Origin of the sequence: Treponema ruminis (genome assembly GCF_014201975.1) — a bacterium.
Lineage (GTDB): Bacteria > Spirochaetota > Spirochaetia > Treponematales > Treponemataceae > Treponema_D > Treponema_D ruminis.
In genome coordinates this window covers 1-57671 of sequence record NZ_JACHFQ010000005.1, presented here as the reverse complement: position 1 = coordinate 57671, position 57671 = coordinate 1, and the positions used below count along the sequence as shown (strand labels likewise).

The following is a 57671-nucleotide window of genomic DNA, read 5'->3' as shown; positions in this document are numbered from 1 at the left end:
AGACCACAAAAATTTCGTTGATGCCTTTGCAAACAGCGATGCTTCTGTAGGTCTTGTACTCGGTTCATTCGCAGCCCTGATTCTTACTATTGTCCTTTATCAGATTCGCCGCGTCCTTTCTTTCAAGGACTGCATGGCCTGCATTCCAAACGGATTCAAGGCAATGGTTCCGGCCATCTTGATTCTTACTCTGGCTTGGACCCTCAAGGCAATGACTGATTCTCTGGATGCTTCAAAATATGTCGCAGGTCTCGTAGAAGGAAGCGCAAAAGGCTTGCAGAATTTCCTGCCGGCCATCATCTTCGTGATTGCAGGATTCCTTGCATTCGCAACAGGAACTTCTTGGGGTACATTCGGAATCCTCATTCCAATCTGTATCGCGGTTTTCCCGGGAAGCGGAGACCCCTTGCGAATCATTTCGATTTCAGCTTGTATGGCTGGTGCCGTTGCCGGAGACCACTGTTCACCGATTTCCGACACTACAATCATGGCAAGTGCGGGCGCCCAGTGTGAGCATGTAAGCCATGTCTCAACCCAGCTCCCTTATGCACTCACAGTTGCAGGCGTTTCATTCCTAACATACATCGTCGCAGGCTTCACTCAGTCCCTCGGCATTTTCGCAAGCGGAATCATCTCATGGATTGTAGGTGCAGTTCTTCTCGTAGGAACAATGATCGTCCTCAAAAAGAAATTTTCAAAATAGGATAGAGCATGGATACAGATAAAATTATCGAAAACCTTAAAAAACGCGGATTTGAGGCAGTTTTTGCCGCAAATAAGGCTGAGGCTGTCGAAAAGGCTCTTGCTTTTATCCCGGAAGGAAGTACAGTTTCTTGGGGCGGCTCTGTTTCTGTCGAAGAATCAGGCCTTTTGGCCAGCGTAAAAAGCGGCAACTACAAGGTAATCGACCGTGACACAGCGAAATCCCCGGAAGAGCGAACTGAACTCATGCGCAAGGCTTTCTTTGCAGACACCTTCCTCACAAGCTTCAATGCCGTAAGCGAGGACGGAGTTCTATACAACATCGACGGAAACGGAAACCGTGTAGCTGCAATCACATTCGGCCCGGCTTCAGTTGTCGCCTTAGTTGGAATCAACAAAATCGTTCCGACCGAAGCTGACCTTGAAAGCCGCGCCCTAAAAATCGCAGCTCCGTTGAACGCAAAGCGCCTCAAGCTTGCCAACGAACAGGACATTTGCGCAATCTTTGTAAAGACCCGCATCTGTAAAAACAAGGGCAGAATCAAGATTGTCCTCGTCGGCGAAGAGTTGGGGTATTAAAAGTTAGGAGTTAGGAGTTAGAAATTAGGAGTTTGCAAGTAGCAAGTAGCAATTAGCAATTGGGGCGGTCCCGCCTTTGGCGGGCGGGTGTTTCGCCCTTCGCTCACGCTCATAGCCTGCGGCTACTTCGGGGCTACATACCCTACCACTTTCCTTATGAAAACATTTTGTCTTGTCGCTCAAAAATCAGTTTCTCTTAATGAATTTCTCCGCTTGCAGCTTCCGCATCTTTTGGGGACGGAGGTTTCTAATTCTAAAATACGCCGCCTGATTGTTGCCGGAAGCGTGAGCGTGGGCGGGCGACAGATTCGGCTTCCTGGCTTCAATCTTCGGGCTGGGAGTGAAGTTTCTGTTCTTATCGATGAAGAAAAGCTCTTTTTTGAGAAGCAGCCCGATGATATAAACTATGAGCTTACTCCCAAAGATATTCTTTTTGAGGACGAAAATATAATCGTAGTGAATAAACCTACGCATTTTCCGACCGAAGCAGGAATGGTCGGAAGCCGCGACAATCTTCATGCGGCAATCGTTCGGTTTTTGTTTGAGCGGCAGAAAATTGAGCACCCGAACGCAAAAAATCCGCCGTATCTTGGAATCATGCACCGCCTCGACCGTGATACGAGCGGCGTTATTTTATTCACCAAAACCCGCTCCGTGAATGCGGCTTGCCACGAAATGTTTGAAAGCCACACAGCCCGAAAAGTCTACAATGCCGTTGTCGCAGTAAAATCTTCCGAATCCACAAAATTCCCGGTCGGCAAAAAAATCACCGTTGATTTTCCGATGGGCAGAATCAGCCCCAAAGGGCAGGCGGCGAAGTGGGGAAAGGTCAGCGAAAAAAATGGCGGGCTTTCATCTCGTACCGATTTTGAAGTTTTGAAGGAAATTGACCCGGAATCATTACCAGACTTTGCTCCGGCCGGCTCAAAATACACTTTTCTCCTATTAAAGTGCTCTCCGTTAACTGGACGCACTCACCAAATCCGCGTGCACCTTGCATCCTTGGGCATTCCGATTCTTGGTGACAGTCTTTATGGAGGTTTGGATTATGAGAGAATCATGCTTCATGCCGAAAGCCTCACTTTTCCTCACCCGGTCTCAGGCGAAACAATGACGGTGACAAGTCCGTTTAAATATACATAAGATTCTCTTAAAATTATATTGATTTATTCGTGTTCATGGCTTATTATAGTATATATATAGTGGTAGGCGTTCATGAATAAAGTTCGATTTTTTTCTTCAGCATTATTTGCAATATCTTTTTTTGGGTCACTTTCTGCTCAGGAAATTTCTTTTTCCGGGAATTTGACTGCCCAGGCAGGTGCCGGCCTTCCGTCCACTCATGAAAACAAGGGGCATTTTCTTGTCGGAACGACTGTTTTTGACAGCACGATAAAGTCATACACAGATGACAGCACATTATTTGTCAATTCTCAGCTTGTGTATGATGCACTTGCCGGACAATCGCCGAACGGAACGGAATCTTTGGTTTCTAATGATGGAACCTTTGCTTTCAAGCTAAAAGAAGCCTATTTTGATTACAATGGTGGTTTTTATGCAATCAGGGCTGGCAGACAGATTGCGGCATGGGGCAAGGCTGATTCAATTCAAATCGCCGATATCCTGTGTCCGCAGGATTCTTCTTCATTGATTGCGGCAGATTATAAGGAAAGCCGCCTGGGAATTGATGCTCTCCGTCTTTCTTTCATACAGAATTCAATGCAGCTTGATGCTTATTGGATTCCATTTTTTACGCCGAGCACCCTTCCTCTTGCAAAAGGAAATCCTCTTAATCCTGTCTTCTTCCCAAAATCTTATGATGATTATGAGATTCGTTATCCAAAAAGCTGGGAAGAATTTGAGCTTCCGGAGAAAAAACTTTCAAACAGCGAGTATGCGGTTCGTCTCAGCTCGTATTTTTCAAAATTCGACCTTTCCTTTTACGGATTTTATGGCTGGGAAGACACTCCATTCTTTGAATACCAGCCTGATTTTACCGGCGAATCTGAAGACTTAGATATTTCTGGTATAAATATTAGTGGGTCTTACAAGCGGCTTTTAATGTTTGGTGCTGATGCGGCAATTCCTTTCGGGGCTTTTGTATTCCGTCTTGAAACAGCATTTTTCCCTGGAAGATATATACAGACGACTGAAGAATATCAGGAAGAGTGTATGCTCTCTGGTTCAAAAGTTGATTCTGCCCTAAAAAGAAATCAGATTGTCGGCTTACTGGGGTTTGACTGGGATGCAGGTGCCGGCTGGTCTATCATGGCACAGTATGTGGCGGATTATGCTGCTGGCAGTGTCAAAGAACTCGACCGAAAACGCTATGTTCATCAGGCCACGCTCACATTGTCAAAATCGCTTTTAAATGAATTACTTTCTTTATCCGTGCATAGCGAGCTTGATTTGTGTGATTATTCATCATTTATTGAACCAGAAGCCGATTACAGCCTGACTGATTCAATAACAGTGAGCCTTATCGGAGATTTTTACCTTGAAGGCCGTGATAACAAAAAAGGAATGTATGGAATCTACCGTGATTTGAGTTGTGTTACACTCAAAGGCAAAATTTCGTTCTAATTTTTGGAGGAGTTATGACAGTTTCTACAATAAATAAATTTTTTGGAAAAATCGGCAGGGCTCAGATAAAATACCGTCTCCCTGTTCTCGTTGTTTTTTTGATTCTCACGATTGTGTGTTGTTTAGGACTTTCAAAATTCGAAATTGCGAATGGAAGTGAAGGCTGGTATGGCAATGCTGACAAAATAAAGCAGGATAAAGATTTGTATCAGTCTACCTTCGGAAATATTTCGAATGTTGCAGTTCTCCTTGAAGCAGACGATGTATTCTCCGAGGAAATTCTTACCGTAATAGACCGGCTTGGTGAGCGCATGATGGAGATCCCGTTTGCCGATAAGCTTACATCTCTGATTGAGGTGGATATTCCTGTCGGAAACGAAGAGGGGTTCGAAGTCGTTAAGCCTTATGAGCAGGGCATTCCTTCTGATAAGGAAGAACTTGCCGCAAAAAAGGCCTTCATTCTCCGTGGCACAGAAAAGACCAATTCGCTTATTAATAATCTTGTGAGCGAGGACGGAAGGGAAACGTGGATTAGTTTGACTCTTCTCCCTTTTGAGAATGCCGATGATGATTCAACTGCTGTCGGCGAGGCTCTCTACGAAATTCTTAGCAGCGATGAATTCAAATCTGATAAGTATAAGCTTTATGGAAGCGGAATGCCGTACTCTGATGCAATGGAAGATATGTATGAGATTCCTGATGCAATTCTTCGCGTACTTCTTGCATTTGCGGTGATGATTGTCTTTTTGATTGTGTTCGTTCGCACTCCGTTTGGTGTCATAATTCCATCTCTTACTACAATCGGTGCGATTGCGACTGTCATGGGAGCAATGTCATATTTTGGCGAAAAGGCTGATTTATCTCTTGTAACTCTTCCTGTTCTTTTGGGAATTGCGCTTTCAATTGGATATTCCATCCATTATATAAACATGTTCAAGCTGCATTTCCGGCAGACTGGAAATCGCATTGAATCGGCAGTAAAGACGGTTGAGGAAAGTGGCTGGTCAGTGTTCTTTACTGTTCTCACTACGGTCGCTTCTTTGGTCAGTTTTATTTTTGTTGATATGAAGCCAATTTCATGGATGGGAAAAACGGCGGCTCTTGTTGTTCTTGCGGTTTATGCCTATGTCGCAGTCCTGATTCCGATTTGTTTCTCATTTGGCAAAAATCGCCTTCCAAAAGCTTCTGATGTCGCTGAAAAAGGAGCCGGTAAGATTGATTTGTGTTTTGAAAAATGGGCAGAGACTGTAAAAAGCAAGCGATGGCCTGTTATCGTGATTACTACAGCAATTGTTGCCCTTTGTATCCCCTTTATTTTTAAAATTGCAATCAAAATCGATATGATTGAAATGTCGGGAACAAAACTTCCTCACATGATAGAAGAAAAGGAAATCATTTCCAAGCAAATTGGCTCAAGATACAGCTACTGCACGATGATAGCTTACGATGATATTGATTCTTTCAAACAGCCGGAGAAAATGCAGGCTTTGGAGCAATTCGAAGATTTCTTGGGCACTTTGAACCTTACAAAAAAATCTGGAGAAAAACCTCATGTGTCATCCGTAACTGCAATCTTAAAGGAAATGAACCGTGCGTTGAATGAGGGGCGAGAAGAATACTTTACCGTGCCTCATGAGGATTATGTTCTTGCCCAGCTTCTGGAACTTTCTTCTATAGATATGAATAAAGATTTTACTGAGGTGATGGACGATGAATTCCGAATCGCAAGCGTGAACGTTGATATGTCGAATTTTGAAAGTGAGCTTGCGATTGCTGATGTTCGGGCAATCAATGAAAAATTCGAAGAACTTTTCCCTGGGGCAAAATGCTGCATAATCGGTGACATGATTGAATACGCCGAGATGTCCAGTCGGATGGTTCGTGGCGAGCTTAAATCATTTATGTTCTCATTCATTGTGATTGCCATCATGCTTATACTTGCTTTCTCTAGTATCAGAACAGGTCTTATCGGAATGATTCCGAATGTTGTTCCTGTAATTCTTGTTGGCGGAGTGATGGGGCTTTTTGCACTGTCTCTAGATTTTGTCACGATGACTGTCATGCCTATCATCCTTGGAATTGCCGTTGATGACACCATCCACTTAACAACTCATTTGAAATATGGACTCGAAAAACACGGAACCTATCTTGGTGCAATGCGTGCTTCTTTCCGAGAAATAGGAAAATCGATGTTCATGACAACGTTTATTTTGTGCTCGATTTTTTCGGTTTATATATTCAGTCCGATCCATTATTTGTGCGTAATCGGAGTGCTTTCTGTTACAGGTCTTGCGGGTGCTCTTCTGGCAGATTACACAATAACGCCGGCTCTTCTTTATGTAGTAAAACCTTTCGGAAAAGAAACTGAGAATTAATTTTGATTTATAAGCGGGCTTCAAATGAAAAATACAAAAATTAAGTTTTTGTTTGCCGTTATTTTCTCATATTCCCTAATAGCGATTCATGCACAGGAAGAAGAAAAAAAATCTCCGCTTACTTTGTCTATAACTACGGATGCGGCATATTACCCGCAGTCAGACTTTAAGGCTGGCCGTAGGGAAACGCATTTTGCACCGATAACAAAGCGCATTCGACAGCATAGAGTTCTGCACGACCTTTACGGCGGAATATCAGATTGACACGCCTCTTGGCGAACACTGGCTTCTTTCTGATGCAAATGTAGTTTTATCAGGCGGTTGTGAGCTTTCGCCTGTTTCTGTCTGCCCTCAGTTTAGCGTTGGATTCCAGCCTTTGCCGTTTTTTACCGTAAAAGCAGGCGGAACCGTTGGCCTGGGCTGGAATTTTTCCGACTTTGAAGGCCTTTGTAAACTTGATAAAGAAAAAAAGAAATACGAGACACTTTCAACATTCAGTCATCCATATTATGAATTCTGGGGAGAAGCAAGTCTTATGTTTGATACAGGCGAGCTTATTCCCGGTGACTGGAATCATGTTTTAATGCTTGCTTCGTTTAAGGCTTTGTATTCTGGAATTGCAGGAATAGATAGACACGATATTTTTGAATGGCAATGTACCAAAAACAAAGCCCCTGGTGCACAATATGAGGTTAACGGACTTCTGGGCTACCAGATGCCGCTCGTTCTTTCGATAGCCGGCCTTATGTATACAGCAGAGGGGCATTTTGATGGCAGTGATTACGGTCAATTCAATAAAAAATATTGCGGTAATTTTGTAACACACACAATTGCTCCTGTTTTGCAATTTGACTTAACCGAAAAAGATGAGCTTTTCTGTTTGTTTGCTTTCTCTACTCGCAGGAATTTTGAAACTCAGCCCGAAGAAAAAGAGGATGAGCTTTTTATGAAAAAAATAGGATGTGAATGGTATTTCTACCGTTTCGCACTTAGTTGGACGCATACATTCTAAAGGAGGATATTATGAAAATTCTAAAAACTATTGCGTTTGTTGGTTTGTTTGTTGCAGGAACTGCTTCTTTTGCACAGAATGCAGATGAAATTGCCCGCAAAGTACACGATTTGCCGGATGGAAAAACAAGTTCGTTTACGGCGGTCATCACGCTCATAGACAAGAGCGGAAAAACTCGTGCAAGGGAAATCGCTTCCTATGCAATGGAAGAAGGAACAACAGACAAAAGCGTTCTGGTCTTCAAAACTCCGAAAGATGTGGCCGGAGTCAGTTATCTTTCTTTTGAATACCCGGATAAAGCTGACGGAACTGCCGTTGACAGCGACAGCTGGCTCTATCTTCCTGCGATGAAAAAGGTTCGTCGTGTTTCCGGCTCAAACAAGGATGATGATTTTCAGGGAACTGATTTTACTTATGATGATCTCGGAAAGCGAAGCCTTGCAAAAGACAGTGTAAAAGTGCTTGGCGAGGAAAGCGTGAATGGTGTGGCCTGCTGGATTTTGGAATATATGGCCAAAGACGCAAAGGCAAAGGTAAGCAAGCGGGTTTATTGGATTGGAAAAGACAACTATGTCACATATAAGGGCGAATTCTATGACCGCAAAAATAATCTTCAGAAAGAACTTGTTTGTGAGGATATTTCTCAGATAAGCGGGTACTGGACTACAAAGAAAATGACAATGACAAATGTTCAGACAAAGCATAAAACCGTGTATGAGATTAAGGATGTTGTTTACGACAAAGATGTTGATCCAAAATTCTTTACGGTCAGTGCGCTTGAACGCGAGCTGGTAAAATAGGAGATTATGTGTCGAAAGTAAATACAGAAAATGGAATTTATACAATTTTTCTCGAAGGCCGAATTGACAGCTCGAATGCACCCGCTACAGAACAGGAATTATTAGAACTTGCAGGCAAAAGCGGAGAGAATAAACTTGTCCTTGATGCCGGAAATCTGGATTACATTTCTTCGGCTGGTCTTCGTATATTGCTTAAATTGCAGAAGACAAGAAGTGAAAAAATCTGCGTTCAGAACGTGAAGCCTGAAGTTTACGAAATATTTGAGACTACGGGTTTTACGGAAATGCTGGATGTTCAGAAAGCACTTCGCAAGATTGATATTGAAAACCGCCCTGTTATTGGTCAAGGCGGAAACGGAACAATTTACCGAATAGACGAGGACACGATTGTAAAAGTCTACAAACCCTGGATGAGCTTCGAGCAGATTCAGCGCGAGCGGGATTATGCACAAACCGCCTTTGTAAATGGAATCCCTTCTGTCATTGCTTATGATGTCGTAAAATGTGGTGATTGCTTCGGCCTTGTTTTTGAGATGCTCAAAAGTGACACTCTTGGACATGCAATGCACAATCAGCCAGAAAAATTCGAGGAATATGTAGACAAGTATGTTGCGCTTGCAAAGACGCTTCATTCAACTCATGTTCCAGCCGGAAAATTCTCCAGGGTTCAGGACGTTTACCATCGTTTTGCTGATAACCTCAGTAAGTGGTGTACTCCTGAAGAAATTGCGCTCTGTCACAGTATTATCGATGAAATTCCAGAAACTGATACTGTCACCCACAATGACCTTCATCCTGGAAACATTATGCTGCAGGACGGAGAGCTTCTTCTTATCGATATGCCAGAAGTAACTGTCGGGCCTGCAATCTGTGATTTAGTTTCTATTTATCGTGATATGATTTCCGCACCGTCGTCAGATAATAAAGGTACTATCGAAACTTCTGTTGGTATGCCAGCCGATGAAATCCTCAAGGCCGGAAATATGTTCTTTTCAAAATACACAGGCATTTCGGATCCAGAAAAGCTCAAAGAATATTATCAGAAAATCGGTCTTCTTTATGCGTTCAATGTAGCACTTGTCTGTGGTTCTGGTGCCGAAAAGGCAATGCAGCTTGCGCCAATAATTATGGATAAACTTCTTCGCAGTATCGTAATTCCGAATGAGCAGGCAATACGGCAGCTGTATAAAGTAATGTAGGAACAAACTTGTTGAGATGACAAACTTAGACTTTGCTTCAATTAAAACGCCTTGTTATTTAATTGACACAGACAGGCTTTCTCAAAACTTTCAGCAAGTGAAAGCGCAGACGGACAAGGTAAATCTTTCTCTTTTAATGGCGATGAAGGGCTTCCCGCTGGTAAAGGCATTTCCTTATATCTCGCCATTCATCTGTGGAACTTCTGCCTCCGGCCTTTTTGAAGCAAAACTTGGTTCACATCTGGGGAAGGAAAATCATATTCACACGCCTGCATACAAGGCTGAAGATGCCCAGGAAATTCTTTCTGTCTGCGATCATATTGTCTTAAACTCACCTGGTCAGGCAGAAATTTTTAGCCAGCTTGCCACTTCAAAAAATGAATTTGGTCTTCGGCTGAACCCGGAAATTTCTGCCGTAAAAGAAGATGTTTATAATCCCTGCGCGCCATTTTCACGGTTCGGTGTCAAAAAAACTGACATGGATGAAATCGACTCAAAAATCATGAATAAGATTTCAGGTTTTCATGTCCATGCCCTTTGCGGAAGCTCTGGCAAAGATTTCAACAGCCTGCTTTCTGCAACAATCGAAAAATTTTCGCCGTATTTTCATGATATTTCTTGGATAAATCTTGGCGGTGGTCAGGCTTTAACCGAAGATGATTTCGATTTTTCTTTTTTCCAAAAAAATCTTGATATCCTGCAAAATAAATATCATTTAAAAACCTATATTGAGCCATGTGAATATCTGGTGATGGATGCCGGATTTTTGATCACGACTGTTCTGGATATCGTTCATAACAAAAAGGATATTGCCATTCTGGACACTTCAATTTCCTGTCATGCGCTGGACGTGCTCAAGAATTATTACAAGCTGCCAGTGGTTTTCCCTCAAACTTGTGAAAGCCATCATTTGTCAAAATATTCTTATATTCTTGCCGGGAACAGCTGCCTTTCCGGGGACCTTTTCGGCACATACGAATTTGAAGAGCCTTTAAAGCCCGGAGACAAAATTGTCTTTGGTGATATGGGGTCTTATTCTTTTGCACAACAAAATTATTTTAACGGAATAAATTTTCCGTCCATTGCTTTTTACAACAAAACTGACGGATTAAGGCAAATAAAAAATTACACATATAAAAACTACGAGGAAATCTATGACTGATTATGAAATTGAAATGGCTCTGCAAGATTCCCAGGAATCTTTTCCTTTGGAGACTCGGCCTGTTAATTTGTCATACTGGAATACAGGAAGCGAATATCAGTCTGGAGTACGCAGAATCCTAAAATATGATACAGCGCAGGATCTTTTTGATTATCACTATTATTTACCCGATGGCACGGAAAAGCCGATTGCATTAAAATTTGGTTTTTCCGAAGCTGATTGCCAAAAATTAAGAATTGATCCACTGACACAAAGTACCATTGCAATCTCATCAGTAATTGCATTTCTTTCGAGACAAAATATGAGTGTCGGTATTATTCGCCCGGCATATTTTACAGTTGAAGTGTGCTGCAAAGATTTTAAGGTTCCGTACACTATTTTTGATGATTATGAGGAAGACATTAATGAAAAATTTGATGCCCAAAGACTTTTAGATTCGGGGTGCCAAGCCTTTTGGTTTACTTCTCCAATCAATTCTATGAGTATCTATTTTAAAGATCATGTGATAAAAGAAATTCAAAAGATTTTGGATGCCGGAAAAGTCGTTATTTTTGATGAATCTTTATGCATGAACGGAATGGAGCTTGCCCGCAAATTTGGTATGCAGGAAAATCTTATTTATATTTACAGTCCTCATAAAACGCTGGGGCTGCAGGGAATAAAATTTTCAGCAACCGTAGTGCATCAAAAATTCTATGATGAAATCGATGATATTCAGGATTACTACGGTGGTTCTCTTAACTATTCCTGCCAGCAGGGAGCTTCTCATTTTATCACAAAGAATTTTGACGACTGTCTGGCTTTTTACAAGGATTATTATCAGAAAAATCTTAAAATTGTCAGAGAAGTTATCCAGAAATATAATTTTGCTCATGTTTCTTCGGAAATTGCGGGGCATTATGCGATGATTTTTCTGGACTGGCCTATTGATGATGAAGTTTTTGTTAATTCCATGAAGGATTTAATGAAAAAATCAGGATATTTTGTCTTCCCTGGTATAATGCAGGATTTTGACACCAGCAAACGATTCTGCTTCAGGATAAATCTTCTTTTAAACCACAGGGACATAGAAAAAGGACTGAATGTAATTCTTGAATATTTAAAAAATGAATCAGAGGCATAAGACAATGACCAGAGAAGAAATTGAAAATTTTAATCCAGATAAAAATTTTGTTTCAGTGCAGGATAAACTTTCTGAATATGCCAGAACAAAACCCGAAAGCACTGCCATAATTTGTGACGATAAAATCTATTCGTATAAAATGCTCGATGAGCAGTCGGATAAAATTGCAGCGGCTTTGCATAAAATCTGCCCGCAGATTACAAAGGAAAGCCTCGTTCTTTTTGTATTGAACCGCTCTTTTTATGTTCCGGCCGTTATTTTTGGAATTTTAAAGACTGGGGCAGCTTTTATTCCGCAAACTCCAGAAATTCCGGCCGAAAGAATCAAATACAGCATGAAGGATTCCAAAAGCCCCCTTCTGATTACAAGCGAAAAAATCAGACAGGAAAAATGTGATCTTGAAGATGCTTCATATAAAATTGTTACAGTGGAAGAACTTCTTTCACTGGCAGAAAAAGAAAATCTTAGTCAGTATCGTATTCAGGTCACTTCAACAAATCTTGCAATGTGTCTTTATACCTCAGGTTCAACAGGAAATCCAAAGGGCGTTCTGATTGAGCATCGCTCTGTCTTTACCGAAGGAAGCCGGGAAACTTTTCTTGAGACATTGATACCAGGAACTCTTGTCATTGATGATATAGCCCCTATTACCTTTGTTTTGTTTTATACAGGACTTTTTGGAGCTGTATATTCAGGACTAGGTTTGCATTTATCTCTTGAAGGCGATCTAAAAGATTTGAAAAAGTTCTCGGAGCAAATGTACCAGTATAAAGTGAATACCATAATCGGAATCCCGTCGTTTTTCAAATTGTACTTTGCTTATGCTTCTGGAGAACAGCTCAAATATGTAATGCATCTTGGAACTGGTGGGGAGCCGCTTTTATTTGATGACGCAAAAAAAATGTTTGAAAAGCAGCCTCAGCTGAGAATTGTTTACGGATACGGGGCAACGGAATTAGATGCGATTGCCGTATACAAAATCGTTTCAAAAGATACAGAAGTATTTTCTAATGGTTCTCCATTTTTCTGTAAGGCATATATTCTCGACGAAGATGGAAAAGAACTTGGTGTAAATCAAAAAGGCGAGCTTGTTATGTCAGGTCCGATCACTTTCAGAAGTTATCTCAATCTCCCGGAAGAAACTTCCAGAAATCTTATAAGTCTTAACGGCAAAAAAGTTTACAAAACAGGTGATTTGGCATATTGGACAGAAAACGGTGAGATTATAATCTGTGGAAGAGCCGATGAAATGGTAAAATTTAACGGCCAGCGTGTGGAACTCCCCGAAATAGAAAAGGCCTTGCTGAATATTTCCGGCATAGAAAAGGCAAAGGTTATCCTTAAAAAAAAGAACAGCGGTGATTTTCTTGCGGCATTTGTGGTTTCGGATAAAAAAATCAGCACAGGTTTGCTGCAAAAAGAACTTTCAAAAACTCTGCCACCATACATGATTCCACAGGTTTTTGTGCAGCTTGAAAGTATGCCAGTAAATCAAAACGGCAAAATCGATAAGCTTGCATTAAAAAATATGGAAATCACTTTTGAGACAGAAGAATATAAAAACTCTGAGACTGAAACAGAATCGATTGTCTGCAATGCTTTCAAAAAAGTTCTTGAACTTGGGGAGCGAAATATAGGAAGTCATGATGATTTTTTTAAGCTCGGAGGATCGTCGCTTGGTGCACTTGAACTGATTATGGAGCTTGAAAATCATGGAATTGTGCTTTCGACTTCAGACATATATCGCGGAAGAACCGTTGAGAAAATTGCCGAATCTGTCCGATTCCGAAAAGACTGCCAGAATTTAAAACAATTCGAATCTGAATGTCGTAAAAAGACATATAAAGTTACGACAGCGCAGAAATTTATGCTTGAAGAAGAACTTTCCAAATCTGATGAGCGCAGTGTTTACAATGAGTTTTTCATCTGTGATTTCGGGGAAAAATATAATTCAGAAAAACTAAGGGCTGCCGCGGACAAGGTCGTTGCTTCCCATCCTGTTTTCTCTTCTGTATTCTCAAAAAACAATGAAGACGAGTTCTTTATTTCATATCACCCGGAACTTACAAAAAAGACGGAGCTTGTAAATCTTACGGAAGAGGAACTTGAAGAGCTCAGGCAAAAGCCAGGAAAAGCATTTGCGATTTTTGAAGAGACGCTTTTCCGCCCTAAGGTTTTTGTGACAGAAAAAAGCATTTATTTATTTTTTGAGATTCACCATGCTATCGGTGACGGATATTCTCTTGGAATATTCTTCCCACAGGTCGTTTCCGCATATTCCGGTGAAGAACTCGAAGAAGACTATTTTTATTCATATTTACAGAGCATTTCTGATACCGAGAATTCTCCAGAATATAAAGAAGCGCGTCATTATTATGATTCTCTAAAAAGAAATGAAAAATGGTGCGACATCCTCAGCTATGACCATTCAAAGACTTTTGGAACATCTTGTTGTCCGGTTTTTGAAACAGGCGTAACAACAAGCGAACTTGAAAAAGCTGAAAAAAAATTTTCGACGTCACGGAATGCTCTTAGCATTGCCTGTGCGCTTCTTGCTTTATCCGAGATTACAGGCGAAAAGAAAGTCTGTTTCAGCTGGACTTATGACAATCATAAGGAAGCAAAATATTCGGATTCCATAGGCTGTTTTATAAAAAATCTCCCTGTGTTTGCGGATTTTGAAAAACTTGATACTAAAGAAAAGCTGATTGCAGAGATTAACGCACAAATTGAAAAAGGCATTTATTACTCAGAATATTTAGATTTGTTTTTTGATTCTGATCCAGATTTTGATTCTTATTCAGCAGAAATTATTTATCAGAAGCATGTTTTTGACATTTTCCCATATTTTAAGAATAGCGGAATTGAGCCAGAAGAGATTGAGCTTGCGCATCCAGCTCCTGTAGTCCTGGAAATCGAAATGTTTGAAGAAGACGGCAAGCTTTTTAGTCTTGTGGAATATGCAGAAAATCTGTACACAAAAGAGCAGATTGAGAAGTTTGTAGAAAGATTCAACAAGCACCTGCAGAATTTTGTTGATTAAGTATGAATGATGGTTTCTCGGAACACGTTGCGGTCATAGCTTGTGGTCGTGAGATTTGCCTTGTCAGAGTAATGCTCCATAAGACTTGAAACAAAAAATCCTCGGAACGAAGAAATCTCGCAGTCGGTATCAGTCATGTCAAAAATTTCTCCATCATCGCGGAAGACGATCTTTATTTTGTCCTCCAGCATTATGGTGCACTCAGCATAAACCTTTTTGCCGGGGTTTTTGTCTTTTATGAGCATCAGTGCTTCTTCGATAAGCACAAGAATCTTGTTTTTTGATTTTGGGTTTATATTATGCTCGGTTAAAACTTTATCTGCCGCATCTCGGACTTTTACAACTTCACTGTCTTCTATATAAAAGCTCCAGCTGAAAATATTTGCATCGTGATTCTTAATCAGATAAGGAAAATCCTGATTTTTGTATGCGAGTTTAACGAATAATATAGAAATTGCAAGTGCAATCCATGGTCCCAGTGCAAAGCCAAACCAGATTCCAGAAAGCCCCATGAACTTAGAAAAAATTAAAATACATAAAAGCGTTGGAATGCAGTCTTTTAAAAGTGTGATAAAAATGCTCAGCCCGATTTTCTCGATACTCAGATAGTAAGAAGTGATTACAAAAAGCAGTGAGAGCGCAATCATTGAAGGACAGCCGATTCGGATCGCTTTTACAGCCATTTCATAAACTTCTGGGGTTTCAATTCCGTACAATACAGGGAACAATGGTGCGGCAAAGAAAACAATGAGCATTAAGATTGCACCAAGCACAATTGCTGTCTTTAATGATGAATTGAAGATTTGTTTTAGACCTTTAGAATTGTTTTCGCCACGGAATACGCTCAAAATAGGGGAGTTTGCGGAACCTACGCAGTCAAAAACAAAGGTAAGCTCTATTACAGTAATAAATACAGAGAAAACAGGAATAAAGGTTTCTCCGTAATTTTCGAGGATTATTTTTTGAACGAACAGTGAAATAATGCCAGTCAGAACAAAAACAAGCGAGTCCACGATACTGAATTTTGAGACATGAAGCAAATCCTTAAAACTGAAATGCCATGCAAAACGCAGCGTACAATTTTTTCGGAAGAAATGACAGAAATTGATTAAACTGCTTCCTATATATCCGATCAGCGTTCCCATCGCCACGCCTTTGATGCCCAAGAAGAAGGTTAAAGTGATCGATGCACCGATATTGCCAATGATAAGGTATGCGTTCGAAATTGTGCTGATTAATTCATCGCCGTCAACATAAATCATCGAACCCATGGTGTCAGCAATAGGTGCAATCAGATATGCCCACTTGACCATTGAAAGATAGGTGTCCGCATATTCAAGCACTTCGCCGTCTATTTTCATATAGCTAAAAAATACATCCTTGAAAAGCGAAACCAGCGTAAAAAATAAGACTCCCAAAATTACAGAAACAATACAGCTCTGGCTGAAATATTCATTTGCTTTTTTGAGATTCATCTTTCCAACTTCATACGGAAAAAGTATTTCTGTTCCGTAAGTTACTACCATTGAGAGAAATGTGAGCGTAAGAAAAATTGGATTTACAACGGTAAGTGCCGCAACGGCCGCTTCATTTAAAATAAGACCGCTGATAATTGAATCGGAAGCAACAACTAAGACTGCGACAATTTGTTCGATTGCAGCTGCAAAAAGAAGAGACTTATAGCGTTTTACACAAAATGGTGTTGAGTTTTTCATTGAACTGATTGAGGACTCCTACTATATGCGATAAAATGAATTATAACACAATTTTAACTCTATTTAAAGGAAAAAGGAATAATTTTTTTTTCATTCCGTAAAGGGCTCCATATATTGATTATTCTTTCCAAAAAAGATATATTATTATTTCACAATTCTATTATGGAGGAATATTGTGGTCAAAATCAGACTTAAGAAGTTCGGTGCAGCAAAACGTCCTTGCTACCGAATCGTCGTACAGGATTCACGCAAACCACGTGATGGCACGACAATCGAAGAAATTGGTACTTACCAGCCTGTAACTCAGGAAGGAGAAAACCAGTTCACTGTTAACGAAGAGCGTGCAAAGTATTGGATTAGCGTTGGTGCTCAGCCAACAGAAACAGTCAAAAAGCTTTTCAGCAAAAAGAACCTTAACAAAAAATAATTTAACGGGAGTAACGGGGAATGGAAAAAGACCTGATTGAATACATTGCAAAATCATTGGTCGATGATCCCAGTGCAGTCTCGGTGAATGAAACTGAAGGTGAGCGAGGCCCTGTTTTGGAACTTCGTGTAGCCCAAGGCGATATTGGTAAGGTTATCGGCAAATACGGCCGTATTGCTAAAGCGTTGCGCACAGTATTGAGTGCATCAGCCAGTAGAGATGGCAAGCATTATAGCCTTGACATACTGGACTAATTGAACTGTGGAAAAATCTAATCAAAACGACGTTTTTATCGTTGGCTTCGTTCGTGGCTCTCACGGCATTTCGGGCGAATTTAAAGTAGAAAGCACTTCCGGTGAATATGAGCACTTCACCAAAATGAAAGAAGTAGCTTTAAGAAACGGCAAGACCGGGGAACAAAAATCCTTTTCGGTTGAATACGCGGAAGTCGGCGGCCGTGACTTGTACATGAAACTTGTCGGAATCGATAATCCTGAACTGGCTCAAAAGTTCAACAAATGGGAAATTATCGTGCCACGCAAGAACGCTTGTCCTCTAAACAAGAACGAGTGGTATGTTGAAGACTTAAAAAATTGTGCTCTCGTTTACGAGGGTAAAGACGGATTGGCAGTTAAATCTGCACCCATAAAGGTGGGTACAATCACAGACGTAATGGAAGGCGGTTCTGGGAACCTGTTAGAAGTTCACCTGGCCGAGGATTGTGATTGTCTTAGTGACAGCATCAAATACGATTCCAATGGAAAGGTTCGCACGGTCTATGTGCCGCTCAAAGACCGGTTCATAGGTAAGGTTGATGTCAAAAACAAGATAATCCAGTTGATGCACCTCTGGATTCTGGAGTAATTCCATGAAATTTACTGTGCTGACCTTATTTCCTGAGATTCCGCGCGCTTTTTTTGAAGCCTCAATCATGGCGAAGGCGGTTGAAAAGGGAATTATTGCCTACGATTTAGTGAATATCAGGGATTTTGCCTTTGATAGACACAAGACATGTGATGACAAGCCGTACGGGGGCGGAGCGGGGCAGCTTTTAATGGCGGAACCACTCGGCAGGGCGCTTGACAGCGTAAAGGCCTACAAAAAGCATGTGATTTACGTCACACCTTCAGGAAAGCCTTTTACACAGAAAAAAGCGCTGGAACTTAGTCAGAAGGACGAAATCGTATTGGTCTGTGGAAGATACGAAGGTATTGACCAAAGAATAATCGATTTGTATGTCGATGACGAAATCTCCATCGGGGATTATGTCATGTCAAGCGGAGAACTTGCTGCAACGGTCATAGTAGATTCAGTCTACAGATTGGTCGAGAATGTAATCACTCCAGAAAGCCTTGACGAAGAAAGTTATTCTGACGGACTTTTGGAATATCCTCAGTATACGCACCCGGCTGTATACAAGGACCTGACAGTGCCGGAAGTTCTTACTTCGGGCAACCATGAGCTTATCCGAAAGTGGCGGCTGAAAAAGCGACTCCAGAAAACTCTTGCAAACCGGCCTGATTTAATCGCCAGCGCAAGAATGCAGGGCTTGCTCACTACAGAAGCCGAAAAGATGATTGAGGAAATCGCGGAACAAGTTTCTCTAAAGCATGTCCGCAAGAACAGGAGAAAATAACAATGGATCTTATCAAGACTATTGAAGAACAGCAGAAAGATGAGACTTCTCTTAATTTCAGAGTTGGTGATACTGTAAAAGTTCACTTTGAGATTATCGAAGGTAAAACAAAACGAATCCAGATTTTCGAAGGACTCGTTATCTGTATCAAGAACGAAGGCGTTCGCAAGACTTTCACAGTCCGCAAGATTTCTTACGGCGTTGGTGTTGAGCGTATCTTCCCAGTTTACAGCCCACGCGTTGTAAACGTAGAAATCGTTCGCCCAGGCAAAGTTCGCCGCTCTAAGCTCTACTACGTACGCGACAAGATCGGTAAGGCTGCTAAAGTTAAGGAACTTATCGGTCAGCCAGCTGTTGAGTACCTCAAGTGGTCTCGCGACCTCTCTAAAGCTGCAGCAGAGAAAGAAGCTGCTCTCAAAGCTGAGGTTAAGGCTGAGGAAGCTGCAGAGCACTCAGTAGCAAAAGCTTAAGTTTAATTTCGCTTAACATTTCCCCGGTACTTTTAGTGTCGGGGATTTTTTTTGATTATGGTTTTACAGAACGTTTCCGTTATTCAGGGGGATCTTTCTCAAAATCTTCGTAATGCTTCTGTTTTGCACAGCGGTTCTGTCGTTAGCGGCCGGGTGCTTGCAAGAAACACCGACGGCTCCTATTCCGTCTCTCTTGCAGGTCAAAAAATCAACGTAAAATCCCAGAGCCCCTTGCAGGCAGGCAGCGTCTTTTCGGCCAGAGTCAGCATTAAAAACGGCAGCGTCCAGCTTGCGCTTGTAAAGGAAAGCTCTTCTTCTGAAATCCTGCAGAAATTTGGCGGAATTGCAGACTCAAAGACCGCCTCTCCTGAAATCCCGCCCCAGCTTGCAAATTTTTTGTCTTCGCTTGGATTTGAGCCAAATGCCGAAAGCTTTAAAATCCTACAGTTCATGCAGCAGATTGGGATTAAAATCGACGCTGACTCAGCTAAAAAGGCCCTCAAGGAAGCCGGAGATTCAGAGTCCAAAGAAGAGAAAAGTCAAATAGCCCTTCTCCTTGAAGAAAAGGGCATAAAATCAAGCAGTGAGCGGGTTCAGGCTGTAATCGGTCGCAATCCGGATTCTTCTAAAGACCGGCAAAAAGACAAAAATCAAGATGCGAAAGAAAATCATGGCGGAAAGGGAAAGGTTTTTGGCGGCGCAAAATTTTCTGCTTCTAATGTAAAGTCATATTTTTCTCAGGTTGATGAGGCTTCTTCTGCTTCCAGGGCGGGCTTACTCACGGCCTTTAACACTGTTCTTTCAGGGGCCCGGAAAGAGCCGCCCCTCAGACACTGGATTTTGCTTCCCTTTGAATGGAATTTCCGCTCTTATTCTGGACATATCCGCCTTCTTTTTGATTCAGAGCTTTCCAGGCTTGAAAAAGTTGTGATTGATTTGAATAATTCCTCGAAAAGTCATGTTTTCGTGCTATACTATAAAAATGCTGAAGTCGCTTCAGTGAAGTTCGCTTCAGATTCAGAGTTTTCGGAGTCAAAAAAATCCCGGCTCTGCCAGCTTCTTTCATCGATGTTCAATAAAAAAATACCGGTCGAGATGGAAGATTTTGCATCCCTCAGTGGCTTTTGTTCTAGCGATGAGAAATTATCGCTTTTAGATGGGAGCGTGTAATATGGAAGAAGAAATCTTTTCTGCCGTCGCCCTCCGTTATCCTGAATGGGCGGAGGCTCCCTACATCAGCGCCAAGGCAAAAGGCTCTGTTGCCCAGAGACTGGTCGAAATAGCGGAAGAAAATGAAGTCCCCGTGGTTGAAAATGCTGAAATGGCCAATGTCCTTTCTTTGCAGAGCGTCGGTTCATTCATCCCTGAGTCAACTTATTCTGCAATCGCAACGATTTTTGCCTTTGTAATAAAGCTAGACGAAGCGAATTCTTAGATATATAATAAAAGAATAAGGCCAGCGGCTTTTTATAGGAGAGCTTATTATGTCCGATAAAAAATTCACTAAAATCGACTGCAAGGAACTCAAACTTGGCATGCGCTTTTCCGCACCAGTTTTCTTTGATGATGGAGAGAATATGTTCCTTGGCGAAGAAAAGGCTTTAAAAAATTATCATATAAATGCAATCCAGCGCTGGAATATTGAATATCTTCTGACTTACGGGCATCTTGTCACAGACGGCAAGGAACCCACTTCCGACTCACTTTACATGCTTGAAGACCTGGAAGAAGTCGAAGAACTGTAAAAAGTCTTTTTGGCTTAGGAGTGAGGAGTTTTGAAGGAATCGACCCGTTCTAAAGGAAATTCCGGAGAAGATAAGGCAGCTGCTTTTTTGCTGAGTGAATCTTATCGCATAATTGAGCGAAATTTTCGGACAAGAAGCGGGGAAATTGATATAATAGCGCAAAAGGATGATGTTCTGGTTTTTGTGGAAGTTAAGGCCTTGCCCTCTGGCGATGCAGAAACACTTGCACACGAACTTGATATTAGAAAACAGAGAAAAATTATTAAAACGGCTAATTTTTTTCTCGTAAAACATCGAGAATATAATAGCAGCAAAATCAGATTTGATGTTATCGTCATTGACATGCCTAATCTGCCGCCTGTTTATCATATTCCAAATGCTTTTACGGAGTTCGTATGACTTCTTCTAAATCAGTCGTATTAGACGGAACATTCTCACCTCGCGTTATGGAACTGCGCAAAAAAATTCACGATGCAGATTACATAGACTACGCTGTTCAAAGAATCGCGCAGGTTTTGAGCCGTAAAATTGTTGAGGACAGCGAGCAGCAGTTAATGAGGAGAAGGCATGAGTCGAAATGACCGACGACGTGGCGGAAGAAACCGAAACTGGAACAACCGCGACAATAATAACGAAAAAAATGAGCGCCAGAAATCACAGGAAGCTCGTTTTAATGACAGGGCTGAGCGGGCCGAAAAGAATCATGAAAGTCGTGGAAGCGGTGCTTACGAGCGCAGGCAGGAACGACGCCGTCTTTTAAATTCAGTAAGTCAGAAAGAAATCGAAGAAAGCAGAATCGCAATCAAAGCATTCAAAGAACATGTCGTCACCTGTGAAATTTGCGGTGAGGCCATCGAAGATCTGGCAAATGCAATCTCAAACAAGGGAAGCGATAATCCTGTTCATTTTGACTGTGTTATTTCAAAACTAAATGAAAGTGAAAAGCCAGGCATGAACGAAAAGATTGCCTATATCGGCCAGGGAAAATTTGCCCTGCTTCATTTTGCAAATCCCCACGATCAAAAGCATTTTACAATCCGTAAGACAATCGAATGGGAAGCCAGGGATGCTGAAAGGGGCAGCTGGCGCAACGAAATGGCGGGTCTCTTCAGCCAGGTAAAATAGAACTAAAAGTGAATCCTGATTCCACCGCTGACTCCGTGCCAGTGAGTGGAATCGACATCTTCCGTCCCTGTTTCAAAATACTTCCAGCCGGAAAAAATCTCAAAGCGGTCAATCATTATTCCCAGCTGCAGGTCTGAATCATAAACAAAGACATCATTTGCATAAAACTGCCAGCCCAGGTCCCATTTTAGGGCAAGGGGCTTGAAGGGGTAGGACTTAAACTCAAAGCCCATGAAAAATGCACTGTCCTTGAGGATTGGCGTAACGTCATTGTACCATTTTGTCCAGCCCAGCTTGCAGTATAAGCTCAGAGGGTTGAACTGAAATACCGGCAGGTTAATTCCGAGGTGGACGTTTCCCATGTTTCCGTCACCGCTTACATGGTCATAAAAAATTGCGTTTTCTGCGTATATTCCGATTAATGGGTAAAACATGCAGTTGAATTTCGTTTCGTTGCCGATTGCAAGGTCCTTGAGCCAGAAGGCGGACGTGTCCAGCGAGAATCTCCAGTATCTGTTTGGGGAATTATAGGACTCCGCATTTTCGGCTTCAAGGGAAATGAAGTCATTGTAAACCAGGTATTTTGAGCCTGGCGAAGAATAGGGATATGGACAGTATCTTGCCTCTGCATTGAAAAGCCAGAGGTAGGCGAAAATTTCTATAAAAAACTCTGCGAGGGAAGTCTCGGCATCATCATGAAATGAAGAAGAAGATGATGATTTGGATTTTTTTTCTTCGCCTGAGGATTCTTTTTCTTCCTGTGAATCTTCAATTGCCTTGTCGAAATCGCCGAAAGATGAAAGCGGAGTATAAAAACTGATAAGTATCAAAAAAGCAGCAAAAAGTTTTTTCATGCTTGTCTTTGAAGCGGAAAATGTGCCAGGAACCGGAATCGAACCGGCACGACGGTATTAGCTGTCGAGGGATTTTAAGTCCCTTGTGTCTACCTATTCCACCATCCTGGCATCGTTATTTGTGTTTCCATAAATAACTCAAAGATTATATCACAAAATCGGCCTGTTTTTCAAGATTTCAGCCCATTTTTCTGTGGCTTTCTGCCCCTTTTTCATTAACTTTGCAAAGATTTTGTAAATCCGATAGAATGAAGCCATGTTCAGCGATACACATTTTCATTTTCATCATTTAATTGAAGACGGACTGGATGGAGTCGAGATTTTAAGCCAGCTCGTCGAAAGAAATACATTTTTCGGCCTTGATATCGGAACGAAATGCGATGATTTGCTCCGCCGCCACGTTCAGTTTCAGGAGACTTTCGCCAAAATGCAACCGGGGCTTCGGGATGCCGCAAGCGAGATGATTTATTATTCTGCGGGAATCTGGCCTGATGTAGACGAAATCAAAAATCGAAATGAGTCCATGAAAAAACTGGAAGACTCAATCGAGACCTTTATGGATAAATCTCATCTTGTTGCAATCGGTGAGTGCGGCCTTGACCATCACTGGAACCCGAGCGGAGTTGACGGTCGTTGCGAGAGTGACTTTGACCAGAGCGTTTACGAGGGTGAAAAAGAGCTTTTCCAGATGCAGATTGACCTGGCCCGCAAAATGGACCTTCCTGTAATCGTCCACAGCCGCGATGCCTTTGATGACACCCTTGACTGCTTAAAGAACATGGGCTATCACAAGGGAATCATTCACTGTTATTCTTACGGAAAGAAAGAAGCCCGCAAATTCTTAGACTTGGGCTGGCATATTGCCTTTGGCGGTGGCGTAACCTACACCAAAAAAGCCAAAATGGAAGAAATGCAGGAGCTGCTCCGCTTTGTACCTGGCGATCGTCTTTTAATGGAAACGGATTCGCCATATCTTGCCCCGGTTCCTTTCCGCGGTCAGATTAACACACCTGTTCTGATTGAGCACTGCTACTCTTTCGTAGCCCAGGCCCGCGGAATGATGATGAGCGAGCTGAGCGTTCAGGTTGACCGAAATATCCGGGAGCTTTTCAAGCTGTAAAAAAAATAACCCCAGTCAAAAAAAACTGACTGGGGTTAATCATTTTCATAGACTAAACACAAAATCTGTATTCATCTGTGGTTTAAATCTTACAAGTCCAAAAGCTCTGTATAGGCTTCGAACAGGAAATCCATCCTTGGATTTCCTGATTCGTACGAGAATTTTCTTGCAGAAAATTCTCTCTTTGCTTTTTCTGCACATCCTGTGCAGCATTAAAGGTCTAACAATTCAGTATAAGCCTTTAATGCACCATCGGCTTTTCCAGAGAGAACTGTCTTTGCGAGCTTTTTGCCCAGCTGAACGCCTTCCTGGTCGAAGCTGTTGATGTTCCATACGAAGCCCTGGAACATTACCTTGTTCTCGAAGTGAGCGAGAAGGGCACCGAGTACGCTTGGTGTGAGCTGTTTTGCGTAGATGAGGCTTGATGGTCGCTCACCTGCGAAAGATTTGTTAGGGTCAGAGTCTGCTTTACCGCAAGCGAATGCCATGATCTGGGCAGTAACGTTTGCACCGAGCTTTGTCTGGCTTGTTGAGTCTTCGATTACAACATCGTTTCCAGCCTGGTTCTCTTTGAATGCGATGAACTGGAGAGGAATGATGTCTGTTCCCTGGTGAAGGAGCTGGTAGAATGAGTGCTGGCCGTTTGTGCCTGGCTCACCGAAGATTACCGGGCCTGTAACGTAGTCGATTGCGTCACCGAAGCGGTTTACGCTCTTTCCGTTTGATTCCATGTCGAGCTGCTGCAAGTGTGCAGGGAAGCGGCTCAAAGCCTGTGAGTATGGAAGAACGGCTGTTGCAGGATAATTCTGAACGTTGCGCTCGTAGATTCCGATGAGGGCGTCCAAGAGAGCCGGGTTTTTGAGGATGTCTTCGTTTGTAGCGAGTTTGTCTTCTTCAGCGGCTCCCTTGAGGAAGTCGTCGAATACTTTTGCGCCGAATGCGAGTGAAAGAACAGCTCCGCCTACTCCTGATGTAGAAGAATAGCGGCCGCCGATGTAGTCATCCATGTAGAATGCTTCGAGATAGTCCGGGTTGTGAGCCAGTGGAGAAGTCTCAGAAGTAACTGCGATCATGTGCTTAGACGGCTCAAGACCTGCTTTTTTGAGGGCGTCCTTTACGAATGATTCGTTTGTGAGTGTCTCAAGTGTTGTTCCTGATTTTGAAACAAGAATGAAGATTGAGTGAGCCAAATCAGTTGATTTGAGGACTGCTGTTGCGTCGTCAGGGTCAACGTTCGAAATGAATTTTGCTTCCATTTTGAATGTGCCAGTAGCCTTTGCCCAGTTTTCCAAAGCGAGGTACATAGCGCGTGGGCCCAAATCAGAACCACCGATACCAATCTGAACGACTGTAGTGAATTTTTCGCCCTTTGCGTTTACGATTGCTCCAGAGTGAACTTTCTCTGCGAAATCAGCGATGCGTTTCTGCTCGTTGATGTAGAAGTCGCGTTTGTTTGCTCCGTCAGCCATGACGTTGTTTCCGAGCTGACCGCGGCAGAGGTGGTGCAATACCATGCGCTTCTCACCTGTGTTGATTACTTCACCGTTGTATGTTGCAGCAAATTTTTCTGTAAGCTGAGCTTCAGCTGCAAGCTCTTTGAGGACTGCGAGAACTTTGTCATCGACCTGTTTTGCAGCGTAGTTGTAAGTAAGACCTGCTCCCATTGGAACTGAATATTTTTTGACCCTTTCAGCAGCATTTGCGTCTGAAAGCTCTTTTTTGACGCTCACAGCATTTTTGAGCGACTGGAGTTTTTTGTAAGAAGAAAGTTTGTCAAGATTTTCCCAAGTAATAGCCATGGTATTTCCTCGATTAAAAATTAAGATAGAGGATTATATCACAAAGTGAATGGACTTTGGAAGAGAAAAGGCGGGAGAAAAGCTGAGTTTTGAATAAAAGTGCCGTATATCAGTACAATTACGATATTTTGCAGTCCGGGTGGGCAGCTGATGCGCTTGCAGAATCTTTTTTGAGACCCAGCATTTCCTTCATTGTACGCCAGCCCAGTTCTGCACATTTTACGCGGGCAGGCATGTGTTGGATTTGGCGGAGGGCGCTTGCTTCGTCGAGTTCCTCAATCTGCTCTTCGGTGACGGTTCCCTGAATCATGCCCATAAAGATTTCGCAGAGGCGGAGGGCTTCTTCTTCGCTTTTGCCTATGATTAAATCAAGCATCATGTCGCAGCTGGCCTGAGAGATGGCACAGCCTGAACCTGAAAAAGCGCCGTCCTTTACATTTCCGTCCTCAACTTTTAATTTGAGTGTGATGTTGTCACCGCAGCTGGGGTTTACTCCCTGCAAGCTGAGTGTTTCGCCGGTCATTTCGGTCTTGTGACTTGGATTTATATTGTGTTCGTTTAAAATTTCGCGATAAAGTTCTTTTGTTTCCATAATTGTATTTTATCAGTTTTATCGTTTTTTGGGTATGGCCAGAGTGAATTCTGCCCACTCTCCAAGTTCACTTTCGGCTATTAGGGTACCGTCGTGGTCTGTAGCGATTGCCCGTGCGATTGCAAGACCTAAGCCGCAGCCGCCTGTCTTTCGGACTCGTGATGAATCTGAGCGGTAGAAGCGGAGGAAGATTTTTTCAAGCTCTTCTTTTGGGATTCCGGCACCTGTATTTCGGACCTTGTAAATGATTTTCTGACCTTCAGCGTAGGCCCTGACAGTGATGTGAGCCCCTTCTTCTGAATTTTTGAGGGCATTGTCCACGAGAATGATGAAAATCTGTTTGAGTGATTTTTCGTCACCGTTACATGTGAGACCTTTTTCGATGTCAAATTCGAGGGTTTTACCTGCTTCAAAAGCGACGACCTCAAAAGGAAGGACTGAATTTTCGACCGCATTTGAAAAGTCGAAATCGCAGAAAGTGAGTTCGTTCCTTCCAGCATCATTTTTGGCAAGGTAAAGCAAATCCCTGACAAGTTCGCCCATGCGCTTGTTTTCAGTCTTGATGTAATCAAGCCACTTGTTGCCCTTGATTTCGCTTTCAAGAACGTCAATGTTTGCTCCGATTACGGCAATCGGGGTTTTAAGCTCATGACTTGCGTCTGCGATGAACTGCTTCTGCTTGATAAAGGCGTCTTCGGCAGGACGAATCATGTAATTTGAGATAGGAATTGAAATTAAGACTGAAACAATTATACTGAAAAGATAAAGCAGGGTAGAGTAAGTATAAAGTTTGCTCAGTGTCTTAAGCTCGGAGTTGCGGTTGACCATACAGATAAGCTGCTGGTTGCCCCTGAGATCGCGGATGTAAAAGCTGACACCGCTCAGTGAGCCGTGCTTTTTGCCGCTTTTGCGGATTTCCTTGACGAGGTGATTGATTTCGTCGTTCGTGTAGTTTAAAGGGAAGTCCTGAATGAGCTCCATGATGGAATTGTCTGAATTGACTTTGACGGAAAAATAATTACGCAGGTTGGCCTGACTTGTCCTTTCGATTCGGAAAACATCAGTGATTGTATGAAGGAAATCTTCCGGTCGCTCCCTGCTTGCCGAAGAAGTCGCATCGATGTCCATCAGAAGCTCGTTCTGCTTTTGCCGGGGGATCATTTTATCATTAAACAGCCTTGGCCGCGGACTATGACCGTTATTATTTGCAAGAAATACAAGAAACTCTTTTGTCTCGTTTGATTCCCGCCTTGTGATTGTTACGTTGAGCGTAAGCAAAATTGTGGCGAAAACAAACATTTCGATAAAAATCATCGAATAAACAAATTTGACTTTGAGCTGTTTAATGACCTGCATAGGCTCCCTCCGGAACGGAATTATTATTAACGGGTCTCGTCTTCGAGAGAGTAACCGATTCCTCGTGCAGTGCGGATTCGGATGCCTACCTTGAGGTTCTCAATCTTCTTTCGGATGAATGAGATGTAAACCTCAACGTTGTTGTATTCTGCATTTGAATCGCCGCCCCAGATTTTTTCGATGAGCTGCTCTTTTGTGATGATCTGGTGTGGATTTTCGAACAAAAGGTCGAGAATCTGATATTCCTTGAGGGAAAGTTTGATTGCTTCGCCTGTTGAAGACTGAAGCTCGCAGTTCTTTTTGTTGAGTGTAAGGTCACCGAATGTGACTGAATCTTCTTTTAACTCACCCTTGCGGCGTGAAAGTGCCCTTACGCGTGCAAGAAGCTCGTCGCTTGAGAAAGGTTTTGTGAGGTAGTCATCGGCACCTGCGTCAAGACCTGTGATTTTGTCAGTAACGTCATCTTTTGCTGTGAGGAAAATGACAGGAACATTGTTGTGATTTTCACGGAGAGTTTTGAGGATAGAAATTCCGTCAACTCCAGGAAGCATGATGTCAAGAACGAGAACATCGTAGATTCCTGATTCTGCATATTTGAGACCTTCTTTGCCGTCGAGAACAGCATCAATGCTGATTCGGTTTTTCTTGAAAATTTCAACCAATGCCTGAGAGAGACCTTCTTCGTCTTCAACCAATAATACTCGCATAAATACCTCCAAAAATTTTGATAAAAATCGTAAAAAATTACAATTCTTAAGTCTTTTCAACTTATAATAACATAAGCTGTATTATAAATTCTTAAATTACAATAAATATAAACTTAAAAGCTAAAAATTTAAAGCCTTTCTATACATTTTAATGCATTTTTTATATAATTCTCGCATTATGGCAAAAATTCAGATGAAAAACGCAATCGCCGAACTTGACGGCGATGAAATGACTAGAGTTCTGTGGGCGGTTATCAAAGAAAAACTTCTTGAGCCTTTCGTCGATTTGAAAACCGAATATTATGATTTGGGCTTGAAGCACCGCGATGATACTGACGACAAAGTCACATATGAAAGTGCTGCTGCCATCAAACGTCTTGGCGTTGGCGTAAAATGCGCTACAATCACGTCAAACGCAGCCCGTGTAAAAGAATACAACCTTAAGCAGCTTACCCCGAGCCCGAACGGAATCATCCGTGGCGAGCTTGACGGCACTGTTTTCCGTGCACCTATTTTCGTTAAGAACGTTCAGTGCAACGTCACAAGCTGGAAAAAGCCTATTGTCCTCGGACGACACGCTTACGGCGACGTTTACAAAAACTGCGAGATTAAAACTCCTTGCGCAGGAAAGGCAGAGCTTGTCTTCACCGGCGAGGATGGAAAAGAAATCCGCAAAACTATCATGGAAATGAAGGGACCTGGAATCATTCAGGGAATCCACAACCTCGACAAATCAATCGAAAGCTTTGCCCGCTGCTGCTTCACATACGCCCTCGATCAGAAAATCAGCGTATGGCTGGGCACAAAGGACACAATCTCAAAGACTTACGACGGCAACTTCAAGGAAATCTTCCAGCGCGTTTTTGATTCTGAATACAAAGAGAAGTTTGACAAAGCCGGCCTTGAATATTTCTACACTCTGATTGACGATGCTGTAGCACGAATCATGAAGAGCGAGGGCGGAATGCTCTGGGCATGTAAAAACTACGACGGTGACGTCATGAGCGACATGATCGCTTCTGCATGTGGTTCTTTGGCCATGATGACTTCAGTTCTCGTAAGCCCGGACGGAAAATACGAGTACGAGGCAAGCCACGGTACAGTCCAGAAGCACTACTACCGCTACCAGAAGGGCGAAAAGACTTCTACAAACCCTGTAGCATTGATTTTCGCATGGACTGGAGCACTTGCAAAGCGGGCTGAGCTCGACAACACTCCTGAGCTTGCTGATTTTGCAAAACGTCTCGAAAAAGCAACCCTCGACACAATTGAAGAGGGAACAATGACAGGCGACCTTGCACGACTTGCAAACCCACCTGCAAAAGAAGTTGTAGACAGCTGGCAGTTCATCGATAAAATCGCTGAAAAACTGTAATAAGTTGTAATAAACTAGCAAAGACATACGGAGGCAGGGACGAACCCAGACTCCGTAGGTCTTTGCTGTTTATTCGTCTTTGTAACTGTTCCCGCTGGGAGTCTATTTTTTACAATTTATTTTGATTCTTTATCTTCTTCCCGCTTTTCAACTTTAATCTTTCCTTTTAGCGTAAGGATTCCCTCGTTTGTGAGGTTTGCAGTCAGTTTGCCCTTGAAAATTGCGGTCAGTGAATCAAGTGGCTGGTCTTTTTGGAATTCCGTCTGGACTTCTTCGGGCTTTGCTTCTTCAGTGACGGCTTCTGCTTCATCCTTCTTTTCTTCAGTTTTTACTTCTTTTTCTGGTTTTTCGGCCGGCTTTTCCTTGATTTTTATAAAAAATCCCTGGGGAACGTTAATGATGCCGTTTTCATCGCTTTCGATTTTGTAGGAATTTTCCCGATGACTGAATGTAATAGTCACTTTTTTGCCTTCCTGGTTTACAAGAAAATTGTCTTTTGAAAGGCTTTCCGGATTTGCAACGGCGTAAAGGCAGAGGTTTCTCAATCCTTTTGGCGTGCGGAGATTTTTTTTGCTTGAATCAAGTGTGGCTTCTCGGAAATATTTTGTACTGTGGACTTTTGAAGCTCCGGAAAGGGCGTCGAAATAGTCTTTGTAGGATTTTTCTGAATTTGTGGAGCTGGAAGAACTTGTCGTGCCCGATGTTTTTGCGGAAGACTTCCAGTTGAAATGATTTTGCGGATTGGGCTTTTTGGTGTCGAGCAGCAGGTCAATCGTGATGACCTCTTTTGGAATCTTTTCTTCTTTGCTGCTGGTATTTTCTGAGGTGTCTGAGTCTTTGTCTTTTTTGCCAAGTGAAAATGCAGACTGACTAAGTAGAAGAAAAATAAGAAAAAAGGAAATAAAGCGCGTAAATTTCATGAAAGAAGTATATCAGAAGAGGGTAAAAAGAGCGATAAGTTTAATGGTCTTTTGATTTTCCCATAAAAATACTAGGTTATTACCTCTTTTTCATTGTCTAAACGGCAAAAATTCGCTATATTTCTGTCATGGCTAATTTACTTGAAATTCAGAACCTTAATGTTGATATAGAAAAAAAGCATGTGCTTGACGGCATTTCTCTGACCGTCAATCCAGGCGAAACTCATGTCCTCATGGGACCAAACGGCGCGGGAAAATCGACCCTGGGCTATACAATCATGGGAAATCCGCGTTATACCGTTAGTGACGGAAAGATTTTCTTTGACGGCGAGGACATCACCGAGATGGGAGCTGACAAGCGTGCTGCAAAGGGCATTTTTTTGAGCTTCCAGCAGCCTCTTGAAGTTCCGGGCATTTCACTTGAATCTTTCATCCGCACGGCCTTGCAGCAGAAGACCGGCGAGCGGGTTAAGCTTTTCCAGTTCCAAAAGCAGCTTAAGGAGACGATGAAGCTCCTCAATATGGACGAAAGCTATGCCAGCCGCGACTTGAACGTAGGATTTTCAGGCGGTGAGCGTAAAAAGAGCGAAATCCTTCAGCTTTTGATGCTCAGCCCAAAACTTGCAATCCTCGACGAAACAGATTCTGGCCTTGACGTTGATGCAGTCCGCACGGTTTCAAAAGGCATCGAAGAATATCAGAAGCGCATGAACGGAGCCCTCATCATCATCACTCACTCGACAAAAATTCTCGAAAGCCTTCACGTTGATAAAACTCATGTCCTCGTAAAAGGCAAAATCATAAAAGAGGGCGACGGTTCGCTCGTAGAGCAGATTAACGAAAACGGATTTGAACAGTTTATAAAATAATTATGGAAAACGAAAAAGACAACATAAAGAGCATAGATTCTTCTCCCTACGACTTCCGCTACGAGGAAAAGGGCTTTTACCGCAACAAGGCAGGTCTTACGGCAGAAATCGTATCAAAACTTTCTGACGACAAAAACGACCCTGACTGGATGCGTGAATTCCGCCAGAACGCCCTCAAAATCTACAACGAGCTTCGCGTTCCTGAGTGGGGACCGGACATTTCCGGGCTTAACATCGACGAAATCGCAACATACGTCCGCCCCAACACAAAAATGCAGGGTAAGTGGGAAGACGTTCCTGACGACATTAAAGACACTTTTGAAAAGCTCGGTATTCCTGAGGCTGAGCGCACCTCCCTTGCCGGAGTCGGAGCTCAGTATGACTCGGAGCTTGTCTACCACAATTTGCAGGATGAAGTTGCAAAGCAGGGCGTAATCTACACTGACTTTGAAAGTTCTCTTCGCGGTCCTTACGCTGACATGGTAAAAGAGCACTTCATGCAGCTGGTAAAGCCAAATGACCACAAATTCGCTGCTCTTCACGGGGCTGTCTGGTCAGGCGGTTCATTCGTTTATGTTCCAAAGAACGTAAAGGTCGAGATTCCCCTTCAGTCTTATTTCCGCTTAAATGCAAAGGGAGCCGGTCAGTTCGAGCACACCCTGATTATCGTTGACGAGGGAGCGGACTTGCACTTTATCGAAGGCTGTTCTGCTCCAAAATATAACGTCGCAAACCTTCATGCAGGTTGCGTTGAGCTTTATGTCAAAAAGGGAGCTCACCTTCGCTATTCAACGGTCGAAAACTGGTCAAAGAACATGTACAACCTCAACACCAAGCGTGCCAGGGTTGAAGAGGGCGGCTCAATCGAGTGGGTTTCAGGCTCATTCGGAAGCCACATTTCATATCTTTATCCTCAGAGTGACTTGATTGGTCGTGGAGCGCGCGCTGAATTTACTGGCGTTACATTTGCAGGTGCCGGTCAGAACCTTGATACAGGCGCCAAAATGGTTCACATCGCGCCGAACACAACAAGCGTAATCACGACAAAGTCTCTTTCAAAATCAGGCGGCATTTCAACATACCGAAGCGCAATCTACATCGGAAAGGAAGCAACAGGCAGCAAGGCCAGCGTTTCATGCGAAAGTTTGATGCTGGACAATATTTCCCGAAGCGACACAGTTCCTGCAATGGACATCCACACTGATGACTGCGACGTAGGTCACGAGGCAAAAATCGGCCGAATCTCAAACGACGCGGTCTTCTATTTGATGAGCCGGGGAATCAGCGAGGAAGAGGCAAGGACCATGATTGTCTCAGGTTTTGCAAATCCTGTCTCAAAGGAGCTTCCGCTTGAATACGCCGTTGAGATGAACAACCTGATTCGTCTTGAGATGAAAGGAAGTCTGTAATTCGCAGTTAGGAATTAGAAATTATGGCAGAAACATTAAAATATAGCGAAATAAATAAAATCCCTTGCCTCACCTGGAACTGGCTCAAAATGAACCGGGCATCCCTTGAAGTTGAGGCAGCTTCTGAAATCATCAGCGAAAAAAAGGAAATCACCGCCAGCAAAAAGGGCGAAATCGTCAGCCTTCCCCTTGTCTTTGAGGACGGAAAGCGCTACGAGCACGAGCAAGTCATTACTGCAGAAGAAAATGCAGAAATCACTGTGATTTTGGATTATACATCGGATCGAAAGGCTGGCGGTTTTTCTTCCGTCAAAACAAAGCTGGTCGCAAAGCCTTACTCAAAAATCCATCTCGTAAAGGTTCAGCTTTTGGGCGAAAATTACGTTCAGATTGACGACACTGAAGGCGTGTGTGACGACGGCGCAAAAATCGAAGTGACTCAGATTGAGCTTGGCGGAAGCAAAGTCTACGCTCAGGTCAAAAACGAACTTAATGGCTACGAGTCAAAATTCAAGAGCGACACGGCCTACATCACTGAAAATGGTCAGATTCTCGACATGAACTATCTTGTAAACCATCACGGCGCAAAATCTGATACAAAGATGATTGTGAAGGGCGTTGTCGGGGATTCCGCATTAAAAACTTACCGCGGAACAATAGATTTTAAGCGGGGCTGTACCGACGCGACAGGTGACGAGCAGGAAGAAACTCTCCTCATGAGCCGCACCGCAATCAATAAGTCAATCCCGATGATTCTCTGCGACGAAGAAAACGTAGCCGGCACCCACGGAGCCACCCTGGGCAGGCTTGGAGCCGACGAGCTTTTCTACATGCAGAGCCGAGGCATCAGCGAGGACGAAGCCAAAGCCATGATGAAAAAAGCCAAAGTCCTCAGCACAGCCAGCCTGATCCCAGACGAATCCGTCCGAACTAAGATCGAAAATTTCTTGGAATAGAAAATTGCCGCATGGAGGCGGCACAAAGCCAGTTGACCCGCAAGTTTTTGCTTGTCAAAAACTTGTCAGGACATGGATGTCCGTTAATGTTCGATACGGAAGCGCAAATCCTTCAGCGCCTTTGTGACTGCCTCATTAACCGCTGAATTTACCGTCTCGCTTACGATTTCAACCTGTGAAGATGAAAGTTTTGTCTCTTTGAGGGAATCCTTGAAAAGGTCCGCCGCATTAATCGAAAGTGCCTTTGCAATCGCAAAAATCAGGTCAAAAGAAGGTTTTGTCACGCCACATTCGATATTTCCGATTGTTCCGTTAGAGACGTCGCAGTATTCTGCCAGCTGAGCCTGAGACAAGCTAGCCCGCCTTCTGTAATACTTCATGTTTTGAATAAAATTGGCCTGATTTTCATTCATTCTCCCATTATGAATGAGAATTTTTTAATTTGGTACAGAGTGAGAACGAGCAAAACTTGAGAAATAAACTCATTTTAAATGAGTGAAATAAGGACGACTGTTTATTTCAGTACAGCAAGAATGTCCTCTTCCGGAACTTCGGTGATTACCGTTTCCCCGATATTTTCCTGCAAAATGAAGCGGATTCTGTCCGAAGAATTCTTCTTGTCCTTTTTCATTGCGTTCACAAGAACTTTGGCGATTTCTTCGTCACTTGCGTACTTTTCCTTCATTGCCGGGTGAACAGGCTCCGTTTCCCAGCCAAAAGATGCGAGGAAGTTTTTTACGCGCTTTGCATATTCTTTTGTGCAGAGCCCGAGTCTCTGGGAAAGGTCTGCGGCCCTTGCCATTCCCCAGGCAACTCCGTCACCGTGAGCTACAACTCCAAGTCCTGACATTGATTCAAGGGCGTGGCCGAAAGTGTGGCCCAGGTTCAGCTGCATGCGGATGTTCTTTTCGGTCAAATCCTGCTCAACGACCTTTGCCTTTGCGTTTACGCAGATTCTGATTCCCTCTTTGATGAGAGCGCCCTTGCGGTCATTCAAAGCTTCCGGATTTTTTTCAATCCGCTCGAAAAATTCAGGTTCGTAGAGAAGGGCTGTCTTTACAAGTTCTGCCATGCCTGAGCGGTATTCTCGCTCTGAAAGGCTTTCGATAAAGCTGGGGCAGATGTGGATTTTCTGGGCCGGGAAGAAAGAGCCTATCATGTTTTTGTATGAATCAAAATCACAGCCTGTCTTGCCGCCGACAGCCGCATCGACCATTGAAAGAAGGGTTGTCGGAACAAGCTCACAGTGGGCGCCCCGCTTGAAGATTGAAGCCGCAAAAGCCGTCATGTCCGTGATGACGCCGCCACCGATTCCGACGAAAACTGCCGAGCGCTGGCCGTTATTGTCCAGGGCTGCCTTTACGATTGCAAGTACGCTTTCGATTGTTTTGAAAGTCTCTCCGGCTCCGAGAATCAAAAGAACGTCTTTTCCGCGCTTGCCGGTGAATCCTGCCTCAATCTTGGGATGAGAAAAATCCTCGCCCCGGAAAAAATCTATAAATGAATGCATTACCGGAAGGGCTGCTACAGATGTGTCAGTCACGAAAATGCGCTGGGGAAGTGAATCCTTTTCTCCGGCATAAAAAATCGAGTTCAAATCAAGTTCGCCGTCATAAAAGCGGATAAAAGTTCTGTCAGTACCAGGATGCAGGGGCGGATAAATAATGTCTTTTTCTTCAAATGTCATAATTTCCTCGGTTCCTTTTTTTAATAGTCTTTGTTCATTTTTTCAAATTCTTCAATCACTTTGTTGACTCTTGCAAGTTCGCGGTTGAGGATTTTTTCGTAGTCAAGCTTGCCTGTCCCTATCCTTTCCCGCTCGTCTTCCCAGTTCTGAATGTCCTGCAGAATCAGGAATTTGAATTTGCCCACGTTTGCCTTTTCGGCCCAGAGTTTTGCCTCACGCCAGTAGTAAAGCCCAGCCTCGTAGCAGGTCTTTGCCTTGTTCAGGTTTTCTATGTAGGCATCCCGCCAGGGGGCATCGTAAAAATGAGCCACCTGCTTGTCGTAAACCCGGCCCAGCCTTACATGCTGCTCAATCAGTTTTAGATTTATATGCATCATAAAGAGATAGCGGTATTTTTCCCAGTCTTTCTCATCATTGATTTTTACAGGAGCATACAGCGGATTGCAGAAATCTGCCTTGACGGCCTGCTCCAGCCAGTAAATGTTTTCAATGCAGTCGTCGGGATACTGCTGGTAGTGGACGTGAAAGAGCTTGTAATAGTCCTCTTTGAATTTGACCATGTAGGAATAGCCCGGCAAAATCGAGAAAAATGCAAAAAAAGCCAGAAAAATGGCGGAAAAAATCTTTTTCATCTCTTACAGTATCGGCAAGATGTGCTGATTTATTAAATCCGCAACTTTTTCGACAGGCTGGCTTGCGTCCAGGTGGACAATCTTCATGCCTGTATTCATTTTTTCGTACTCGTCGATTACGGCCCTGTAACGCTCAGCCGTTGCCTTCTGAAAGTCCAGCTTTTCGTAAATTTCAGTTTCGCCACGGCCCAAAACCCGCTTCAAGGAGATTTCAGGATTGATGTCGAAGAAAAATAAAATCTCCGGAAGGGGAAAACTTTCGTTTAAGCGGCGGGGAAGCTCGTCTCCGCAGGTTACGCTCTGGTAAGTCAGGCTTGAAAATAAATAGCGGTCGCTTACGACGATTTTGCCTTTCTGGGCCTGCTCGATGACGCCGCAGTTTGTGCCCCCCTTTCCGTAAAGGTGCTCGTTCCTGTCAGCGGCGAACAAAAATGCGCTTGTTCGTGGGTCGAGTTCTACATCGCCTTTGAGCATTTTCCGTAAGAATTTTCCGGTCTCGCTGTCAGTCGGTTCGGTCGTAAAGAAAAATCTTTCTGCATCCTTTCGCTTCTGCAGGATTTTAATCTGAGTGCTTGTTCCGGCTCCGTCTATTCCTTCAAAAACAATAAAATTTTTTAAAATCATAATATCACCTTTTGAAACTTGCTAAGATTACCACAGAACGCACAGATTTTAAATATCAAAGATGAGAGTTTTTTAATTTATTCCGCATTGCTAATTTCTAATTGCTACTTTATTATATGCCGATATTTGAAGAGAAGAAGTCTCTGAATTTTTAACGATGAAGTCCAAAAATCTTGGCGTCAGCCTCGGAAGTGCTATATTCATTTTTCTCCTCATTGCGGTACTCGCTCTTGTACGTCCGACCTATCTGCGCATTCAGGAGTCTCTGCAGGCCTTCGAAAATCAGCTTTCCCAGAAGCTCCAGGACGAAACAGGACTTGCTTTTTCATATCAGTCTCTTTCACCGTCAATTTTTATCGGAATCAATTTCAAAAACATTTCGATTTACGAGGTTTCAACAAGAAATAAAATCGCCGGAATCAAGAGGGCCTCGCTTTCATATAACGTTTCAGGCTTTTTCTCAAAAAATCCAAAGGTAGCCCTCAAAAGCCTCACCCTCAACGGCGTAGCCCTGGAATATGACTCAGTCAAGGATTCTGACTTCGTTGAAAAAATCAAAAATCTGCTCGAAAAACGAAAATCCGGAAAGGCAGAAAAAGAAACTGATGCAGAAGACCTGCTGGCTCTTGAAAAGAACACTAAGCTTTCCGTCGATGACAAGGAAATTGACATTCCTCTGGACGTGATTATAAAAAATCTTTCGCTCCACTACACGGATTCTCAGAATGACCTGCTTGCGACCCTCAAAACCTTGAACCTCAAGGACTTTAATTTCTCGGACGGAATCGGAATCAACACTTCCGGCAAGCTGTCCTACAAGACCGGGCTTTTCAAGACCAACGGAAAATGGTCGTCTTTTGCCTGCGGTTTTTCTGTTTCAGGAACTTTCTTCCCGAATTTTGAAGGCAGTTCGGCCCTTCTGACCCTCTCTGGCTCAAGCGGGGCGGATTATTCCCTTTCGCGACTGGACATGCTGGTCAATTACTCGGACAAAAAGACTGAAATCCGTACCATGCGCACGGTTCTGCCATTCTCCCTCTATGCCTGCTATGATTTTGATGATTCAAGCCTTTCCTTTTCCGGCGACTTTGACCGCTTTAACCCCCTCAAGCTGCTTTCAATCCGGCGGAAAAATCCAATGATTCAAAAAATCGACGGAAGCGTAATTTCAGGCTCTGTCTCAGGAAAAGTCAGTGCGGATGACTTGTCTTATTCTTCGGACATTTCCATCGGCCTTTCCAAAAAACTGATTGGAGAGGGCATGAGCCTGGCCCTGAAATGCCAGGGAAACAAGGAAAAGCTGGATGTTAAAAAACTTGCTGCAAAGGGTTCTTTTGTTGATGCTGATTTTGCAGGCTCCTTCGACTTCAAGAAATTACAGCCTTCGGGCCTTTTCAATCTCAATTACCTGGCCCTCAAAAACGGCGGAATCATTTCGACGGAAGTCTATGTCGACCCTTACCGAAACGGCTTTACCTGTGTTTCTCCCCAGATTTTCATGAACGAAAAAAGCTTTACCGGTGTCCAGTTTACGGCCCTGCCTGGCGAAAAGTCCGTCGACTTCGAATTCGAGCTTTTGGACTTCGCCCATCCTGATTATGAGGAAATCGGCCGTGTCCAGATTGAGGGCAGTCTTTTGACCGATAAGCAGAAATTTCTTCAGGCCAATGTAATCGTCTCCAATGTCTTTGCTGACAGTATCGTTGATACCCTTGCCTTCTTCCTGCCCCAGGAAAATGCGGAGAGTCTTGCGGCTGTATCAAAGAGCCTGAGGCCTTATATCTGCACGACGGAAGCATATTTTTCTACCGACTTCAAGGAATTTACCCTGAATGCTCCTGAAAATCTTTTTGCTAACACCGAGAAGGACCTTGAGCTTTTGCGTTTTGCCATTGACGGCTCAAAGCAGACTTTCCAGATAAGTCAGTTTGACCTGCTCTTCGGCCATCAGTCCGCACATGCAGAAATTTCTTTGGATTTCGCCGACACCCTGACAGAATTCTCTTTCGTCAGCGATTTGACTGTAAATTCCGTGCCATACCGCTTCTTTGGAAACGTCACCCCGGACTGGATTTCGATTTCCGGTGATTATGATTTTGACGCGGTCGTTTCAATCGACGAGCAGATTGGTGCAACCCTGCAGTTCAACCGTCTTCCTTTTGGCGTGGGAAAATATGTCTTTGCGGCTACGACAAGTTCGATTCTTCACTGGAACCGTGAGAGCGGATTTGACGTCGATGTCGTAAGCCTTGAGATTGAGGAACCTTCGGCCTACCTGCAGTTCAGTCCTTACCTGGCTCTTTCAGGCTCCCTCAGTAAATACGGATTTGTCCTCAACACGCTCGCATATTCTGATTCAGTTTCGTCACTTGACGGCTCAGGAACTTTTGTCTGGAACCTGAATGATGGAATTTTTGATTCAATTCACGCTTCCCTTAACGCCCAGAGTCCGATTTCAAACGAAAAGCTTACTCTTTCCGCTGATCTGGCTAATCCGGGCCAGCTTCCTTTCTCTCTTGACGCCATCATGAATGATTTCTACATTTCTCTTGATGCATCGGTGGAGGCTTTCCCTTCTGCAAGGCTTATGACCTTCCAGAATCCTGAGAACACGATTTCAGCCGAACTTTCAGCGAGCGGAACTGTCAGCAATCCTTTTGTTTCAGTCATCCTCCACCGATCGTCGATCCTTCTTTACGGCTATCCTCTTGTTACGAGCGGTTCTTTTATTTATGACGATACAGGTGCCCATATCGCTGACTTGAACTGCGACTGGTCGGTTTTGAAAGTTTCTGACATAAACGCCTTCTTCAATCCAGCCCTCTTTAACGGAAACGCCTCCTTTACGATTGATGCAAACCTTGCGGGAAAGACCCTGCATGCTCCTTTTGAAATCAGGCTTGACGGTTCTGCGCCGGAGAAAAAATTCGGCCTGCCTGACTATTATTCAATAAATCTGCGCTCTCCAAAAGTTACCGGTGATTTTATTGCCAGTGACTTCCCTTTGAACATAATGGCTGTCCACAGTCCCGGCCGCTTTGACCTGATGACTGATGTCGAGAACGGCTTTAAGGCTTCTTACACGACCGACGGAATGATTTCTGCCATTGCCGGAAAGAAAAGCCCGATACAGTTCAATCTTAACGGAAAGGTCAGCCAGAATAACCTCAACCTTGATTTGACCGGAATCGTAGCCGACATGCGCTTTATCTGCTCAGAGGTTGAAATTCCTTTCGTAAGCTTTAACTCAGGCCTGCTCACCGGTGCCGTTCGAATTTCAGGCCTTACCACTGACCCGGAATTTACCGGAGCCTTCAGCGTTGCCCATCCGAATTTCGTGATTCCGTTTATCTCGAAAAACTATCTCCATGCTGATAAAGTCATAATGACGGTTGGACATGGAGAGGCAGTCGTTCCGCCGACTCTGGTTACTTTGGGCAAAGGTCTTGCAACGGTAGAATATAGAATGGAATTCAACCGCTGGCTTCCGAATTCTCTGGAATTAAAGATTAATATAGATGATAACCGCAAGGTTCCGCTTGATTTGTCATTCCCATTCATTCATGCCAAGGGACTTGCCAGCGGAAACCTCGATCTGGCCTACACCCTGCCGAATGACGTCAGTATTTCCGGCTTCGTTATCGCTGATAATACCGACGTAGAGATTGTCGCGACTTCCCTGCAGAATCAGTTCTCTCTGGACAATATTCTTGCATCCGTTCCAACCCAGGACAAGAGTGACATTAACGTAAACGTTGATTTTGACATTATCGTCGGTCAGAAAGTTCAGCTTCTCTTCAATCCTTTCCTTCGAGGTGTAGTTGCCCCTGGAACTCCGCTGTCGATTTATTTTGACTCATATACGGGCGACCTGGAATTCAAGAGCGACATCACCCTGCGTGGCGGTGAGATTGCCTGGCTGAACAGAAACTTCTATATGAAAGAGGGTAGAATCGTATTCAACGAGACCCAGGATTCAATTGATCCTAAGGTAACTTTGCGCGCTGAAACCCGAGAGCGTGATGAAAATGGAAACATGGTCACGATTATTCTTTCTGCAAACAATCAGCCGGTCAGCAGCTTTAATCCGACCTTCTCCGCAAACCCGGCAAAGTCCGAGCGTGAAATCATGCAGCTTCTCGGACAGGTAATTTCTGCTGATTCAAGCGGCATGTCTGACATCCTTGGTTCGGGCGGCGACTTCTTCCTTCAGTCAACGGTCATGCGCCGTGTTGAGAATACATTGCGTGAATTGCTGAATTTTGATATATTTTCCATTCGAACCAATGTCGTGCAGAATTCATTGAAATTGAGCATGGACGAAAACACCAATAATAAGCAGCTTTCAGTTGGTAACTTTATCGACAATTCAACTGTTTATATGGGTAAATACTTTGGAAGTTCAATATATGTTGACTCCATGCTTCATTGGTCTTATGACGAAAACAAAATCGATAATGGCACTTCGGTTAACGGCGTCGTTTTCCAGCCAGAACTTGGTTTTGAGATGACTTCTCCGTTCGTAAATATTCGTCTCGGAGTTGCGCCGGACATTGATTCGCTTCAAAAAGGACTTTTGAACACTTGGGTTCCGTCAACATCAATGACACTGTCCTGGAAATTTGCTTTTTAATAAGGAAAAGTTTTATGTCTATTCGAGTGCGTATTGCCGCATTGTTTGTTTCTTTGTTTTGTCTTTTTACACCTGTAAAATTTTTTGCTCAAGAATCGGCAGCGGCCACAGAGGCTGCAAGTGATGATACATGGTATTACGGGGCTGTAATCAAGTCCGTATCTTTCAAGGGCCTCAAAAGCGTCAGCAGCAAGGAACTTGACGGCGTCGTTTCAAGCTATTACGGCAAAAAGTTTTCTGACGAGCTTTTCGGTGACATGATGGACCGCATCTATGCCATGGATTTGTTCGAGGACATCAACCCTCAGGCCCTCCCGGGTGACGTAAAGAGAAGCACTGTCTCAATCATCTTCTCTGTAAAGGAAAAGCCTTCAGTCGCCAAAATCCGCATTCTGGGAAACAAGCAGATCCGTACCACAGAAATCAAGGAAGCCCTTTCATCAAAAGAAAAGGACATTTATGTTCCTTCAAAGATTTCTGTAGACGAGCGCGCAATCCGTGACCACTATCTTGAAAAGGGATTTACGAATGCCACTGTAAGGTCTTCTGTCAAAGAAACTGATAAGGGCGTAGAAATCACATACACCATCAATGAAGGCCGCTCTACGGTTATTGCCCATATTAATTTTTCTGGCAACAAGGTAATTTCTTCAAAAACCCTCAAAAAGAAGCTCAAGTTAAAGGAAGTCGGTATCCTCAACAAGGGTGCCTTCCAGGAATCAATGCTTGAGGCTGATAAGCAGGCTATCCTTTCATATTATGCAAATGAGGGCTACATCGATGTTTCAATTGTTGATGTTCCTCTTTCCACAGAATTCAACGAAAAAAAGAACAGGGACGAGCTTACAATCACTTTCGTGATCACCGAAGGTTCCCAGTACACTTACGAGGGCATTTCCTTCGTTGGCAACCACATATTTGATGATGAGGAATTGCAGTCAAAAATCAAGCTTCGAAAGGGCTCAATCTTCAACCAGACGAAATTCAGTGAGGGCTGCATGGCCGTTGCTGATTTGTACTACGAAAACGGCTACACTGCAAACCACTTCCAGCAGATGCCTCAGAAAGATCCTGAGAAAAAAACAATTTTCTTCCAATTTATAATCACTGAGAATGTCCGTTCCCATGTTGAGAATGTCATCATCAAGGGAAATACAAAAACAAAAGACCATGTTATCCGCCGTGAGATTCCGATTGAATCCGGAGATATCTTCTCAAAGGCTAAAGTTACCAGCGGTTTGCGAAACCTCTACAACCTGCAGTATTTCAGCGCCGTTGTTCCTGATGTAGTTCCAGGTTCAGAAGAAAACCTCGTTGACCTCATTGTCTCAGTTGAAGAGCAGTCAACGACTTCAATCGAATTCGGCGTTACTTTCAGTGGAGTCTCAGACCCGGATTCACTTCCTTTTGCCCTCTTTGTAAAATGGCAGGATTCGAATGTACGCGGTACAGGCCGTTCTTTGAGCGCAAATTCTACCATCTCAACTTCAAATCAGACTCTGGGCTTGAGCTACGGTTCGAACTGGTTTAATGATCTGCCGATTTCAACTTCTATCAGCACGGAAATTTCTCATGCAAGCCTTGCCTCATTGCGCAATAAAGTTGACCGAAACGGCTTAATCGATGATGACTCATACTACATGAACTATGAGCAGTGGAAGTGGTCTTCAGGCTTCTCTCTCGGCCGCCGCTGGACTCCTGATTTTGCCATCATTTCATGGTCGGGCGGTATTAACGGCAGCCTTAAAAACAACGTTTACGACGAAGACATCTGGACTCCAGTTGACAGTGCTGTAAGCGATTACGCCAACACATGGGGCTGGCAGAACTCAGTCTGGACGGCTGTCTCAATCGATGACCGCGATATTAACTACGATCCTTCAAAAGGCTGGTTCGCAAGCCAGAGATTCACCTGGTACGGTCTTACACCTTTGGAAACAGAATTCTTCCTGCGAACAGATACAAAGCTTGAGAAATACTTTACCCTGCTCAAGCTGCCTATTACCGAGACATGGGACTTCAAGCTTATCTTCATGGCTTATTCAGGCCTGTCATTGCAGTTCCCGAAACCTGGAAGCGGTATCGGAGATTCAAGCCGCCTCTACATCGACGGTATGTTTAACGCCCGCGGATGGACTTCAATTTACAATAAGGTTCGCGGAAAGGCTATGTGGAGCAACATCCTTGAGCTTCGAATGCCTCTTATTCCTGGAATCCTTGCTGTTGACTTCTTTGGTGATGCGGCTGTTATTACAAAGGAACCTGACCAGCTTCAGGACATCAGCCTTTCTGACTTCTATTGTAGTACAGGTCCTGGCCTGCGCTTTACAATTCCTCAGTTCCCGTTGCGCCTGCTCTTTGCAAATACATTCAGGTTCGATGAGGACAAAAACTTGGAATGGGACAAAAACTGGAAGTTCGTACTTTCATTTAATATCACAAATAAATAATTGGAGAGCAATTATGAATTTAAAGAAGATTTCGATTCTTGCAATTTTAACATTTGCTTTGAGCGGAGCTGCATTTTCCCAGCAGATTACGCGATTTGGCGTAGTTGATACGGCAAAAGTTTATCAGGCTTATTTCCGCAATTCTGCACCTGTCCGCAATTATGAAAACAAAAAATCTGAATTCCAGCGGGAAATAGTCAAGCGCACCGAGGAAATTCAAAAACTCAAGCAGCAGAAGTCTGAGTCGATTTCATCTGGAAACGAGGCTCAGGCAAGCAAGCTGGATGCTGACATCATCAAAAAAACTGATGCCCTCACCGAATACACAAATGCAAAGAATATCGAACTTGAATCCATGAAAAACAACCTTCAGAATTCAGATTCCTTCTATAAAAAGCTTTACTCTGTGATTGAACGTGTTGCCGAAAACGAAGGCTTCAGCATGATTCTTTCCCTTCAGCAGAATAATGCAATCTTGTGGTACAGTTCTTCCGTTGACGTTACTGATAAAGTAATTTCCGAGCTGGGACTGTAAAATGGCTAGAAGCAAGGACACGATTGTAGCCGGAACAGTACAGAACCGGAGTGAGTCAGCTGAACTCACTCCGATGATGATTCAATATCTTTCCATTAAAGACCAGCACAAGGACGAGATTCTTTTTTACCGTCTGGGCGATTTTTACGAGATGTTCAACAATGACGCGATTGAAGTCTCACGCCTTTTGAATCTCACCCTCACTCACCGCGGCTCTGCCCCCATGTGCGGAATTCCTTTCCATGCGGTTAAAATCTATATTGCCCGCCTTTTAAGATGCGGCAAGAGAATCGCAATCTGTGAGCAGATCGGGGAACCGAACGGCAAGACACTCACCGAGCGAAAGGTCATCGAGGTAATCACACCGGGTACAGCCCTTGAAAGTGAATATCTTGAGGGCGGATCAAACAACTTTTTGGCCTGTGTCGTAGCCCAGAAAGGCAAGGTCGGCTTTGCATACATCGATGTCACCACCTCGGACTTTTTTGCGACCAGCTGGTACGAAAAGGACATGGAAGAAAATTTCGCCAAGGAACTTGACCGCTGTCATCCGCGCGAGCTTCTTCTTCCGCAGAATCTTGAGAAAAACGAAATAATCCAGGCCTCACTCGAGCAGAATGAGCGGATTGCAGTCTCTTATTATCCTGACTGGAATTTTGACTCAGCCCTTTCATACAAACGCCTTTGCACCCAGTTTAAGACGGCAAATTTGCAGAGCTTTTCTCTCAATGAATCTTCTCCAGAAGTGGCACCTGCAGGATTTTTGCTGGATTACCTTCAGAAAACGACGACTTCAAATTCTCCCCATGTAACCGGAATCAAAATCTACCGGGACAGTCAGTTCGTGATTATGGACGACTCTTCCCGCCGAAATCTTGAAATCGTTCAGAATCTCCGTGACGGCACTTCCCAGTTCTCGCTTTTGGAATGCCTTTCCCACACTCAGACGGCAATGGGCAAGAGAATGATGAGAAACTGGCTTTTGTACCCCCTCACAAATGTCGAGGAAATCCAGAACCGCCAGAGTCATGTCGAGCTTTTTGTGAATAACCGCAACCTCCTTGAATATGTGCGCGAGATTTTTGCTGACATTCTTGATGTCGAGCGTCTTGCAGGCCGGGTTGCAATGGAACGAGCCCACGCCAAGGATTTGCAGGCACTCAGGTTAAGCCTTGAATCATGGCTCAAAGTGCGCGAGCAGCTGGACGACTTCGGCTTCACACAGACAGATAAAACTATCGCCCAGAACATTTCAAAACTGATTTTTGACTCAATCCTTGAAGATCCGGCGACAGCCCTAGACGAAGGAAGAATCATAAAAGGGGGCTGGTCAAGCGAACTGGACGAATACCGCCGGATTCACGACAATGTCAATAAAATTCTTGAGGATTACGCCGAGGAAGAAAAGGCTTCGAGCGGAATTGCAAACCTTCGAATCCGAAGCAATTCACTTTCAGGCTATTACATCGAAATCACCAGGGGAAAGGCAAGTCAGGTTCCCCCTCATTTTATCCTCAGACGGGCCCTCACAAATGCAGACCGCTATACGACGCCCCGGCTTCAGGAAATCGAAAAGCAGATCAACGAGGCCAGCCTTAAAATCATCGAAACAGAAAAGGCTCTCTTCCTTGAAGTGCGCTCAAAAATCGCCGAGCAGACAAACTATCTTCTTCAGAGCGCAAAGGAAATCGCCTACGCTGACGTTACAGCTGCCCTTGCAAATGCCGCAATCCTGCACGGCTGGGTAAAGCCTCTTGTCGATAACTCAAAGGAATTTACCGTGCGCTCAGGCCGTCATCCGGTCGTTGAGCTTCATCTTCCGGGCGGAGAATTTGTTCCGAATGACATTGAAATCTCAGCTGAAAATGACAGTTACCAGCCGTATTTTGGCTTAATCACAGGTCCCAACATGGCTGGTAAGTCAACTTATCTGCGCCAGAACGCTTTGATTGCGCTCCTTGCTCAGATTGGCTCTTTCGTTCCTGCTCGTGAGGCTCATATCGGCGTGGTTGACCGCATTTTCTGCCGCGTAGGTGCAAGCGACAACCTTGCCCGCGGTGAGTCAACCTTCCTCGTCGAAATGACCGAAACGGCTTACATTCTGCGAACCGCCACAGAAAAATCATTTGTCATTATGGATGAAGTTGGCCGTGGAACGAGCACCGAGGACGGGCTTTCAATCGCCTGGGCTGTCTCGGAGTATCTTCTGAACGCGCTCAAATGCAAGACTCTTTTTGCAACTCACTATCATGAGCTTACCCGCCTGAATCATCCGCGCCTCCAGCTTTTGTGCATGGAAGTCAGCGAAGAAAATGACAAAGTTACTTTCCTGCGAAAAATCAAGGTCGGAGCAAGTGAAAATTCTTACGGAATCCACGTAGCATCCCTTGCGGGCCTTCCTCAGAGCGTAATCCGCCGTGCAAATGAGATTCTCCAGAGCCTTCATTCAACATCCCAGGACGGAACTGGAACAGGCGTAAATGTCGAGAATGTAGTCACCGTGCAAACAGCAGAGACCGAAAAAACTCTCCAGAAATCCGTCACCATGCCAGGCCTTTTCTCAGACGAGGAGCTGGTTCTTGATGAAATCCTGAGCTGTGACCCCGACGACATGACTCCGCGCCAGGCCCTGGATTTGATTGCTCGCTGGAAGAAATCTTTGAGCGGAAGATAAATTTTTTTTGGATTTTTCTGACTTTTTTCCATTTGCATTGCCGAAAATCGAATTTTTTTGACAATTAATATGTGATGGTGAAAAGGGAAAACTTCTTCAGATTTGAAAGCCGGACTTTTGCCCTGTCTTTTGTGCTCATGACATTCGTTCAGAATATAGTCTCACTCTTTCTGGGCGGAGAAAAATGCCTGTGCTGCTCAAGACGGACTTTGCGCATTCCTCTTTGTAAAAGCTGCCTGCCCAAACTGGATTCTCTCGGATTTAAGGAGACCTGTTCTGTTTGCGGCCGCGAGCTTATCAGCGAAATCGGAATCTGCAGCCACTGCCGCGAAAACCCGGCCCTTCAAAGCCTTGACGGAGCTTTTTCGCTTCATTGCTATCAGTTATGGAAAAAATCCCTGCTTTTTGCCTGGAAACTTGAGGATAAGCGCAGTCTTTCTCCTTATTTCGCGGCTCTTTTCCACCGGAAGTTAAAGTCCCTGGAAAAGGAAACCGGGCTGGCCCTTGCGGTTGTTCCGGTTCCTCCGCGGAAGGGAAAAATCCGTGAGCGTGGCTGGGACCAGATTGACGAGCTTTGCTTTTACCTCAGAAAAGGCTGGAATGTCAAAATACTCCCGCTTTTGGAAAGGCTGACCCACACTCAGCAGAAAAAGCTTGACCGAATCCAGCGGATTGAGGGAATCAGCTCATCTTATCGGCTTCGAAAGGAAAAATGGCTAAGGCGAAAGTTTCCCCACCTGCCAGAAGCCGTCGTCCTTGCCGATGACGTCCTGACAACAGGTTCAACAATCGAGGCCTGCGCCAGAGAACTCAAAAAACTCGGCATAAAGCGGGTTTTTTCCATCACGCTTTTTATAGTGGATTGAGTAAATTGAATTTTTTAGGAAAATATTAAGATTTTCTTTAATTAGTTTGCAATTTACTGAATCTATCGTTATACTATAAGGGCTGGTATTTTTTTTTAAGAGGTTAAAATCATTTATGGAAGAAGAAATCAAGGGCTACACAATGCAAGAAGCTATATCTGAAGCTCGCCGTTGCTTGAATTGTCCCAAGCCCATGTGCAGAACAGGTTGTCCGATTGAAAATGACATCCCTGCTTTTAATCATGCGGTTTCATTAGGAAATTTCGGTGAGGCTCGCAGCATTATAGCTCAGCGAAGCAATCTCCCTGCTATTTGTGGGCGTGTTTGTCCCCATGAAAATCAGTGCGAGGGTCATTGTGTGCTTTCAAAAGCCGGCAAGGGTATCAAAATCGGCATGATCGAGCGTTTCATCGCAGATTTTGACACGGAAATGAATCTCAACCGCGAAAAGAAGATTGAAAAAATCGGCGGAAAGGTTGCCGTCATCGGTTCTGGTCCTGCAGGTCTTACTGTTGCAGGCGATCTGGCCCGCAAAGGCTACGAAGTTGTTGTTTACGAGGGTGAAAGCGAGCCGGGCGGAGTCCTTCTATATGGAATCCCGGAATTCCGCCTTCCAAAAGATGTTGTCCGCAACACAACCAAAAAAATCGCTGATCTTGGCGTTCAGTTCGTAACAAACACAATGATTGGCACTGACATCACAGTCGATGAGCTCTTCAAAAACGGCTTTGATGCTATTTTCATCGGCACAGGAACGGCTCTTGCAAAATCACTTGATATTCCTGGCGGTGATCTGAGGGGTATCATTCAGTCAAATTATCTTCTCCGCATGGTTCGCCTGTATCAGGACGGAAACGTTGATAAATCAGAAGTTCCAATCGAAGAAGGAGACAATGTTGTCGTCATCGGAGCCGGTAACGTGGCTATGGATGCCTGCCGCACCGCAATCCGCATGAAGGCAAAATCTGTAACTGTTGCATACCGCAAGACAGTCGAATTTATGCGTGCTGCAAAAGCTGAGTATGACGGTGCAATCAGTGATGGCGTTGATTTCAAATGGGAGCATGCTCCAATTGAATATGTCGGTGAAAATGGTATTGTCACCGGCCTCAAATGTCAGAGTCCAAATGGCGAAGTCATTCTTCCGGCAAATAAAATCCTTATCGCAATCGGTTCCCGACCGGCAGCCCGCATCGTAAGCTCAACCGAGGGAATTGATGTTGATGAAGGCGGCTATGTTGTAACAAAGCAAAAGCCTTATGGCATGACAACCCGGCGTGGAATTTTTGCTGGCGGCGATGTCGTTCATAAGCCTGCAACTGTAGTCCTTGCAATGCGTGAGGCAAAAAAGGTCGCAGTTGGTATTTCAGAATTCTTGGAAGCAAAAAAGCTTCTTGGCGAATAATCTAGGGGGTAATATGGCAGAAAACACACAGATTCAGTTGGTTACATTTCAACTCGGCGGAGAAATCTACGGTGTGGACATCATGGATGTAAAGGAAATTGTAAAGGTAACGAAAGTTCGTCCTATTCCTAATGCCCCATTCTATGTTGAGGGAATTTTCAATCTCCGAAGCGAAATTATTCCTGTAATCAACCTTCACAAGCGTTTTCAGATTCAGAAAATTGCCGTTGCTGATGGTGACGAGGAATTCGAAGGCGGATTCATCATCCTCAACATTGAAAACAACCGTATCGGCATTATTATTGACCGAATTGCACGCGTTGTTGCGATTGACACGGCTGACATCAAGGATCCGCCACAGATGATTAGCGGTATCGGAACTGAGTATATTCATGGCGTTATCCGTCAGGATGATAAATACCTTATCATGCTCGACATGCGCCGCTTGTTCAACGCCAAGGAACTTCAAAAAATCCTTGATCCTGGCGAAGCGAGTGACGAAGAATAATGATTCAAACTTTCAGTTCTACTATTCGCAGAAAAGAAATGGATGCTGTTCTGACTTGCATGGTCGATGAAAAACTCGGACCAGGCGAGCTGAACACCAAACTTATCCAGACGGTAAAGGAATTTACCGGCTGTGACGGAGCAGTTGCATTCCGAAGCCCTGCAATTGCATTTTCTTATGTTGTAAAAGCTTTGGATTTGCAGCCGGGTGCTTCTGTCATGATTTCAGCCCTTGCACCTGCCTGGCACTATGCTGCCGTCAAAAATCTTGGTTATAATCCGCTTGTGCTGGATGTAAGCGAGGATGACGGGCTTATTTCAGTCGAAGCCGTTCAGGAAGGCCTTAAAAATGGCGGAAGGCTTCTTCTCCTTCACGAAAGCATGGGAATTTTGCCAGACCTTGAGCAGATTCTTGCCACAGGAGTTCCTGTAATCGAAGATATTTCTCACTCTGTCGGTTCGGTATACAATTTTTCCGCTTCGGAAGAAGGTCAGGCTAAGCCGGAAGACTTGCAGAAAAAGGCTGGAATGATGGGTCTTTATTCGATTCTAGGTCTTGAGGCAAATGACACTGTCACTGCTGGTGGCGGGGCGGTTCTTATTGCTCCCAAAAGGCGTGAATGGATTGTCCTCAAAAAAGTCACCGATGAAGCACCTGAAACGGATATCCTTCCGGACATGAACAGCGCACTGGGCTTTATTCAGCTCAAGGAATTCAACCGCAACGAAGAAATCCGCAAGTCTCTTTATGATATTTTCAAAAAGTCTCTTGCAAGCGGTAAAAACAAAACTTTTGCGCGCAGTGAAGAAAATCCTTCCACAATCTGGTCTTTCCCGGTTGTGCTCAACGGAAGTTTCAAGGATGCAAAGCAATACGCTTCCCGCAAGGAAATTGAAATCCGCCCTGCTTTTGATGCCTCGGTGATTTCACTTCTTGGCGAAGAGGAGCAGTCTAAGTATATTCATGCTAAGTCTCTCTTCCTTCGCTGTGTGCTTTTTCCTTTGTATCCGCGGCTTGGTTCTGAATCGGCCACAAAAATTGCAAAGGTGCTGGGGACATTGCCGTAACGAAATTTTATGAATGTAAAAAAGTCACTTATCGTAGTAAACAGTTTTAAAGAAGAATCAAAATCTCTCGGCGGCCAAATTCAGGCCTATCTTCAGTCGCTTGGATTGACAGCCGATGTCTTTCTTTTCAATGGATATTCTGAGCAGTATCCTTTTTATGGTTATGATTTTGTAATTACGATGGGCGGGGACGGCACGGTTCTCTTTGCGGCCCGGGGCTGTGCTCCGCTCGGAATTCCTGTTTTTCCGATTAATTTTGGTTCTTTCGGTTTTATTGCGAGCGTTCAGCGTGATGAATGGAAGCGTGAGCTTGATGATTTTCTGGCCGGAAAGGCTGTCGTGGACGAGAGAAGTCTGCTTCAGGCTGATTTGATTCGCGGTCAGAACCGCAGGCTCAGCGCAACCGGTCTGAATGACATCGTGATTTGCGGTAAAACTGCGGGACACATGATTACTTTCAATGTCCTTTACGATAAAGTGCCTCTTGGTGAAATAAAGTCTGACGGAATCATTGTTTCAACGGCAACCGGGTCAACCGCCTATTCTGCGAGCGCGGGCGGTCCTATCATCGACCCTGATTTGGATTCAATGGTCCTAACATTAATGAACGCATTCTCACTTTCGAGCCGTCCTCTGGTTTTAAGTCCCAAGGGAGAGCTCGAAATTAAGATCCTGCCGTCAAGAGTTTCGGATGTTGTAATCAGCGTTGACGGTCAGATTCCTGTGGATTTGCATGTCGGTGACGTAATAAGGGTTTGTCAGCACGAAAAAAAAGCAAAACTCATCGGCTGCACGAAAGAAAAATTTTACAATGCGCTCCGCTCAAAATTGAACTGGTCAGGAGGTCCTCAACATGCTTGAAGATCTTTCAATTAAAGATTTTGCCCTCATTGATGCTGCGAATGTCGAATTCAATGGCGGCTTTACAGTTCTTTCCGGTGAAACTGGTGCCGGAAAGTCTCTTTTAATCGGTGCGCTTACTTTCCTGCTCGGAGGAAAGGCCGGAGTGGAGCAGATCCGCTCTGGTGCCCATGAATCTGTCGTGACAGGCTCTTTTTATCTGGGCAAGGCTCCTTCTTTTGTCCGCGAGCTTTCAGCTGATGATGAAAACCCGGCTGAGCCAGCTAATGCCTGGGAATGGCTTTCACTTCACGGCATCGAAATCGAAGATGACCGTGTGCTTTTGCGTCGTGTAATCCGCGAAAACGGCAAGTCAGGAGCCTGGATTGGAAGCACTCCGGTTACCCGTGCAGATTTAGCCGAATTCAGTTCCTTTTTAATCGATATTCACGGCCAGCACGAGCACCAGTCCCTCATGAAAGTCAGCGAGCACAGAAAATTCCTAGATTCTTATGCAGGCCTTACTGAACGTGTCGCAAATTTCACTTCGCTTTATTCAGAACTTGTAGGCAAGCGAAAAATTCTGGACGAACTTAACAGCGATGACCGCGACCGTGCCCAGAGAATCGATCTGCTGAATTTTGCAGTCAAGGAAATCAGCGAGGCTAAGTTAAAGCCCAACGAAGATGTCGAACTTGACGACGAGGAAACAAAACTTTCTTCTTTCGAAAAACTCTATTCCGATGTCGAGCAGATTAACGGTGCTCTTTCAAGCGGCGAGGGCGGGGCAGTGGTCTCAACCCTCAAGCGTCTCCGTGCCCTTGCAGACAGCGCTTCTTCTTCCGACAAATCTCTGCAGAAACTTACTGACCGGCTGGAAAGTGCTTTCTACGAAATTTCTGACATAGCCGAAGAATATAAATCTTACGCCCAGAGCCTTGTCTTTGATCCGGAGCGGCTTGCCCAGGTTCAGGAAAGGCAGACTTTAATTTACAACCTCAAAAAGAAATACGCTTCTTCTGTCTCAGCTCCCCTTTCTGAAGTCCTTGCATATTTTGAAAAGGCCCAGAAGACTCTGGATGAGCTCGACAACAGTTCTGACAAAAAAGAAAAGCTTGAAAAAGAAATCGCCGAGCTGGGCAAAAAAGTCTATCTTGAGGCAAAGGCAATCTCCCAGCTTCGAAAGACTGCCGCCGAAAAAATGGCAGGGGGAGTCGTTCAGGTCCTGTCAAATCTTGGCATGAAAGGCACCCGCTTCTCAGTTAATGTAGCCGAAAAATCAGGCAATGACGTTACCCAGAAATGTGGTCCTTACGGAATCGATGACATTGAATTCCTTATCAGCGCAAACCCGGGCCAGCCACTTCAGCCTCTTGCAAAAATCGCGTCCGGCGGTGAGCTGAGCCGTGTCATGCTTTCCCTCAAGACAATTCTCTGCCAGTCGGACGAATCCGGCGAGTCAACCGTGGGTACAATGATTTTCGACGAGATTGACACTGGAATTGGCGGTGAAGTTGCGGTCGGGGTAGGCAGTCATCTTAAAAAACTAGCAAAAAATCGTCAGGTTTTGTGTATTACTCATCTTGCCAGCATCGCAGTTTATGCCGATAATCAAATTAAGATAGAAAAATCTGTAAACAACGGTGCGACCCAGACTCATGTCCGTCCGATTACGGGAGAGGAGCGGGTTTCTGAGATTGCCCGAATGCTTTCTGGTGACGCAGCAAGTTCCGAATCCCTGGAACATGCCCGTTCTATGCTTTCAAAATTTGGGGAGGCGGTGTAATGGCAAGAGTATTGAATGAGAATCGCGAACTTTGCGAAATCAAGTGCGAGCCATACAAACGAATGATTAAAGAGGCTTTCGAGCGTGAAAAGGAAATTCTGGCCTCAATCGAAGCAAATCCCGCTGGTGCGGCTTATAAGAAACTCAATCTCTGCGATGAGATGATAGGTTGTGCAACTTATTACATTATGATAAATAACCTCACAGTGGAGCTTGTAAACACAAAGGATAACGATGCCTTGAACGATGCCCGTAAAATGCTCTACAAGGCAATCATCTATCTTGAGGAAGTCGTATCCAATGTCATAGATGCCCTGCAGTCTGACATGGAAGATAAGCTTGCTGCCATTTCAGAGGCTCCAATTGACAAGCGCTTCAACCTCGTCCGCAAGCTTGGCCTTGCAATTTCCCTTCTCATCGATGCTTTTGGCGACAATTCAAAATGGAAGATGTCTTTCGTTGAGCTTCAGGGGCGTTTTGCCACAGTTTCAAAGAATCTTCTTGACCTCAAAAAGGCCTGCAAGGATTATTTTGACCCCAACTCTCCAGATTACGACAATTCCGTCCTTTATATCCGCTTAATCCGCAAACTTTATGACCAGTCGGCTACGGCCTACCGCGACAAGTACGAGCTTGCCACCCACCGAATTGACGACATGCGCAATGCAATCCTCTTCCTTTCAGGCGGCCGTCGAGTCGCAATTGCACTGGGCGAGGCCGAAGCTGCCGAAGAAATCAAAAAGAAGGCCGGCGTCTGGAAGCAGAAGGTCGAGGCTGACCAAAAGAAAGGAATCGCAAAATAATGCTGGACAAAAAATTTATTCTCAAAATTTTCGAAGGATTTTCCATCCAGAGATGGAACGATCTTGTTCGTCCCTTCGACTTGGTTGAAATGGACAAGGCTGCCGAAAAAATGGTAGCTGCTTATATTATCGCAAAATATGAAGAATCTCAGGGGCACAGGATAGACTGGGAGTGGATGATTTATGCATCTTTGTTCGACCTGCTCAAAAAAATTGCCCTGTGCGACATAAAATCACCTGTTCAGCAGATGATTCGCGAAAAGTATCCTTCAGAATATAAAAAACTCAACGAGTGGGTTTTTTCAAAATTCCAGGGAATGATTTCGGATCAGGACCTGCTTGCCCGTTTTTCTGCCTATCTTGATTCTGAGGCAGATCTCGATAAAAAAGAATTTACCCTGACTGAGCGGGTTTTTGAGGCAGCCCATAAATTTTCTTCCCTCCGCGAGCTTGAAATGATTGCTCCGGTTAATGAAAAGGAGCGCATTGATCCGATTCACTGGCAGCTCCGCAACAATCTTCAGGAATACACAGATTTAAAAGGCGTAAAGATGCTGGTCAACAGGGAACAGCCCTTCCAGCTCATCATGAAAATCGAGCAGCTCCGCTTTCAGACAAGATGGAACCGCACTCCTAGGGTTCCGCGCACAAATGTCCTCGGCCACTGCTTTTTCGTAGCCGTGATAACCCTTCTGCTTTTGCGCGACAGTCAGGATAAGCCCTGCCCGAAACGTCTTTTCAATGATTTTTTCTGCGGACTTTTCCATGATTTGCCCGAATCTGTCACCCGCGACATAATTTCCCCGGTAAAGCAGGCGACCAACGAGCTTCCGGGAATCGTAAAGCAGATTGAGGATGAGCTTGTCCGTTCAGAGCTTGTTCCCCTCATGGATTCTTTCTATGTCGATGAAATACTTTACTTTACGAACGATGAATTCCAGAACAGGATTCTTGTCACCGAACTTGACGGCCAGCAGAGCTCTCAGGTTGTTTCTTACGAAGAACTTTGTGACAATTATAATTCTGACGTTCATTCTCCGGTTGACGGCAAACTTGTCAGGCTGGCAGACCATTTAAGCGCCTTCCTTGAGGCCGAAAGTTCAATAAAATTCGGGATTACAAGCAAGCAGCTTACGGGCGGCAGGGACAATATCCTTAAAAGCTATTCTTCCAGCATGAAAATCAACGGAATCGACGCAATGCAGCTTTTCTGGTCCCTCATGGAAGATTAGTAAATGGCGGGGAGGGGAGAAAAAGTCCCTGAGCCCCCGTCAAAATCTGCGACATTTTTTCTTAAATCTTTTATCTTTTCTGCCGAAAATTTTTAAGATATGAAACGTTCTGTTTTTAAACTTGCTTTTTCTATTTTGATTTTATCTGCTCTCTCTTACCTTTATTCTGATACGATACATGAGGTTCAGACAGGTGACACATTGTATTCAATCAGCAAGAAATATGGTCTTTCCGTGACCGCAATTCAGGAAGCAAACGGTTTTTCTGATAACGGAATTAAAGTCGGACAGAAAATAAAAATCCCTGATTCTTCAGCTGTTTCTTCCAGCTCTTCAGCTACAGTTGCTGCACCTGCTCAGGCGGCAAAGACTGCCTCTGCAAGCACAAATCCTCCTGCATCTTCAGTAACGGCGGCTCCTTCGTCAACTTCTAAGACTCCTTCAAATTCCGACGGAACTTACATCGTTCAAAAAGGCGAGACCTGGTTTGGAATCTCAAAAAAACACGGAATTTCCGTCGCAGACTTACAGAAACTCAACGGAGTTGGAAATGACGCCGCGCTTAAAGTTGGACAGAAAATCAAGGTTCCGGGAGGCTCAAAGCCCCTTCAGTCAGGAACTTCAGTCGCAAGCACAAAAAGTCAGCCTGCTCCTGCAAAAGATTCTAAAAATACGAAGACAAGTGCGGAAAAAGTTCCGGATTTAAAGGCAAACGATCCTCACAATTATTCGAACAAAAAGGCTGATTCTTCGCTGGTCTGGCCAGTTAAGACAGAAAATATCGTCTACATCAACGGAAAAGTAGGCGGAGTCAGCATGGCGGCAAAAAAAGACGAGGAAGTCAAAGCCATTCGTGCCGGAACCGTAATGTTCTCAGGCTCATACCGTGGTTTTGGAAACGTTGTTTTCATTCAGAGTAAAACTGGTCACATCTATGCCTACACTGGTCTGGGCTCAATTGACGTCTCAAAAGGCGACTACATCAATTACAGCTCAGAAATCGGTACCGCCGGAATCGATACATACACTGGAAAATCTCAGATTTCGCTCATGGTATTCCAGAACGGACAGCCGATTGACCCGGCAAAAGCCCCTCGCGGCTAAAAAAATTACAAAATTTGCAGAAAAATGTGCAATGACTATTGACATTACCCGATGTTTTTTGATATAGTTCTGAACATCGACTGGGGGCGTAGCGAAGCTGGTTATCGCGCTGGCCTGTCACGCCGGAGATCGAGGGTTCGAGCCCCTTCGCTCCCGTCAAAAAGCCCGCTTAATTTTGAGCGGGCTTTTATTTTTTTTCGGGTATTAGCGCAGCTGGTAGCGCGCTACGTTCGGGACGTAGAGGTCGACGGTTCGAATCCGCCATACCCGACTTTAATTCTCTTTTAATTTTCTTCCATTAATCCCATCTTAAAATTATCCGATAAACATAATATGAAAACAGAAACATTTTTCGTATTATTTTTATTTGCCCTGTCGTCATTTTCATTTGCCAGCGTTTACAAATCAAATGTTCAGGCTTCTTATTATGCTGAAAAGTATCATGGCCGAAAAACAGCAAATGGTGAAACTTTCAATATGTACGCCATGACCTGTGCCCATAAAACCCTTCCTTTCGGTACTGTCCTCCGAGTTACGAATCTCAAAAACAATAAAAGTGTTGACGTTCGTGTAAATGACCGCGGGCCTTTTGTCAAAGGTCGTGAAATTGATGTTTCAAAAGCTGCGGCGCAAAAACTCGGCATGATAAAAACAGGTACAGCAAGCGTCAGAATTGAAATTCTCGATAAAAGTGCCGGCGCATCGAATCTTGCAAAAGAGCAGCCGAAAAAATCTCTTGAGAAGGTTTCTTATAAAACTTCCTCGAACGGTCCTGCTGATTTCTGGGATGTTCAGGTTGCTTCGTTTTCAAGCCGGGAGAATGCAAACCGTCTGGCCCAGAATCTGCTTCGGGAAGGCTTTGAAAATGTATATTTTCAAAAGACAAGTTCCGCCATCCGTGTCGTGATAAAAAAAGTTCCGGATTCAAAACTTCAGTCCGTTGAGTCGCATTTGCGAAACATAGGACAAAGAGACTATATTGTGAAAAGAAACAGTTAGCTTTTGAGCCGCACCTTCATGAAGGTGCGGTTTTTTTTATGCCTTATGACGTGTTTTTCCTGCCAAAAAAAAATAAATAAAAAAAGTGAAAAAAAATTCAAAAAAGTGTTGACAGAAAAAGTAGTGCGTGATATATTCATTCTCACCCGCTGACAACAAGCGGCGGGCACTAA

Annotated in this window: 52 protein-coding genes, 3 tRNA genes and 1 pseudogene (1 of these 56 running past the window's edge); 44 read left to right on the top strand and 12 right to left on the bottom strand. The window is 44.0% G+C overall.

Annotated features, from left to right (window positions below; all coding sequences use genetic code 11):
• The 12 genes from HNP76_RS08175 to HNP76_RS08120 all read left to right on the top strand — a co-directional run.
• Positions 1-703 carry the 3' portion of a Na+/H+ antiporter NhaC family protein gene (locus HNP76_RS08175; protein ID WP_184659358.1) on the top strand. It extends 806 nt beyond the left edge of the window, so only the last 703 of its 1509 coding nucleotides appear in the window; the start codon falls outside the window, past its left edge; its stop codon occupies positions 701-703.
• Positions 704-711: 8 nt separating this feature from the next.
• Positions 712-1281, top strand: coding sequence for a lactate utilization protein (locus tag HNP76_RS08170; protein ID WP_184659356.1), 570 nt, complete (start codon positions 712-714; stop codon positions 1279-1281).
• Between the two features lie 156 nt (positions 1282-1437).
• Positions 1438-2424 (top strand): RluA family pseudouridine synthase, encoded by a 987-nt coding sequence (locus tag HNP76_RS08165; protein ID WP_184659354.1) that lies wholly within the window; start codon positions 1438-1440, stop codon positions 2422-2424.
• Positions 2425-2496: 72 nt separating this feature from the next.
• A complete protein-coding gene (locus tag HNP76_RS08160) occupies positions 2497-3864 on the top strand; it encodes a DUF1302 family protein (protein WP_184659352.1) in 1368 nt (455 codons plus the stop codon).
• Positions 3865-3878: 14 nt separating this feature from the next.
• A complete protein-coding gene (locus HNP76_RS08155) occupies positions 3879-6239 on the top strand; it encodes an efflux RND transporter permease subunit (RefSeq protein WP_184659350.1) in 2361 nt (786 codons plus the stop codon).
• Between the two features lie 24 nt (positions 6240-6263).
• Positions 6264-6503 (top strand): hypothetical protein, encoded by a 240-nt coding sequence (locus HNP76_RS08150; protein WP_184659348.1) that lies wholly within the window; start codon positions 6264-6266, stop codon positions 6501-6503.
• A 271-nt stretch (positions 6504-6774) separates the two neighbouring features.
• On the top strand, positions 6775-7251 hold the full coding sequence (locus tag HNP76_RS08145) for a hypothetical protein (protein ID WP_184659346.1): 477 nt from the start codon (positions 6775-6777) through the stop codon (positions 7249-7251).
• 11 nt (positions 7252-7262) lie between these two features.
• Entirely contained in the window at positions 7263-8051 is a 789-nt protein-coding gene (locus HNP76_RS08140) for an outer membrane lipoprotein-sorting protein (RefSeq protein WP_184659344.1), read from the top strand.
• Between the two features lie 8 nt (positions 8052-8059).
• Positions 8060-9250 carry an anti-sigma factor antagonist gene (locus HNP76_RS08135; RefSeq protein ID WP_184659342.1) on the top strand — a complete coding sequence of 397 codons (1191 nt, stop codon included), beginning with the start codon at positions 8060-8062 and terminating at the stop codon, positions 9248-9250.
• Between the two features lie 97 nt (positions 9251-9347).
• The gene (locus tag HNP76_RS08130; protein WP_184659340.1) at positions 9348-10412 is read left to right on the top strand and encodes a type III PLP-dependent enzyme domain-containing protein; all 1065 of its coding nucleotides are present in this window, start codon (positions 9348-9350) and stop codon (positions 10410-10412) included.
• Positions 10405-11535 (top strand): aminotransferase class I/II-fold pyridoxal phosphate-dependent enzyme, encoded by a 1131-nt coding sequence (locus tag HNP76_RS08125; RefSeq protein ID WP_184659338.1) that lies wholly within the window; start codon positions 10405-10407, stop codon positions 11533-11535. Before HNP76_RS08130 ends, HNP76_RS08125 begins: the two co-directional genes overlap by 8 nt.
• A complete protein-coding gene (locus HNP76_RS08120) occupies positions 11519-14578 on the top strand; it encodes an AMP-binding protein (protein ID WP_184659336.1) in 3060 nt (1019 codons plus the stop codon). Before HNP76_RS08125 ends, HNP76_RS08120 begins: the two co-directional genes overlap by 17 nt.
• Here HNP76_RS08120 and HNP76_RS08115 read toward each other — a convergent pair.
• A complete protein-coding gene (locus tag HNP76_RS08115; RefSeq protein ID WP_184659334.1) occupies positions 14575-16293 on the bottom strand; it encodes an MATE family efflux transporter in 1719 nt (572 codons plus the stop codon). The genes HNP76_RS08120 and HNP76_RS08115 overlap by 4 nt on opposite strands.
• A gap of 175 nt (positions 16294-16468) precedes the next feature.
• Between HNP76_RS08115 and rpsP the strand changes: the two genes are divergently transcribed.
• The 11 genes and pseudogenes from rpsP (at position 16469) to HNP76_RS08060 (ending at position 21696) form a co-directional block, all read left to right on the top strand.
• Complete coding sequence (gene rpsP, locus HNP76_RS08110) at positions 16469-16720, top strand: 30S ribosomal protein S16 (RefSeq protein ID WP_306790369.1); 252 nt, start codon at positions 16469-16471, stop codon at positions 16718-16720.
• Between the two features lie 20 nt (positions 16721-16740).
• Positions 16741-16974, top strand: a complete 234-nt coding sequence (locus tag HNP76_RS08105; protein ID WP_184659332.1) for a KH domain-containing protein — start codon at positions 16741-16743, stop codon at positions 16972-16974.
• Between the two features lie 7 nt (positions 16975-16981).
• Positions 16982-17584 (top strand): ribosome maturation factor RimM, encoded by a 603-nt coding sequence (rimM, locus tag HNP76_RS08100; protein WP_184659330.1) that lies wholly within the window; start codon positions 16982-16984, stop codon positions 17582-17584.
• Positions 17585-17588: 4 nt separating this feature from the next.
• Positions 17589-18356, top strand: a complete 768-nt coding sequence (trmD, locus tag HNP76_RS08095) for a tRNA (guanosine(37)-N1)-methyltransferase TrmD (protein ID WP_184659328.1) — start codon at positions 17589-17591, stop codon at positions 18354-18356.
• A 2-nt stretch (positions 18357-18358) separates the two neighbouring features.
• Positions 18359-18697: pseudogene (gene rplS, locus HNP76_RS08090) on the top strand (50S ribosomal protein L19); the annotation flags it as partial.
• Between the two features lie 186 nt (positions 18698-18883).
• Positions 18884-19996, top strand: a complete 1113-nt coding sequence (locus HNP76_RS08085) for a TP0910 N-terminal domain-containing protein (protein ID WP_503473706.1) — start codon at positions 18884-18886, stop codon at positions 19994-19996.
• 1 nt (position 19997) lies between these two features.
• The gene (locus HNP76_RS08080; protein ID WP_221301068.1) at positions 19998-20261 is read left to right on the top strand and encodes an EscU/YscU/HrcU family type III secretion system export apparatus switch protein; all 264 of its coding nucleotides are present in this window, start codon (positions 19998-20000) and stop codon (positions 20259-20261) included.
• 49 nt (positions 20262-20310) lie between these two features.
• Positions 20311-20571: a phosphohydrolase gene (locus HNP76_RS08075; RefSeq protein ID WP_184659322.1), complete on the top strand. Its 261-nt coding sequence runs from the start codon at positions 20311-20313 to the stop codon at positions 20569-20571.
• A gap of 30 nt (positions 20572-20601) precedes the next feature.
• On the top strand, positions 20602-20970 hold the full coding sequence (locus HNP76_RS08070) for a YraN family protein (RefSeq protein ID WP_184659320.1): 369 nt from the start codon (positions 20602-20604) through the stop codon (positions 20968-20970).
• Positions 20967-21152 carry a hypothetical protein gene (locus tag HNP76_RS08065; protein ID WP_184659318.1) on the top strand — a complete coding sequence of 62 codons (186 nt, stop codon included), beginning with the start codon at positions 20967-20969 and terminating at the stop codon, positions 21150-21152. The genes HNP76_RS08070 and HNP76_RS08065 overlap by 4 nt, the downstream gene beginning before the upstream one ends.
• Positions 21139-21696: a hypothetical protein gene (locus HNP76_RS08060; RefSeq protein WP_184659316.1), complete on the top strand. Its 558-nt coding sequence runs from the start codon at positions 21139-21141 to the stop codon at positions 21694-21696. The genes HNP76_RS08065 and HNP76_RS08060 overlap by 14 nt, the downstream gene beginning before the upstream one ends.
• Positions 21697-21698: 2 nt before the next feature.
• On the opposite strand, the gene HNP76_RS08055 is transcribed toward HNP76_RS08060, so the two are convergent.
• A complete protein-coding gene (locus tag HNP76_RS08055; RefSeq protein WP_184659314.1) occupies positions 21699-22550 on the bottom strand; it encodes a hypothetical protein in 852 nt (283 codons plus the stop codon).
• 23 nt (positions 22551-22573) lie between these two features.
• Positions 22574-22661: transfer RNA gene (locus HNP76_RS08050), tRNA-Leu, on the bottom strand.
• 145 nt (positions 22662-22806) lie between these two features.
• Here HNP76_RS08050 and HNP76_RS08045 point away from each other — a divergent pair.
• Positions 22807-23670, top strand: a complete 864-nt coding sequence (locus HNP76_RS08045) for a TatD family hydrolase (RefSeq protein ID WP_184659312.1) — start codon at positions 22807-22809, stop codon at positions 23668-23670.
• Positions 23671-23882: 212 nt separating this feature from the next.
• Here the strand turns inward: HNP76_RS08045 and HNP76_RS08040 are convergent, their stop codons facing one another.
• From HNP76_RS08040 to HNP76_RS08025, 4 genes are all read right to left on the bottom strand, one after another.
• Positions 23883-25469, bottom strand: coding sequence for a glucose-6-phosphate isomerase (locus HNP76_RS08040; protein ID WP_184659310.1), 1587 nt, complete (start codon positions 25467-25469; stop codon positions 23883-23885).
• A 118-nt stretch (positions 25470-25587) separates the two neighbouring features.
• On the bottom strand, positions 25588-26061 hold the full coding sequence (gene sufU, locus HNP76_RS08035; protein ID WP_184659308.1) for a Fe-S cluster assembly sulfur transfer protein SufU: 474 nt from the start codon (positions 26059-26061) through the stop codon (positions 25588-25590).
• 18 nt (positions 26062-26079) lie between these two features.
• The gene (locus HNP76_RS08030) at positions 26080-27417 is read right to left on the bottom strand and encodes a sensor histidine kinase (protein WP_184659306.1); all 1338 of its coding nucleotides are present in this window, start codon (positions 27415-27417) and stop codon (positions 26080-26082) included.
• 26 nt (positions 27418-27443) lie between these two features.
• Positions 27444-28124, bottom strand: coding sequence for a response regulator transcription factor (locus tag HNP76_RS08025; RefSeq protein WP_184659304.1), 681 nt, complete (start codon positions 28122-28124; stop codon positions 27444-27446).
• A gap of 178 nt (positions 28125-28302) precedes the next feature.
• On the opposite strand from HNP76_RS08025, the gene HNP76_RS08020 reads away from it, so the two are divergent.
• Positions 28303-29499: an NADP-dependent isocitrate dehydrogenase gene (locus HNP76_RS08020; protein ID WP_184659302.1), complete on the top strand. Its 1197-nt coding sequence runs from the start codon at positions 28303-28305 to the stop codon at positions 29497-29499.
• Positions 29500-29615: 116 nt separating this feature from the next.
• Here HNP76_RS08020 and HNP76_RS08015 read toward each other — a convergent pair whose 3' ends face one another.
• Complete coding sequence (locus HNP76_RS08015; RefSeq protein ID WP_184659300.1) at positions 29616-30419, bottom strand: hypothetical protein; 804 nt, start codon at positions 30417-30419, stop codon at positions 29616-29618.
• Between the two features lie 128 nt (positions 30420-30547).
• Between HNP76_RS08015 and sufC the strand changes: the two genes are divergently transcribed.
• Genes sufC through HNP76_RS08000 form a run of 3 tightly spaced genes read left to right on the top strand, consistent with a single transcriptional unit; the run spans position 30548 to position 33653 of the window.
• Positions 30548-31288: a Fe-S cluster assembly ATPase SufC gene (sufC, locus tag HNP76_RS08010; protein WP_184659298.1), complete on the top strand. Its 741-nt coding sequence runs from the start codon at positions 30548-30550 to the stop codon at positions 31286-31288.
• Between the two features lie 2 nt (positions 31289-31290).
• Positions 31291-32697 (top strand): Fe-S cluster assembly protein SufB, encoded by a 1407-nt coding sequence (gene sufB, locus HNP76_RS08005; RefSeq protein WP_184659296.1) that lies wholly within the window; start codon positions 31291-31293, stop codon positions 32695-32697.
• 23 nt (positions 32698-32720) lie between these two features.
• On the top strand, positions 32721-33653 hold the full coding sequence (locus HNP76_RS08000; protein WP_184659294.1) for a SufB/SufD family protein: 933 nt from the start codon (positions 32721-32723) through the stop codon (positions 33651-33653).
• An 83-nt stretch (positions 33654-33736) separates the two neighbouring features.
• On the opposite strand, the gene HNP76_RS07995 is transcribed toward HNP76_RS08000, so the two are convergent.
• The 4 genes from HNP76_RS07995 to tmk form a co-directional block, all read right to left on the bottom strand.
• Positions 33737-34066 (bottom strand): helix-turn-helix domain-containing protein, encoded by a 330-nt coding sequence (locus HNP76_RS07995; protein WP_206173049.1) that lies wholly within the window; start codon positions 34064-34066, stop codon positions 33737-33739.
• A 101-nt stretch (positions 34067-34167) separates the two neighbouring features.
• A complete protein-coding gene (locus HNP76_RS07990) occupies positions 34168-35340 on the bottom strand; it encodes a 3-dehydroquinate synthase (RefSeq protein WP_184659292.1) in 1173 nt (390 codons plus the stop codon).
• A gap of 20 nt (positions 35341-35360) precedes the next feature.
• Positions 35361-35972, bottom strand: coding sequence for a DUF8513 domain-containing protein (locus HNP76_RS07985; RefSeq protein WP_184659290.1), 612 nt, complete (start codon positions 35970-35972; stop codon positions 35361-35363).
• 3 nt (positions 35973-35975) lie between these two features.
• Complete coding sequence (gene tmk, locus HNP76_RS07980; RefSeq protein WP_184659289.1) at positions 35976-36596, bottom strand: dTMP kinase; 621 nt, start codon at positions 36594-36596, stop codon at positions 35976-35978.
• 157 nt (positions 36597-36753) lie between these two features.
• Between tmk and HNP76_RS07975 the strand changes: the two genes are divergently transcribed.
• The 16 genes from HNP76_RS07975 to HNP76_RS14460 all read left to right on the top strand — a co-directional run bounded on the left by HNP76_RS07975 (position 36754) and on the right by HNP76_RS14460 (position 57498).
• Positions 36754-41229, top strand: coding sequence for a translocation/assembly module TamB domain-containing protein (locus tag HNP76_RS07975; RefSeq protein WP_184659287.1), 4476 nt, complete (start codon positions 36754-36756; stop codon positions 41227-41229).
• A gap of 14 nt (positions 41230-41243) precedes the next feature.
• Positions 41244-43679, top strand: coding sequence for an outer membrane protein assembly factor BamA (gene bamA / locus HNP76_RS07970; protein ID WP_184659285.1), 2436 nt, complete (start codon positions 41244-41246; stop codon positions 43677-43679).
• 13 nt (positions 43680-43692) lie between these two features.
• On the top strand, positions 43693-44214 hold the full coding sequence (locus HNP76_RS07965) for an OmpH/Skp family outer membrane protein (RefSeq protein WP_184659283.1): 522 nt from the start codon (positions 43693-43695) through the stop codon (positions 44212-44214).
• Between the two features lies 1 nt (position 44215).
• Complete coding sequence (gene mutS / locus HNP76_RS07960; RefSeq protein WP_184659281.1) at positions 44216-46888, top strand: DNA mismatch repair protein MutS; 2673 nt, start codon at positions 44216-44218, stop codon at positions 46886-46888.
• 74 nt (positions 46889-46962) lie between these two features.
• A complete protein-coding gene (locus HNP76_RS07955; protein WP_184659279.1) occupies positions 46963-47754 on the top strand; it encodes a ComF family protein in 792 nt (263 codons plus the stop codon).
• Between the two features lie 115 nt (positions 47755-47869).
• Complete coding sequence (locus tag HNP76_RS07950; protein ID WP_184659277.1) at positions 47870-49159, top strand: NAD(P)-dependent oxidoreductase; 1290 nt, start codon at positions 47870-47872, stop codon at positions 49157-49159.
• A 13-nt stretch (positions 49160-49172) separates the two neighbouring features.
• Positions 49173-49667, top strand: a complete 495-nt coding sequence (locus HNP76_RS07945; protein ID WP_184659275.1) for a chemotaxis protein CheW — start codon at positions 49173-49175, stop codon at positions 49665-49667.
• Positions 49664-50734, top strand: coding sequence for a DegT/DnrJ/EryC1/StrS family aminotransferase (locus HNP76_RS07940; protein WP_184659863.1), 1071 nt, complete (start codon positions 49664-49666; stop codon positions 50732-50734). Before HNP76_RS07945 ends, HNP76_RS07940 begins: the two co-directional genes overlap by 4 nt.
• Before the next feature lie 9 nt (positions 50735-50743).
• The gene (locus tag HNP76_RS07935) at positions 50744-51595 is read left to right on the top strand and encodes an NAD(+)/NADH kinase (RefSeq protein WP_184659273.1); all 852 of its coding nucleotides are present in this window, start codon (positions 50744-50746) and stop codon (positions 51593-51595) included.
• Positions 51588-53360, top strand: coding sequence for a DNA repair protein RecN (gene recN / locus HNP76_RS07930; RefSeq protein ID WP_184659271.1), 1773 nt, complete (start codon positions 51588-51590; stop codon positions 53358-53360). Before HNP76_RS07935 ends, recN begins: the two co-directional genes overlap by 8 nt.
• Complete coding sequence (locus HNP76_RS07925) at positions 53360-54163, top strand: TP0443 family flagellar-associated protein (protein WP_184659269.1); 804 nt, start codon at positions 53360-53362, stop codon at positions 54161-54163. Before recN ends, HNP76_RS07925 begins: the two co-directional genes overlap by 1 nt.
• Positions 54163-55395, top strand: coding sequence for an HD domain-containing protein (locus HNP76_RS07920; protein WP_184659266.1), 1233 nt, complete (start codon positions 54163-54165; stop codon positions 55393-55395). The genes HNP76_RS07925 and HNP76_RS07920 overlap by 1 nt, the downstream gene beginning before the upstream one ends.
• 99 nt (positions 55396-55494) lie before the next feature.
• Positions 55495-56499, top strand: coding sequence for a LysM peptidoglycan-binding domain-containing M23 family metallopeptidase (locus tag HNP76_RS07915; RefSeq protein ID WP_184659264.1), 1005 nt, complete (start codon positions 55495-55497; stop codon positions 56497-56499).
• 82 nt (positions 56500-56581) lie between these two features.
• A tRNA-Asp gene (locus HNP76_RS07910) sits at positions 56582-56655 on the top strand.
• 42 nt (positions 56656-56697) lie between these two features.
• Positions 56698-56770, top strand: a tRNA-Pro gene (locus HNP76_RS07905).
• Between the two features lie 62 nt (positions 56771-56832).
• Entirely contained in the window at positions 56833-57498 is a 666-nt protein-coding gene (locus HNP76_RS14460; RefSeq protein WP_184659262.1) for a septal ring lytic transglycosylase RlpA family protein, read from the top strand.
• The last annotated feature ends 173 nt before the right edge of the window (positions 57499-57671 follow it).

Excerpts from the sequence above, each read along its gene's own strand:
- HNP76_RS08145 (WP_184659346.1), top strand. The coding sequence starts at position 6,775 with ATGTTTGATACAGGCGAGCTTATTCCCGGTGACTGGAATCATGTTTTA.
- HNP76_RS08105 (WP_184659332.1), top strand. The coding sequence starts at position 16,741 with ATGGAAAAAGACCTGATTGAATACATTGCAAAATCATTGGTCGATGAT.
- mutS (WP_184659281.1), top strand. The coding sequence starts at position 44,216 with ATGGCTAGAAGCAAGGACACGATTGTAGCCGGAACAGTACAGAACCGG.
- HNP76_RS07945 (WP_184659275.1), top strand. The coding sequence starts at position 49,173 with ATGGCAGAAAACACACAGATTCAGTTGGTTACATTTCAACTCGGCGGA.
- HNP76_RS07995 (WP_206173049.1), bottom strand. The coding sequence starts at position 34,066 with ATGAATGAAAATCAGGCCAATTTTATTCAAAACATGAAGTATTACAGA.
- HNP76_RS08150 (WP_184659348.1), top strand. The coding sequence starts at position 6,264 with ATGAAAAATACAAAAATTAAGTTTTTGTTTGCCGTTATTTTCTCATAT.
- HNP76_RS08075 (WP_184659322.1), top strand. The coding sequence starts at position 20,311 with ATGTCCGATAAAAAATTCACTAAAATCGACTGCAAGGAACTCAAACTT.
- HNP76_RS07985 (WP_184659290.1), bottom strand. The coding sequence starts at position 35,972 with ATGAAAAAGATTTTTTCCGCCATTTTTCTGGCTTTTTTTGCATTTTTC.
- HNP76_RS08040 (WP_184659310.1), bottom strand. The coding sequence starts at position 25,469 with ATGGCTATTACTTGGGAAAATCTTGACAAACTTTCTTCTTACAAAAAA.
- HNP76_RS07915 (WP_184659264.1), top strand. The coding sequence starts at position 55,495 with ATGAAACGTTCTGTTTTTAAACTTGCTTTTTCTATTTTGATTTTATCT.
- sufC (WP_184659298.1), top strand. The coding sequence starts at position 30,548 with ATGGCTAATTTACTTGAAATTCAGAACCTTAATGTTGATATAGAAAAA.
- bamA (WP_184659285.1), top strand. The coding sequence starts at position 41,244 with ATGTCTATTCGAGTGCGTATTGCCGCATTGTTTGTTTCTTTGTTTTGT.
- sufB (WP_184659296.1), top strand. The coding sequence starts at position 31,291 with ATGGAAAACGAAAAAGACAACATAAAGAGCATAGATTCTTCTCCCTAC.
- HNP76_RS08120 (WP_184659336.1), top strand. The coding sequence starts at position 11,519 with ATGAATCAGAGGCATAAGACAATGACCAGAGAAGAAATTGAAAATTTT.
- HNP76_RS07955 (WP_184659279.1), top strand. The coding sequence starts at position 46,963 with ATGGTGAAAAGGGAAAACTTCTTCAGATTTGAAAGCCGGACTTTTGCC.
- HNP76_RS08140 (WP_184659344.1), top strand. The coding sequence starts at position 7,263 with ATGAAAATTCTAAAAACTATTGCGTTTGTTGGTTTGTTTGTTGCAGGA.
- HNP76_RS08025 (WP_184659304.1), bottom strand. The coding sequence starts at position 28,124 with ATGCGAGTATTATTGGTTGAAGACGAAGAAGGTCTCTCTCAGGCATTG.
- HNP76_RS08055 (WP_184659314.1), bottom strand. The coding sequence starts at position 22,550 with ATGAAAAAACTTTTTGCTGCTTTTTTGATACTTATCAGTTTTTATACT.
- HNP76_RS07920 (WP_184659266.1), top strand. The coding sequence starts at position 54,163 with ATGCTGGACAAAAAATTTATTCTCAAAATTTTCGAAGGATTTTCCATC.
- HNP76_RS08115 (WP_184659334.1), bottom strand. The coding sequence starts at position 16,293 with ATGAAAAACTCAACACCATTTTGTGTAAAACGCTATAAGTCTCTTCTT.
- HNP76_RS08045 (WP_184659312.1), top strand. The coding sequence starts at position 22,807 with ATGTTCAGCGATACACATTTTCATTTTCATCATTTAATTGAAGACGGA.
- HNP76_RS08030 (WP_184659306.1), bottom strand. The coding sequence starts at position 27,417 with ATGCAGGTCATTAAACAGCTCAAAGTCAAATTTGTTTATTCGATGATT.
- HNP76_RS08165 (WP_184659354.1), top strand. The coding sequence starts at position 1,438 with ATGAAAACATTTTGTCTTGTCGCTCAAAAATCAGTTTCTCTTAATGAA.
- HNP76_RS07950 (WP_184659277.1), top strand. The coding sequence starts at position 47,870 with ATGGAAGAAGAAATCAAGGGCTACACAATGCAAGAAGCTATATCTGAA.
- HNP76_RS08020 (WP_184659302.1), top strand. The coding sequence starts at position 28,303 with ATGGCAAAAATTCAGATGAAAAACGCAATCGCCGAACTTGACGGCGAT.
- tmk (WP_184659289.1), bottom strand. The coding sequence starts at position 36,596 with ATGATTTTAAAAAATTTTATTGTTTTTGAAGGAATAGACGGAGCCGGA.
- HNP76_RS08125 (WP_184659338.1), top strand. The coding sequence starts at position 10,405 with ATGACTGATTATGAAATTGAAATGGCTCTGCAAGATTCCCAGGAATCT.
- trmD (WP_184659328.1), top strand. The coding sequence starts at position 17,589 with ATGAAATTTACTGTGCTGACCTTATTTCCTGAGATTCCGCGCGCTTTT.
- HNP76_RS07925 (WP_184659269.1), top strand. The coding sequence starts at position 53,360 with ATGGCAAGAGTATTGAATGAGAATCGCGAACTTTGCGAAATCAAGTGC.
- HNP76_RS07990 (WP_184659292.1), bottom strand. The coding sequence starts at position 35,340 with ATGACATTTGAAGAAAAAGACATTATTTATCCGCCCCTGCATCCTGGT.
- sufU (WP_184659308.1), bottom strand. The coding sequence starts at position 26,061 with ATGGAAACAAAAGAACTTTATCGCGAAATTTTAAACGAACACAATATA.
- HNP76_RS07935 (WP_184659273.1), top strand. The coding sequence starts at position 50,744 with ATGAATGTAAAAAAGTCACTTATCGTAGTAAACAGTTTTAAAGAAGAA.
- HNP76_RS07965 (WP_184659283.1), top strand. The coding sequence starts at position 43,693 with ATGAATTTAAAGAAGATTTCGATTCTTGCAATTTTAACATTTGCTTTG.
- HNP76_RS08085 (WP_503473706.1), top strand. The coding sequence starts at position 18,884 with ATGGTTTTACAGAACGTTTCCGTTATTCAGGGGGATCTTTCTCAAAAT.
- HNP76_RS08080 (WP_221301068.1), top strand. The coding sequence starts at position 19,998 with ATGGAAGAAGAAATCTTTTCTGCCGTCGCCCTCCGTTATCCTGAATGG.
- HNP76_RS08170 (WP_184659356.1), top strand. The coding sequence starts at position 712 with ATGGATACAGATAAAATTATCGAAAACCTTAAAAAACGCGGATTTGAG.
- HNP76_RS08015 (WP_184659300.1), bottom strand. The coding sequence starts at position 30,419 with ATGAAATTTACGCGCTTTATTTCCTTTTTTCTTATTTTTCTTCTACTT.
- HNP76_RS08065 (WP_184659318.1), top strand. The coding sequence starts at position 20,967 with ATGACTTCTTCTAAATCAGTCGTATTAGACGGAACATTCTCACCTCGC.
- HNP76_RS08160 (WP_184659352.1), top strand. The coding sequence starts at position 2,497 with ATGAATAAAGTTCGATTTTTTTCTTCAGCATTATTTGCAATATCTTTT.
- HNP76_RS08155 (WP_184659350.1), top strand. The coding sequence starts at position 3,879 with ATGACAGTTTCTACAATAAATAAATTTTTTGGAAAAATCGGCAGGGCT.
- HNP76_RS14460 (WP_184659262.1), top strand. The coding sequence starts at position 56,833 with ATGAAAACAGAAACATTTTTCGTATTATTTTTATTTGCCCTGTCGTCA.
- HNP76_RS08060 (WP_184659316.1), top strand. The coding sequence starts at position 21,139 with ATGAGTCGAAATGACCGACGACGTGGCGGAAGAAACCGAAACTGGAAC.
- HNP76_RS07975 (WP_184659287.1), top strand. The coding sequence starts at position 36,754 with ATGAAGTCCAAAAATCTTGGCGTCAGCCTCGGAAGTGCTATATTCATT.
- recN (WP_184659271.1), top strand. The coding sequence starts at position 51,588 with ATGCTTGAAGATCTTTCAATTAAAGATTTTGCCCTCATTGATGCTGCG.
- HNP76_RS08000 (WP_184659294.1), top strand. The coding sequence starts at position 32,721 with ATGGCAGAAACATTAAAATATAGCGAAATAAATAAAATCCCTTGCCTC.